The sequence below is a fragment of the Janthinobacterium sp. GMG2 genome, assembly GCF_033949445.1.
Taxonomy (GTDB): Bacteria; Pseudomonadota; Gammaproteobacteria; order Burkholderiales; family Burkholderiaceae_D; genus Janthinobacterium; species Janthinobacterium aestuarii.
This window is the reverse complement of record NZ_JAXAWA010000009.1, coordinates 56454-111648: the sequence shown is the minus strand read 5'-3', so window position 1 is coordinate 111648 and position 55195 is coordinate 56454. Positions and strand designations below refer to the sequence as shown.

Annotated in this window: 57 protein-coding genes and 1 other RNA gene (2 of these 58 only partly in view); 40 read left to right on the top strand and 18 right to left on the bottom strand. The window is 62.2% G+C overall.

The genetic code is table 11. From position 1 onward, the window contains the following. The 4 genes in view from SKZ59_RS26035 to SKZ59_RS26020 are tightly spaced (at most 34 nt apart) and all read left to right on the top strand, a layout consistent with a single transcriptional unit that may run on beyond the window. Positions 1-113: the end of a hypothetical protein gene (locus tag SKZ59_RS26035; protein WP_319993384.1), read on the top strand. The gene continues 328 nt to the left of window position 1, outside the view; the window shows 113 of its 441 coding nt (coding positions 329-441); its start codon lies beyond the left edge, outside the window; its stop codon occupies positions 111-113. Positions 114-147: 34 nt separating this feature from the next. Then, positions 148-3846, top strand: coding sequence for a tubulin-like doman-containing protein (locus tag SKZ59_RS26030; protein ID WP_083293046.1), 3699 nt, complete (start codon positions 148-150; stop codon positions 3844-3846). A 33-nt stretch (positions 3847-3879) separates the two neighbouring features. Beyond that, positions 3880-5079, top strand: coding sequence for a hypothetical protein (locus SKZ59_RS26025; RefSeq protein WP_319993383.1), 1200 nt, complete (start codon positions 3880-3882; stop codon positions 5077-5079). Between the two features lie 16 nt (positions 5080-5095). Beyond that, positions 5096-5845 carry a hypothetical protein gene (locus tag SKZ59_RS26020; RefSeq protein ID WP_219330104.1) on the top strand — a complete coding sequence of 250 codons (750 nt, stop codon included), beginning with the start codon at positions 5096-5098 and terminating at the stop codon, positions 5843-5845. A gap of 113 nt (positions 5846-5958) precedes the next feature. Here the strand turns inward: SKZ59_RS26020 and trmL are convergent, their stop codons facing one another. Both trmL and SKZ59_RS26010 read right to left on the bottom strand, forming a co-directional pair. Then, complete coding sequence (gene trmL, locus SKZ59_RS26015; protein ID WP_092716941.1) at positions 5959-6429, bottom strand: tRNA (uridine(34)/cytosine(34)/5-carboxymethylaminomethyluridine(34)-2'-O)-methyltransferase TrmL; 471 nt, start codon at positions 6427-6429, stop codon at positions 5959-5961. Between the two features lie 24 nt (positions 6430-6453). Continuing rightward, on the bottom strand, positions 6454-7215 hold the full coding sequence (locus tag SKZ59_RS26010; protein ID WP_319993382.1) for a ComF family protein: 762 nt from the start codon (positions 7213-7215) through the stop codon (positions 6454-6456). 57 nt (positions 7216-7272) lie between these two features. On the opposite strand from SKZ59_RS26010, the gene SKZ59_RS26005 reads away from it, so the two are divergent. The 7 genes from SKZ59_RS26005 (at position 7273) to SKZ59_RS25975 (ending at position 13342) form a co-directional block, all read left to right on the top strand. Beyond that, entirely contained in the window at positions 7273-8196 is a 924-nt protein-coding gene (locus tag SKZ59_RS26005) for a methyltransferase domain-containing protein (protein WP_034749015.1), read from the top strand. 466 nt (positions 8197-8662) lie between these two features. Next, positions 8663-9871, top strand: a complete 1209-nt coding sequence (gene coxB / locus SKZ59_RS26000; RefSeq protein ID WP_034749012.1) for a cytochrome c oxidase subunit II — start codon at positions 8663-8665, stop codon at positions 9869-9871. A gap of 13 nt (positions 9872-9884) precedes the next feature. Then, on the top strand, positions 9885-11483 hold the full coding sequence (gene ctaD, locus SKZ59_RS25995; RefSeq protein ID WP_034749009.1) for a cytochrome c oxidase subunit I: 1599 nt from the start codon (positions 9885-9887) through the stop codon (positions 11481-11483). Between the two features lie 51 nt (positions 11484-11534). After that, entirely contained in the window at positions 11535-11651 is a 117-nt protein-coding gene (locus tag SKZ59_RS25990) for a cytochrome oxidase small assembly protein (protein ID WP_217494662.1), read from the top strand. A gap of 1 nt (position 11652) precedes the next feature. Then, on the top strand, positions 11653-12225 hold the full coding sequence (locus SKZ59_RS25985; protein ID WP_319993381.1) for a cytochrome c oxidase assembly protein: 573 nt from the start codon (positions 11653-11655) through the stop codon (positions 12223-12225). A gap of 9 nt (positions 12226-12234) precedes the next feature. Then, positions 12235-12441: a DUF2970 domain-containing protein gene (locus tag SKZ59_RS25980; RefSeq protein WP_034749002.1), complete on the top strand. Its 207-nt coding sequence runs from the start codon at positions 12235-12237 to the stop codon at positions 12439-12441. Positions 12442-12481: 40 nt separating this feature from the next. Further along, positions 12482-13342, top strand: coding sequence for a cytochrome c oxidase subunit 3 (locus SKZ59_RS25975; protein ID WP_070305721.1), 861 nt, complete (start codon positions 12482-12484; stop codon positions 13340-13342). Between the two features lie 197 nt (positions 13343-13539). Here SKZ59_RS25975 and SKZ59_RS25970 read toward each other — a convergent pair whose 3' ends face one another. Further along, complete coding sequence (locus SKZ59_RS25970) at positions 13540-13740, bottom strand: twin transmembrane helix small protein (RefSeq protein ID WP_034748996.1); 201 nt, start codon at positions 13738-13740, stop codon at positions 13540-13542. 36 nt (positions 13741-13776) lie between these two features. Between SKZ59_RS25970 and SKZ59_RS25965 the strand changes: the two genes are divergently transcribed. The 6 genes from SKZ59_RS25965 to SKZ59_RS25940 are packed head-to-tail and all read left to right on the top strand — an operon-like array spanning position 13777 to position 18933. Further along, entirely contained in the window at positions 13777-14526 is a 750-nt protein-coding gene (locus tag SKZ59_RS25965) for an SURF1 family protein (RefSeq protein ID WP_319993380.1), read from the top strand. Next, positions 14507-15136: an SCO family protein gene (locus tag SKZ59_RS25960; RefSeq protein WP_072456869.1), complete on the top strand. Its 630-nt coding sequence runs from the start codon at positions 14507-14509 to the stop codon at positions 15134-15136. Before SKZ59_RS25965 ends, SKZ59_RS25960 begins: the two co-directional genes overlap by 20 nt. 18 nt (positions 15137-15154) lie before the next feature. Next, complete coding sequence (locus tag SKZ59_RS25955; RefSeq protein WP_319993457.1) at positions 15155-16324, top strand: COX15/CtaA family protein; 1170 nt, start codon at positions 15155-15157, stop codon at positions 16322-16324. Continuing rightward, positions 16325-17224, top strand: a complete 900-nt coding sequence (cyoE, locus tag SKZ59_RS25950; protein ID WP_319993379.1) for a heme o synthase — start codon at positions 16325-16327, stop codon at positions 17222-17224. Beyond that, positions 17221-17814 (top strand): SCO family protein, encoded by a 594-nt coding sequence (locus SKZ59_RS25945; RefSeq protein WP_319993378.1) that lies wholly within the window; start codon positions 17221-17223, stop codon positions 17812-17814. The genes cyoE and SKZ59_RS25945 overlap by 4 nt, the downstream gene beginning before the upstream one ends. A gap of 42 nt (positions 17815-17856) precedes the next feature. Next, positions 17857-18933, top strand: a complete 1077-nt coding sequence (locus tag SKZ59_RS25940) for an AI-2E family transporter (protein ID WP_319993377.1) — start codon at positions 17857-17859, stop codon at positions 18931-18933. Here SKZ59_RS25940 and SKZ59_RS25935 read toward each other — a convergent pair whose 3' ends face one another. From SKZ59_RS25935 to nhaR, 4 genes are all read right to left on the bottom strand, one after another. After that, entirely contained in the window at positions 18934-20274 is a 1341-nt protein-coding gene (locus tag SKZ59_RS25935; protein WP_034749482.1) for a hemolysin family protein, read from the bottom strand. An 87-nt stretch (positions 20275-20361) separates the two neighbouring features. Further along, positions 20362-21039: a suppressor of fused domain protein gene (locus SKZ59_RS25930; RefSeq protein WP_319993376.1), complete on the bottom strand. Its 678-nt coding sequence runs from the start codon at positions 21037-21039 to the stop codon at positions 20362-20364. A gap of 86 nt (positions 21040-21125) precedes the next feature. Beyond that, complete coding sequence (locus SKZ59_RS25925) at positions 21126-22469, bottom strand: MFS transporter (RefSeq protein WP_072456877.1); 1344 nt, start codon at positions 22467-22469, stop codon at positions 21126-21128. Positions 22470-22592: 123 nt separating this feature from the next. Beyond that, positions 22593-23507: a transcriptional activator NhaR gene (gene nhaR / locus SKZ59_RS25920; RefSeq protein WP_319993375.1), complete on the bottom strand. Its 915-nt coding sequence runs from the start codon at positions 23505-23507 to the stop codon at positions 22593-22595. 117 nt (positions 23508-23624) lie between these two features. On the opposite strand from nhaR, the gene SKZ59_RS25915 reads away from it, so the two are divergent. From SKZ59_RS25915 to SKZ59_RS25895, 5 genes are all read left to right on the top strand, one after another. Next, positions 23625-24707 (top strand): DUF475 domain-containing protein, encoded by a 1083-nt coding sequence (locus SKZ59_RS25915; RefSeq protein ID WP_034748969.1) that lies wholly within the window; start codon positions 23625-23627, stop codon positions 24705-24707. Positions 24708-24854: 147 nt separating this feature from the next. Then, positions 24855-25430 carry a TerD family protein gene (locus tag SKZ59_RS25910; RefSeq protein ID WP_034748966.1) on the top strand — a complete coding sequence of 192 codons (576 nt, stop codon included), beginning with the start codon at positions 24855-24857 and terminating at the stop codon, positions 25428-25430. Positions 25431-25585: 155 nt separating this feature from the next. Continuing rightward, positions 25586-26281, top strand: a complete 696-nt coding sequence (locus tag SKZ59_RS25905; RefSeq protein WP_099379745.1) for a TIGR00266 family protein — start codon at positions 25586-25588, stop codon at positions 26279-26281. A 34-nt stretch (positions 26282-26315) separates the two neighbouring features. Beyond that, entirely contained in the window at positions 26316-26897 is a 582-nt protein-coding gene (locus tag SKZ59_RS25900; protein WP_034748960.1) for a TerD family protein, read from the top strand. A gap of 79 nt (positions 26898-26976) precedes the next feature. Continuing rightward, on the top strand, positions 26977-27195 hold the full coding sequence (locus SKZ59_RS25895; protein WP_034748958.1) for a hypothetical protein: 219 nt from the start codon (positions 26977-26979) through the stop codon (positions 27193-27195). A gap of 70 nt (positions 27196-27265) precedes the next feature. On the opposite strand, the gene SKZ59_RS25890 is transcribed toward SKZ59_RS25895, so the two are convergent. The 4 genes from SKZ59_RS25890 to SKZ59_RS25875 form a co-directional block, all read right to left on the bottom strand. Next, positions 27266-28918 (bottom strand): patatin-like phospholipase family protein, encoded by a 1653-nt coding sequence (locus SKZ59_RS25890; protein ID WP_070305703.1) that lies wholly within the window; start codon positions 28916-28918, stop codon positions 27266-27268. A gap of 79 nt (positions 28919-28997) precedes the next feature. Continuing rightward, entirely contained in the window at positions 28998-31319 is a 2322-nt protein-coding gene (locus SKZ59_RS25885; protein ID WP_319993374.1) for a type II CAAX endopeptidase family protein, read from the bottom strand. Then, positions 31316-32047, bottom strand: coding sequence for an ABC transporter ATP-binding protein (locus tag SKZ59_RS25880; RefSeq protein ID WP_319993373.1), 732 nt, complete (start codon positions 32045-32047; stop codon positions 31316-31318). Before SKZ59_RS25880 ends, SKZ59_RS25885 begins: the two co-directional genes overlap by 4 nt. A gap of 10 nt (positions 32048-32057) precedes the next feature. Further along, the gene (locus SKZ59_RS25875; protein WP_319993372.1) at positions 32058-32750 is read right to left on the bottom strand and encodes a metalloregulator ArsR/SmtB family transcription factor; all 693 of its coding nucleotides are present in this window, start codon (positions 32748-32750) and stop codon (positions 32058-32060) included. A gap of 76 nt (positions 32751-32826) precedes the next feature. On the opposite strand from SKZ59_RS25875, the gene SKZ59_RS25870 reads away from it, so the two are divergent. Then, positions 32827-33930, top strand: coding sequence for a cytochrome P450 (locus SKZ59_RS25870; protein WP_319993371.1), 1104 nt, complete (start codon positions 32827-32829; stop codon positions 33928-33930). Beyond that, positions 33927-34274 (top strand): antibiotic biosynthesis monooxygenase, encoded by a 348-nt coding sequence (locus SKZ59_RS25865; RefSeq protein ID WP_319993370.1) that lies wholly within the window; start codon positions 33927-33929, stop codon positions 34272-34274. Before SKZ59_RS25870 ends, SKZ59_RS25865 begins: the two co-directional genes overlap by 4 nt. 3 nt (positions 34275-34277) lie before the next feature. On the opposite strand, the gene SKZ59_RS25860 is transcribed toward SKZ59_RS25865, so the two are convergent. Then, positions 34278-34730, bottom strand: coding sequence for a hypothetical protein (locus SKZ59_RS25860; protein WP_319993369.1), 453 nt, complete (start codon positions 34728-34730; stop codon positions 34278-34280). A gap of 178 nt (positions 34731-34908) precedes the next feature. Here SKZ59_RS25860 and SKZ59_RS25855 point away from each other — a divergent pair, with 178 nt between their 5' ends. Then, positions 34909-35175, top strand: coding sequence for a hypothetical protein (locus tag SKZ59_RS25855; RefSeq protein WP_034748940.1), 267 nt, complete (start codon positions 34909-34911; stop codon positions 35173-35175). 90 nt (positions 35176-35265) lie between these two features. Here SKZ59_RS25855 and rpoH read toward each other — a convergent pair whose 3' ends face one another. From rpoH to SKZ59_RS25830, 5 genes are all read right to left on the bottom strand, one after another. Continuing rightward, positions 35266-36159 carry an RNA polymerase sigma factor RpoH gene (gene rpoH / locus SKZ59_RS25850; RefSeq protein ID WP_034748938.1) on the bottom strand — a complete coding sequence of 298 codons (894 nt, stop codon included), beginning with the start codon at positions 36157-36159 and terminating at the stop codon, positions 35266-35268. 399 nt (positions 36160-36558) lie between these two features. Further along, positions 36559-37479: a permease-like cell division protein FtsX gene (gene ftsX, locus SKZ59_RS25845; protein ID WP_034748937.1), complete on the bottom strand. Its 921-nt coding sequence runs from the start codon at positions 37477-37479 to the stop codon at positions 36559-36561. Then, entirely contained in the window at positions 37476-38219 is a 744-nt protein-coding gene (locus SKZ59_RS25840) for a cell division ATP-binding protein FtsE (RefSeq protein ID WP_319993368.1), read from the bottom strand. Before SKZ59_RS25840 ends, ftsX begins: the two co-directional genes overlap by 4 nt. 10 nt (positions 38220-38229) lie before the next feature. Further along, the gene (gene ftsY / locus SKZ59_RS25835; protein WP_070305688.1) at positions 38230-39297 is read right to left on the bottom strand and encodes a signal recognition particle-docking protein FtsY; all 1068 of its coding nucleotides are present in this window, start codon (positions 39295-39297) and stop codon (positions 38230-38232) included. 164 nt (positions 39298-39461) lie between these two features. Then, on the bottom strand, positions 39462-40403 hold the full coding sequence (locus SKZ59_RS25830) for a MerR family transcriptional regulator (RefSeq protein WP_034748932.1): 942 nt from the start codon (positions 40401-40403) through the stop codon (positions 39462-39464). 203 nt (positions 40404-40606) lie between these two features. Here SKZ59_RS25830 and SKZ59_RS25825 point away from each other — a divergent pair, with 203 nt between their 5' ends. From SKZ59_RS25825 to SKZ59_RS25780, 10 genes are all read left to right on the top strand, one after another. Then, positions 40607-41917, top strand: a complete 1311-nt coding sequence (locus tag SKZ59_RS25825; protein WP_034748929.1) for an NAD(P)/FAD-dependent oxidoreductase — start codon at positions 40607-40609, stop codon at positions 41915-41917. Next, the gene (locus SKZ59_RS25820) at positions 41907-42704 is read left to right on the top strand and encodes a DUF1365 domain-containing protein (protein WP_070305683.1); all 798 of its coding nucleotides are present in this window, start codon (positions 41907-41909) and stop codon (positions 42702-42704) included. Before SKZ59_RS25825 ends, SKZ59_RS25820 begins: the two co-directional genes overlap by 11 nt. Beyond that, positions 42701-43948 carry a cyclopropane-fatty-acyl-phospholipid synthase family protein gene (locus SKZ59_RS25815; RefSeq protein ID WP_319993367.1) on the top strand — a complete coding sequence of 416 codons (1248 nt, stop codon included), beginning with the start codon at positions 42701-42703 and terminating at the stop codon, positions 43946-43948. The genes SKZ59_RS25820 and SKZ59_RS25815 overlap by 4 nt, the downstream gene beginning before the upstream one ends. 2 nt (positions 43949-43950) lie before the next feature. After that, entirely contained in the window at positions 43951-44499 is a 549-nt protein-coding gene (locus SKZ59_RS25810) for a chalcone isomerase family protein (RefSeq protein WP_319993366.1), read from the top strand. Further along, positions 44496-45776: an MFS transporter gene (locus SKZ59_RS25805; RefSeq protein ID WP_319993365.1), complete on the top strand. Its 1281-nt coding sequence runs from the start codon at positions 44496-44498 to the stop codon at positions 45774-45776. Before SKZ59_RS25810 ends, SKZ59_RS25805 begins: the two co-directional genes overlap by 4 nt. Then, a complete protein-coding gene (locus SKZ59_RS25800; RefSeq protein WP_319993364.1) occupies positions 45767-46327 on the top strand; it encodes a DUF3833 domain-containing protein in 561 nt (186 codons plus the stop codon). Before SKZ59_RS25805 ends, SKZ59_RS25800 begins: the two co-directional genes overlap by 10 nt. Continuing rightward, positions 46324-47091: an SDR family NAD(P)-dependent oxidoreductase gene (locus SKZ59_RS25795; RefSeq protein ID WP_034748911.1), complete on the top strand. Its 768-nt coding sequence runs from the start codon at positions 46324-46326 to the stop codon at positions 47089-47091. Before SKZ59_RS25800 ends, SKZ59_RS25795 begins: the two co-directional genes overlap by 4 nt. Beyond that, positions 47088-47546: a nuclear transport factor 2 family protein gene (locus tag SKZ59_RS25790; protein ID WP_139143507.1), complete on the top strand. Its 459-nt coding sequence runs from the start codon at positions 47088-47090 to the stop codon at positions 47544-47546. Before SKZ59_RS25795 ends, SKZ59_RS25790 begins: the two co-directional genes overlap by 4 nt. A 974-nt stretch (positions 47547-48520) precedes the next feature. After that, positions 48521-49585 (top strand): porin, encoded by a 1065-nt coding sequence (locus SKZ59_RS25785; RefSeq protein ID WP_034748905.1) that lies wholly within the window; start codon positions 48521-48523, stop codon positions 49583-49585. Positions 49586-49736: 151 nt separating this feature from the next. Then, a complete protein-coding gene (locus SKZ59_RS25780; protein ID WP_072456910.1) occupies positions 49737-50279 on the top strand; it encodes a hypothetical protein in 543 nt (180 codons plus the stop codon). A gap of 73 nt (positions 50280-50352) precedes the next feature. Here SKZ59_RS25780 and SKZ59_RS25775 read toward each other — a convergent pair whose 3' ends face one another. Beyond that, entirely contained in the window at positions 50353-52056 is a 1704-nt protein-coding gene (locus SKZ59_RS25775; protein ID WP_319993363.1) for a thiamine pyrophosphate-binding protein, read from the bottom strand. 198 nt (positions 52057-52254) lie between these two features. Here SKZ59_RS25775 and rnpB point away from each other — a divergent pair. The 5 genes from rnpB to SKZ59_RS25750 all read left to right on the top strand — a co-directional run. Then, an RNA gene (gene rnpB, locus SKZ59_RS25770) (RNase P RNA component class A) lies at positions 52255-52594 on the top strand. Between the two features lie 661 nt (positions 52595-53255). After that, positions 53256-53684, top strand: a complete 429-nt coding sequence (gene mraZ / locus SKZ59_RS25765; protein WP_034748899.1) for a division/cell wall cluster transcriptional repressor MraZ — start codon at positions 53256-53258, stop codon at positions 53682-53684. Positions 53685-53693: 9 nt separating this feature from the next. Next, positions 53694-54671, top strand: coding sequence for a 16S rRNA (cytosine(1402)-N(4))-methyltransferase RsmH (gene rsmH / locus SKZ59_RS25760; protein WP_070305671.1), 978 nt, complete (start codon positions 53694-53696; stop codon positions 54669-54671). After that, on the top strand, positions 54668-54937 hold the full coding sequence (gene ftsL, locus SKZ59_RS25755; RefSeq protein ID WP_034748894.1) for a cell division protein FtsL: 270 nt from the start codon (positions 54668-54670) through the stop codon (positions 54935-54937). Before rsmH ends, ftsL begins: the two co-directional genes overlap by 4 nt. Then, on the top strand, positions 54937-55195 hold the beginning of the coding sequence (locus SKZ59_RS25750) for a peptidoglycan D,D-transpeptidase FtsI family protein (RefSeq protein WP_034748891.1). The gene runs 1520 nt beyond the window's last position; 259 of the gene's 1779 nt are visible here — the first part of the coding sequence; the start codon lies at positions 54937-54939; the stop codon falls past the right edge of the window. Before ftsL ends, SKZ59_RS25750 begins: the two co-directional genes overlap by 1 nt.

Below are 55195 nucleotides of genomic sequence, written 5' to 3'. Positions count from 1 at the left end.
TCGTGCTGGCCGCCGTGAATGCGCATAAATTCCTCGCGCCACTGTTCATGGGGCCGCTGGTGCTGGTGGGCCTGGTTGCGTTACTGTTGACCTTTACTTCCAGCCGCCGCTAAGCACGCCGTAACACGTTTTATCCAAGGAATCACCATGGCAGAGAACCTGAACCAAACCATCACCGGCGGCGCCAGCGAGCGCAAGCAGGACAAGATCATCGAACTGCGCCCGACCCTGTTCATCGGCATCGGTGGCACGGGCATGCAGGTGCTGATGCGCGTGCGCCGGCGCGTCCTCAACACCCTGTGGGGCGGCGCGGGCAACCGCACGCGCATCGAGGGGCTGGCCGACTTTCCCATCGCGCAATTCATCCATTTCGACCTCGACAATGGCGCCGTGATCGAAAGCGGCGAGTCGCAGGCGAAGGACTTGCAGTTCGACCAGGTGAAGTTCACGGATGATGACAAGGTGGTCGAATCGTTCGACATGGACAAGTACAGCCGTGATGAAGATTCCCTGGAAAAATATCCGCACATCAAGGAGTGGCTGCCTTTGACGCCGCAGCGCATCCGTGAGTTGCGTTTCGACATGAGCAGCGGTGCCGGCCAGATCCGCGCCGTGTCGCGCCTGTATTTCTTCGACAAGTACGCGAAGATCCGCGACAAGATCCGCTTGAAGTTGAAAGCGCTGAAGGCGGGCCTGTCGCACGAGCGCCAGCTGGCCGAACTGGGCTTGCGCATGGAAACGAACCGTTTCCGTATCGTCATCGTCGGTTCCGTGGCGGGCGGCACGGGTTCCGGTTCCTTCCTCGACATGGGCTTGCTGGCGCGCTGGCTGGCGCGCAGCGAAGTGGGCGCGGCCGACGTGGAGCTGATGCTGTTCTTGCCGACCGGCTACACCAAGGCCAACAAGGACCGGGTCGAGGCCAACGGCTACGCGGCGCTGATGGAACTGGAATCGGCCATGATGGGCAACAAGGGCTACGTGGGCCGCTGGGATGCGTATGATCGCCCGGAACTGACGCGCGAGCCGTACAGCGAGGTCTACCTGATCGACTCGGGCAACCTGGCCCAGCAGCACACCAAGGATGTCAGCGACGTCTACCACATGGTGGCCGATTCGCTGTTCGAGGATTTCGCCTCGGCCGACTTCGCACGCGCCAAGCGTTCGATCGCCGTCAACCAGGCGCAGCACAAGAACTCGCTGTACAACGCGCCCGTGCCGCAAGACCGCTTCGGCGACATGCGCCTGTATTTCTCCAAGCGCTTTTCCTCGTTCGGCATGGCCGTGCTCGATACGCGCCAGGAAGCGGCGCGCGACGAGCGGGCCCACCGCTGGGCCGGCGCCATGCTGCAAGCGTTCTTTGGCGTGGGCGGCACGGATGCGGGCGCCAACCGGGCCACGGATACGCAGCGCGATAACTTCCTCGCTGCCAATATGTTCCTGAAGGGCACGCCGTTCAGCGATTTCCCCGAGTTTTCCGACAAGAGCATCGAACTGAAGCGCTCGAGCGGCGACTTCATCGATTTCCGCGTCGTCGACGAATTGCTGGAAGACCGCCACGGCCACTTGCTGGCCGGCGTGGAAAACCGGGTCAACACGCGCATCAACGATATCCGCACGGGCTTTGACCGCAGCGAATGGCCGGCGCAAGTGCGCGATGCCATGAAGCACCTGGAACGCGACGCCGTGCGCGACCAGGATTCCACGGCCGACACGACGGAAGACCGCATCAGCAAGCGCCGCCGCGAAGTGCTGGAAGACGTCAAGAAAGTCGTGCGCGACCAGCTGTATGGCTACCTGGACAACAAGGAATTCGGCGGCCTCGAATACGTGCTGTCCTTGGTGGAACAGATCAAGGACCGCATCGAGGCGCCGGGCAGCGGACTGACGGCGCAGATCGGCAACAATGCCGAGCGCTACCGCGAAATCAAGGAAGCCGTGCGTTCGCGCGAATACGAGCGCCTGCTGAACAACCTGGAGCAGACGCGCAGCACCTTCGGCTTCCTCAGCAACGGCGAAAAGCAGGCGGGCGTGGTGATGGATCACTTGCGCACGGAAATGGCGAATGCCCTGAAATTCCATCTGCGCGCCAAGGCGGCGGACGAGTCCGTCATCCTGCTGGGCGAACTGTCGCGCTGGCTGGGCAACCGGGTCGGCGTCGACGCGCAAGGCCGCGCGCAGTGGAATGGCCTGGTGGGCGAGCTGCAAACGGGCCGCGAAGGCGTGCTGGCCATGCTGGCGGAACTCAAAACGGCCAATACGATTTTGCAGAAGGACCTGGACAAGGAACACGCGACCCTGATCGTCATTCCCGTCACGGAAAAAGACATCGCGCTGCCGTCGGCGGCCACCCTGCGCCAGTGGGCCGATGAAGCGTTCAAGGACATGGGCGGCTCGAAAGCGCTGTTTCCCATGCTGGGCGAACCGGCGCAACGGGGCTTGATCCTGGCCAAAGTCACGCGCATGGCCGAGAACATGATCGCCACGACGAGCCTGGTGGAAGGCGCGACAAGCACGCCCGACCCGCTGTTCGAGGCGCTGGAGCAGATGGATGTGTCCGAACGCCTGGACCGCTTCCGCAAGCTGCTGGCCTGCTCGATGCCGTGGATCGACGCCAATATGGCGGGCGACTTCACGGTCGTGTCGGACCAGTTCAAGTGCGTGATCGGCGTGGCCAACGCGGCCGCCTTCAAGGCGAAATTCGGCGCCGAGCTCGAATCGTGCGTGCCGACCCAGGTGGGCATCACGGTGAGCCAGCTGGAAATCGTCGAGACGGGCATCCGCGGGCGCGCCGTCTGCTATTGCGAACTGGCCGGCGTGCCGATGACGGTGCTGCGGGGCCTGGAAGGCTGGCGCACCAGTTACCGCAAGGAAGGCGACAACGACAAGGCGCCGACCCACACGCACATCGATCCGACGCAATTCACGCACCCGATCGCACCGAACACGGATGAGATGAAGCGCCTGGCGGAAGACTTCGGCGAATTCCTGCAAGCGATCATGCTGGGCGTGCTGACGCGCCACACGGGCCGCGTCGTGCCGCCGGGCCAGTACCAGTTTGCCGTCGAGCCGGGCGACTTGCGCCGCATCGGCAACGAGCGGGCCATCCGCCAGAACGGCATGCCTGCTTCGTACGAGAAAAATATCGCCCTGCGCATCGAAGAAAAATTGACGGCGCTTGACGCCGTGCAGACTGCCGCCATGGCGGCGCTGGCAAAATACTATGAACGCACCGTGTATGCGCCCAAACTGGTGGCGCAGGCCGATGGTTCGCAGCTGCCCTACGTCGGTTTTGGCAGCGCCATTTCCGCCGAAGTGGGTGCGCGCCTGCGCGAGTCGGCGCGCCGCAAGGGCATGGCCAGCGATGAGCTCGACCGCACGGTGCAAACCCTGCTTGGCCGCCTGAAGGAATGGGCGAACGTCATCGGCGACTCCGACAGCGATGCTTACGACTGGGAAGTGCGCGAGCCGGAAGCGGACGGTCAGCCACGCCTGAAATACGCAATCAAGGCGGAAATGCTGGAAGCGGGGCGCCTCGAACAATTGCTGCGCCCGGCCGGCGCGGCCGCTGCTCCGGCGGCAGCCGTGTTCGGCATGGCGCCGCCACCGCTGGGCGGCATGCCCCCGCCGCTGGTGGAATACCAGTATTTCCTGGGTATTAATGGCCAGCAGCAGGGACCGTTCACGGCCCAGCAGATCGTGCAGTACGTGCAGGCAGGACAGGTAGCACCAGGCACCACCAAGGTGTGGCGCGCGGGCTTGCCGGCCTGGGCCGACCTGGCCCAGTTCCCCGAACTGGCGCCCTTGTTCCTCAGCGCGCCGCCACCGTTGATGCCGCCGCCACTGTGAACGCTGGAATGACGTTGGAATGAAGGATTAGTTTTGGATATCTGTAACAAATGCAAGACGGGTCTGTGGACCGTTGTCAGCCATTGCCCGTACTGCGGTCATGCGGTGGCGGGCGCGGCCAAGCCAGCCGCGGCCGTGCCGCCGCCGCTGCCTGTGCCTCCGCCAGTAGCGCCCAAGCCACCGCCTGTGCCGGTGGCGCCTGCGCCCGCACCGAAAGCGCCACCGAAACCGGCTGTCGTTCCACCGCCAGCGCCGCCGAAGCCGGCCCAGACGCAAGCCGTGCCCAAGCCCGTGCCCGTGCCGCCATCGGTGCCACCCGTGTCGCCACCGCCCCGCAAGTGGCTGCGCTGGCTGGGTGGCATCGCCGTGCTGGCGGCCGTGATCGTCTACATGAATGGCAAGCCGGGCGGCAAGAATGAATCGGCGTGCAATGACGCCATCGACAGCGGCTTGAAACTGGTAGCGAATGGCAGCCTGGACGGCGCCCGCCAGAAGCTGGCGACGGCGAAGAATGTGTGTACGGGCAAGTCCAGCGCCAAGGCCGACGATTTGCAGGGGGCCATCGGCAAGGCCGGTGCCGCATCCAGCGGTTGCCAGCGCAGTGTGCGCGCCATCGAGCGCACCATCGACGGCCATCAATTGCAAAGCGCCGCCAAGGGCATCGCCGGGCTCGACATCGATTGCGCAGGCGCTGCCAGCGTGGATTCCTTGCGCAAGCAGCTGGCGCGCCAGCAGGCGGCAGCCGCGTCCGTACTGGTGGGCGTGCGCCAGGCGCTCGATGGCAAGGATGCGACGGCGGCACAAAATGGCATTGCCAGACTGGAAGCGATCGACCGCGAAGCGGTGGAATTGCAGCAATTGAAGGCTGACGTGCAGGCGCTGTCGGCGGCTGCGGCGCCCGCGCCTGCGCCCGTTTCAACCCCGGCTGCTGTGCCGGCGCCGGCACAGCAGGAACCGGCGCCCGTGCGCGCGGTCGAACGTTCTGCGGTGGCCGAACGTCGTCCGCTGGAAACGTCGCCCGTCGATAGCGGCGCGGCCATGCGCAACGAGATGGCGCAATCGTTCTTGCGCGATGCCGAGCGTTCTTTGCTGGAAGGCAAGTTCGATGCGGCCAAGACGTATCTGGAAAGCGCGCGCCGCGTCGATCCGGGCAATGCGCGCATCGACAATCTGTCGCGCCGCATCCGCGAGCGTGAACGGCAAGTGCTGCAGACGGAAACAACGATCAATTAGCTATCTGGGAGCCACCATGCTGAATCACACCACCTTGCGCGCCGCCGCTGCGCTGACCATCGCGGCCATGCTGGCTGGCTGCGCCACGGCGCCGATGAATCCGAACGGCGTGCGCCAGGACGGTTCCTATCCGCAAGGTGGAAGCCAGGCGGCCACGGATGAGGACCCGTGCAGCGTGGGCACGTCGGCCGCTGCCGGCGCGGCCGTGGGCGCGCTGCTGGGTGCGCTGGCGGGCGGCAAGAATGGCGCGCTGAAGGGGGCGGCCATCGGCGGCGGCCTGGCGGCGGCTGGCTGCCTGGCCATCAATGTCAATTCGCGCCAGACCAAGACGGCGGCGCAGGCGGACCGCGACTACATCCGCACGCGCGGTGCGCTGCCGCGCGAGCCGCAAGTGGTGTCGTACACGCCGCAGCTGAGCGCGTCGACCGTCAAGCGCGGCCAGCCGTTCAAGGTCAATTCCGTGGTGGAGCTGGTCAATGGCAGCGCGCAAAGCGTCAATGACGTGCGCGAAGAGCTGGTGGTGCTCGACCCGCAAGGCCAGCCATTCAAGTCCGGCTCGAAAGCCCTGGCCAGCAACAACAAATCGGGCGGGCGCTTTGAAAACTCGTTCCAGCTGACCTTTCCAGAAGGCGTATCGCAAGGCGTGTATGGCGTCAGGACGAATCTGTACGTGAACGGCAAGCTGGCCGCCACGCGCGACTTGCGTACGCAGCTGGTGATGCTGGATGTGGATACGCGCGTTGACGCGCAGCTGGCGCTGCGCTGATCGCCGTATGCAAACGGGTAGATCGGATTAGCGGGGTAAAGCCCCGCGTAATCCGACAACACCACTAACGCCAACAATGTTGTCGGATTACGGCCCCTTGGGCCTAATCCGACCTACGCGCCGCCCTGGTAGCCATGCTGGCGCCACGCTTCATACACGACCACGGCCACCGTATTCGACAGATTCAAACTGCGGTTGTCCGGTCGCATCGGCAGGCGGATGCGTTGCTCGGCGGGAAAGCCGTCGCGCAGGGCCGGGTCCAGACCTTTTGTTTCCGAACCGAACACGAACACGTCGCCCGGCAGGAAGGCCACGTCGCCGAACGGGCGCGAGCCGCGCGTCGTCATGGCGAACATGCGGGATGGGTCGGGCTGGGTGTCGGCCAGGAACGCGTCCCAATTCTTGTGCACCTTCATGTTGGCGTAATCGTGGTAATCGAGGCCGGCGCGCTTCATCTTGGCATCGTCGAGCGGAAAGCCCAGCGGTTCGACCAGGTGCAGCTGCGCACCCGTATTCGCGCACAAGCGGATGACGTTACCCGTATTGGGCGGGATTTCAGGTTCTACCAAAACAACGTGAAACAAAATGCTCTCCTTATATAAGTGATGCTAGCGTGGCGGCGTGCGCGCCACCACCAATATGCTGACCCTGGCCGCGCCTTCGCTCTTGCAGGCGGCGGCCAGGGCGTTGACGGTATGGCCGCTGCTCATCACGTCGTCGACGATGCCGACATGACACCCTTGCAATAGCGGTGCGTGTTCGGGCGCGATGGCGAACGCGTGCGCCAGGTTGGCTTGCCGTTCCTGCGGCGCCACGCCGCTTTGCGCCCGGGTGTCGCGTACCCGCAGCGCCAGGCGGGGCTGTAAAGCTACGTCCAGCAGGCGCGCCAGCGGACGGGCAATTTCCAGCGCCTGGTTAAAGCCCCGCTCGGCCAGCCGGGCCGGACCCAGGGGCACCGGGCACAGCAGATGCGGCGCTTCCCACTCTGGTTGTTGCTGAATGGCAACGTGCAGCAGTTCTGCCAACAGGGGCGCCAGCGCCAGGCGCGCACCGAATTTCAGCTGCAGCAGCAACTGGTCGACGGGCGCCGCATAATCGAACGCCGTGATCGTGGCGTCATACGCGGGCCGCTGGCGCAAACAGCGTCCGCACAGTGTTGCCACATCGTCGAGCGGATTGGCGCACTGGCGGCAGCGGTGGCGCAGTTGCCCGCGTCCTTGTCCCAGGTACTGCGCGCGGCAGGGCGGGCACAGCACTTGCGGGCAACCGATGCCGCACAGCGCGCACTGGGCCGGCAGCACCGTGGCGCCGAGCCACTGGCGCAGCGCCAGCCACGCGGCATCAAGGCGGTGCCGGGTGGCGGTTCGCATCGCGATGGCGTCGTTCCATGTACACTGCCGACATTATCTCACCTCACCCGATTCAACATGCCAGTTCCCACCAGTCCGCCCAAAATGAGTGCGCCCATCGATGCGGTGCAAGTACGCGATTTCTTTTCCCGTCCGGCGCGCGTTGCGCCATCGGATTTCCTGCGCCGCGAAGTGTCGGCACGCATGCACGAGCGCCTGGAGCTGGTGAAAATCACGCCGCACCGCGTGCTTGACGCCGGCTGCGGTCCGGGCGCGGACCTGGCGCAGCTGCAAAAGGATTATCCCGCCGCGCAGATTATCGGTCTCGATGCAGCGCAAGCGATGATGCAGGCGGCGCGCGCGCCCGCGTCGAAACTGGCCAGCCTGAACCAGTTCCTCAGCAAACTCTTGCCGGCCAAGGCGGGCGTGGATTTATTGTGCGGCGACCTCGGCGACTTGCCGCTGGCGCAGGGCAGCATCGACCTCGTGTGGTCCAACCTGGCGCTGCACTGGCATGCCCAGCCCGACCGCGTGTTTGCCGAATGGCGGCGCGCGCTGCGCCTCGATGGCTTGCTGATGTTTTCCTGTTTCGGTCCCGACACCTTCCGCGAAGTGCGCGACGCCTTTGCCGAGGCGGACTTGTATCCGCACGCCTTGCCCTTTGTCGACATGCACGACTTTGGCGACATGCTGGTCGAGACGGGTTTTTCCACGCCGGTGCTGGATATGGAGATCATCACGGTGACCTACGACACGGCGGAAAAACTGCTGGCGGACGTGCGCGCCTTTGGCGGCAACCCGCTGACCACGCGCCGGCGCGGCCTGATGGGCAAGGCGGCCTGGCAGCGCATGCTGGCCGCGCTGGAAAAAACGCGCCGCCCCGATGGCAAGCTGGGCCTGAGTTTCGAGGTGATCTATGGCCACGCCTTCCGTCCCGCACCGCGCGTGACGCGCAACGGGGAAGCCATCATTCGATTCGACTTGCCGCGCAAACCCAAATAAAAGCGCAAAGAAACCGACACTTGGTCGGCATCCGCGCGTTAATGTTGCAGCAAGCGTTGCAAAGCGCGCGGCGGCCGGGAGAAGGGCGCGCACAAAGCCGATTATTGCTTGATGGATTCAAGTTTACTTGATTATAATCGTTGATTGTTTGTCAGCTTGCTAAGTAGAAAAAACAAGGGCTGCATACAAAATAAAAAAAACAAAGCGAGACGAATTCGAAGTTACTGCATTAGTATAGTAACCATCTTCCACACGAGGCCATTTCGATGTGGGGAAGAAAGACAGGGTTCCAGCATGGTTGCGCGCCGCCGTTTTTGCTGCGGCAGCCAGCATGGAATTCGCTGGTGCTTGACGCACATGGCCGCATTCTGGCCGTGTTGCTTTCATGGAGGAGCGGCAGCGGTCCAGTACGGAGAAGTCCGCAGCCGTTTAAAATATCATTATTTTTTGGGTGGTTGGGGAAAACATGACACATGCAAAGCGACTTCAATCGTTGCTGCTCGGGCTGTCTTTGACAGCGTTTGGCATCGGGCGATGGGCCACGGCGGCACCGGCTGCCGGCACCTATCCCGGCACCGGCGGTCCCGTGCCGTTCGAAATGAATCTGCAACCGCCGGCGACACAGATCGCCCATGAAATCTACGATTTGCACACCCTGATGATGATCATCTGCCTGGTGATCTTCGTGGCCGTGTTCGGCGTCATGTTTTATTCCATCTTCAAGCACCGCAAGTCCCTGGGCCACAAACCGGCCACTTTCCACGAAAGCACCACCGTCGAGATCGCCTGGACCGTCGTGCCTTTTCTGATCGTCATCGGCATGGCCCTGCCTGCCACGCGCACCGTCGTCGGCATGAAGGATACGTCGAACGCCGACATCACCATCAAGGCCACTGGCATGCAGTGGAAATGGGGCTATGACTACCTGAAAGGCGAGGGCGAAGGCATTTCCTTTCTCTCCAACCTGGCCACGCCGCGCTCGCAAGTGGGTGCGCCAGGCGCGCCACCGACGGAAAAACGCGGTGAAAACTACCTGATCGAAGTCGATAACGAAGTCGTCGTGCCGGTCAACAAGAAAATCCGCGTGGTGCTGACGGCCAACGACGTCATTCACGCCTGGTCCGTGCCAGCCTTTGGCGTCAAGCAGGATGCGATTCCCGGTTTCGTGCGCGACACCTGGTTCAAGTCTGACCATATCGGCACCTTCCGCGGCAATTGCGCCGAGCTGTGCGGCAAGGAACACGCGTTCATGCCCATCGTCGTCAAGGTCGTATCAGCCGATGACTACAAGGCTTGGGTTGATGTAAAACAAAAGGAAATGGCGGCATTGGCTGATGATCCTAGCAAGGTGTGGACCATCGACGAATTGAAAGTCAAGGGCGAGAAAGTGTATGCGGCCAACTGCGTGGTCTGCCACCAGGCGACAGGCAAGGGCGTGCCCGGTGCGTTTGCGCCACTGGACGGCTCGGCGGTGGTGAACGGTCCGAAAGCGGATCAGATCCACGTCTTGCTGAACGGGCAAAAGAGCGGCAAGTATCCCGCTGAAATGCCAGCCTGGAAACAGCTGTCCGACACGGAAATTGCCGCAGTGATCACTTACACGCGCAATACCTGGTCGAACAAGGCCGCAGAGAACATCGTTCAACCAGCCGAAATCGTGGCTGCACGCAAGTAATTAGGAGCCGCATATGAGTACTAGCACGAGCACCTTGGACCACGCCGGTCACGATCACGACCATGCCCACGACCACCCCACCGGCTACCGCCGCTGGCTGTTTGCCACCAACCACAAGGATATCGGTACCCTGTACCTGTGGTTCTCGTTCATCATGCTGCTGTCGGGCGGCGTGCTGGCCCTGATGATCCGTACGGAACTGTTTCACCCAGGCCTGCAATTCTTCCACCCAGAATTCTTCAACCAGCTGACCACCATGCACGGCCTGGTGATGGTATTTGGCGCCATCATGCCGGCCTTCGTCGGCTACGCCAACTGGATGATCCCGCTGCAAGTGGGCGCGTCCGACATGGCGTTTGCCCGCATGAACAACTTCTCGTTCTGGCTGCTGCCGCCGGCCGCGCTGCTGCTGGCCACGTCCTTCCTCGTGCCGGGCGGCGCCACGGCTGCCGGCTGGACCCTGTATGCGCCCCTGTCGACGCAGATGGGCCCTGGCATGGACATGGCCATTTTCGCCATGCACCTGATGGGCGCCTCGTCCATCATGGGTTCGATCAACATCATCGTTACCATCCTGAACATGCGCGCACCGGGCATGACCCTGATGAAAATGCCGATGTTCTGCTGGACCTGGCTCATTACCGCGTATCTGCTGATCGCCGTGATGCCCGTGCTGGCCGGCGCCATCACCATGACGCTGACGGACCGCCATTTCGGCACCTCGTTCTTTAACGCGGCAGGCGGCGGCGACCCCGTCATGTACCAGCACATCTTCTGGTTCTTCGGCCACCCCGAGGTCTACATCATGATTCTGCCGGCCTTCGGCATCGTCTCGCAGATCCTGCCGGCGTTTGCCCGCAAACCGCTGTTCGGCTACGCCTCGATGGTCTACGCTACCGCTTCCATCGCGATTCTGTCCTTCATCGTCTGGGCGCATCACATGTTTACCACCGGCATGCCGGTGACGAGCCAGCTGTTCTTCATGTACGCGACCATGCTGATCGCCGTGCCGACGGGCGTGAAAGTGTTCAACTGGATCGCCACGATGTGGAAGGGTTCCATGACGTTCGAGACGCCGATGCTGTTCTCGGTCGGCTTCATCTTCGTGTTTACCATGGGCGGCTTCACGGGCCTGATCCTGGCCGTCACGCCGATCGACATCCAGTTGCAGGATACCTATTATGTGGTGGCGCATTTCCACTACGTGCTGGTGGCCGGTTCGCTGTTTGCCCTGTTCGCCGGTTTCTACTACTGGTCGCCGAAATGGACGGGCCATATGTACAACGAGACGCGCGGCAAGATCCACTTCTGGCTGTCCCTGATCACGTTCAACGTGACCTTCTTCCCGATGCACTTCCTGGGCCTGGCCGGCATGCCGCGCCGCTACGCCGACTATCCGGCGCAGTTCACGGACTTCAACATGATCGCTTCGATCGGCGGCTTCGGTTTTGGCCTGATGCAGGTGTACTTCCTGTTCTTCGTGGTCTTGCCGACCATCCGCGGCGGCAAGGCTGCGCCAGCGAAACCATGGGAAGGCGCGGAAGGCCTGGAGTGGACCGTGCCGAGCCCGGCGCCTTTCCACACGTTTGAAACGCCGCCGACCGTGAAATAAGGTATCCCGGGCCGGCGTGTTGCGCGGCCCGTCTTGAATAAAGTGCCTGTCATGACCGAAGTGAAAACTGAGCGTAAAAAACCGAACAACCTGCGTACCGGACTGATACTGGGGGGCCTGGCGGCCTTCTTCTTCCTGTCCGTGTTCGTCAAGCGCATGTGGCTCTGACGTGACGACGCCCCATCAACAGGAAACACGCGGCCTGAACCGCAAGATGCTGGGCAAGCTGCTTGTCATTGCCGTGCTGATGTTCGGTTTTGGCTATGCCCTGATTCCCGTCTACAAGCAGATTTGCGAAGTGATGGGCATCAACGTGCTGACGCAAAAAGATGGCACGGTGGCTTACGACAACAATACGCAGGTCGACACGACGCGCAGCATCACCGTCGAGTTCGACGGCAATGCGCAGGGGCCTTGGCGCTTCCGTCCGACCGTGTCGAGCATGCAGGTGCATCCGGGCGAACTGGTGACCGTCATGTATGAAGTGGTCAACACGCAAAACCGCGTCGTCAACGCGCAAGCGATCCCCAGCTATGCGCCGCAAAGCGCCACGCCGCATTTCAAAAAGGTCGAATGCTTCTGCTTCAAGCAGCAGACCTTGAAAGCCAAGGAAGCGCGGCAGATGCCGGTGGTGTTCTTCCTCGATCCGGCCCTGCCGAAAGAGGTCAAAACCATCACGCTGTCGTACACGTTTTTCGAGATTGCCGGTCTGAGCCAGGCTCAGGCGCCGGTCGTCCAATAGGAGACTGGCATGGGCGAATCCAAGCAGCCTGAAAAAGCGTCGTTCCTGTATTCGCTGCGGGCCGTCGTGTGGTCGTTCACGGGCTTGCGCCGCAAGAGCGATTTCGACACGGATTCAGCCAAGCTCAATCCCGTGCACATCGTCATCGCCGGCTTCCTGGTGGTGGCTTGCCTGATCGGCATCCTGATTTCAATTGTTAAATTCGTCGTTTTATAAATTATAAAAAACCACCCTATAAGTTTTTGAGGAGATGATGATGAGTTCCAACCACGCCGCCGTACCTTATTATTTCGTGCCCGGCCCGTCGCGCTGGCCCATGCTGGGCGGCGCCAGCCTGCTGCTGACCATGATCGGCGCCTCGGCCTGGGTCAACGACGTCTCCTGGGGCCCTTACGTCAATTACCTGGGCCTGGCCGGCATCCTGCTGGTGCTGTATTTCTGGTTCGGCGACGCCATCAGCGAATCGGAGCAGGGCCTGTACAGCGAGCGCATCGACCACTCGTTCCGCTGGAGCATGAGCTGGTTCATCTTTTCCGAAGTCATGTTCTTCGCCGCCTTCTTTGGCGCCCTGTTCTATGCGCGCAGCATCTCGATGCCATGGCTGGCCGACCTCGACCACAAGGTGATCTGGCCCGATTTCGCCGCTCAATGGGGCAATACGGGCCCGGCCGGCACGGTGCAGGAATTCACCACCATGACGCCGTTCTGGATTCCGACCATCAATACGGCCTTGCTGCTGCTGTCGGGCGTCACCCTGACCATCTCGCACCACGCGCTGCGCGCCGGCCACCGCGGCATGACGGCCCTGTTCCTGTTCGCCACGATCTTGCTGGGCGCCATCTTCATGGGCTTCCAGGTCTACGAATACATGCACGCCTACAGCGAACTGAACTTGAAATTGACGTCCGGCATCTACGGCGCCACCTTCTTCATGCTGACGGGCTTCCACGGCTTCCACGTGACCCTGGGCGCCATCATGCTGTCCGTCATCCTGTACCGCGTGCTGAAAGGCCACTTCACGCCGGAACACCACTTCGGTTTCGAGGGCGCCGCCTGGTACTGGCACTTTGTCGACGTCGTCTGGCTGGGCCTGTACGTGGTCGTGTATTGGTTATAATGGCGGGGCAGGGCACGCGTCGTTGATGCGTGCGCCGGCACCATAAAAAAAGCCGTACCGGGACATCCTGGGTACGGCTTTTTTCTTAGTTTAAGAATTTTGCTAACCAAGCAACGTCGTTAGCACCGGGGTCAGACCCTGCGGGATCGGAATCCGCCCCATTGAGGCGCATTCCCCCGCGGGTCTGACCCCAGCATTTAATGTATCCCCGTCGGCTGTATATAGCCGAGCTTGTGCGCCAGCAGGATCAGCAGGAACAGGGTGATCGACAAGCCCACGCGCAGGGCCAGCGCCTGCACGGTGCGGTTGCTCTTGCCCTTGTCGCGCATGAGGAAGAACAGGGCCGAGCCCAGGCTGCCCAGGATCAGGATGAAGGCGATGGCAACGAGGATTTTCATGGATGGTAGCGCCAGGCTTGAGGAGGTTTCATTGTAATGCGTATCCGCTTCCATTTTAGATGGATTCCATTTGTTGTAATGCTGCTACTGGTGGCCTTGGGCGTGTCGCTGGCGCAATGGCAGCAGCGCCGTGGCGACGAGAAAGTCGCGCGCGCCGCCAGACTCGCCGCAGGCAACCAGGCCGCACCGCTGTCCTTGACGGCCGCCCCCATGCTGCCGGCCGACGCGCAAGCGATCGAATATCGCAGGGTCACCGTCACGGGCCATTTCGTGCCCGCCTGGACGGTCTACCTGGACAACCGCCCCTACAAGGGCCAGGCCGGTTTTCACGTGCTCACGCCATTCCGGATCGACGGTTCAGCCATGCACGTTCTCGTGGCGCAGGGCTGGCTGCCGCGCAACAATGCCGAGCGCACGCGCATCCCCGACTACTCGACACCGGCCGGCACGGTGACGATTTCTGGCATCGCGCGCCTGAACGCGGGCCATGTGATGGAGCTGGGCACGGCGCCGGCCCTGGCGCCGCACGCCATCGTGCAAAATGCCGGTATCGGCCAGCTGGTCCAGGCCAGTGGCCTGGCCTTGCAGCCTTTCATTCTCGAACAAACAGTTGATTCGACAGCAACGGCGCCAGCGTCCAGCCAGCTTCCCGTGCGCGACTGGCCGGCGCCGGACCTGGGCGCCGACAAGCACCGCGGCTATGCATTCCAGTGGTACGCACTGGCACTGATGGCTTTTCTATTTTTTGTCTTTACAGGATTTCGACGTGCAAACAAACAACCCTGAAGCAACGCAAGACAGCAGCAATAAACAGGCACAGAATACGGGACGGTGGAAACTGCTGGCCGTCGTGGCCGTGTGCGCGTTTCCCATCATCGCCTCGTATTTCACGTATTACATCATCAAGCCCACGGGCCGCAACAACTATGGCGCCCTGATCGACCCGCGTTTGTACCCGATACCCGAGGCAGCGCTGCAGGTGACGGAACTGGACGGCAAGGCGTCGCCGCTGGCGCAATTCAAGGGCAAGTGGGTGCTGCTGCAGACAGGGCCGTCCGATTGCCAGGAAGCATGCAAGAAGCAATTGTTTGACATGCAACAACTGCGCCTCATGCAAGGCAAGGAACGCGAACGCCTGGAACGGGTCTGGCTGGTGACGGATGCCCAGCCACTCGACACGCTCGTGATGCGCGAATTCGACGGCACCAGCATGTTGCGCGTCAATAGCGACGCCTTGAAAGCATGGCTGCCCGTGGAGCCGGGCGGCAAGACCAGCGACCATTTCTACCTGATCGATCCGCTGGGCAATCTGATGATGCGTTTCCCGAAAGACGCGGACCCGAACAAGATCAAGAAAGACATCGCCAAGCTGCTCAAAGCTTCGGCGATCGGTTGAGGGGTCTGCATGCCGACGATGCATCTCTCCGCGCTGGCCCAGCTGGGCTTGACGGGTCTGCTGGTGGCGCTGCTGCCGCTGACCATGGTCTGGGTGTCCGCGGACGCCAATAAATACCGCAAGCTCGTGTGGATCGCCGTCTTTTTGACGGTCGACCTGATCATGTTTGGCGGTTTTACTCGCCTGTCCGATTCCGGCCTCGGCTGCCCGGACTGGCCCGGCTGCTATGGCTCGGCCAATCCTTTCCTCGCGCACGAGCACATCGTGGCGGCGGAAACGCTGATGCCGACGGGCCCCGTGACGGTGGTGAAAGCGTGGATCGAAATGACCCACCGCTACCTGGCCATGGCCATAGGCGTCTTGATCGTGGCGATGATGGTGCAGGCGTGGCGCCAGTGGAAGAAAAGCAAACGCGAGGAATTTGCGCCCGCGCTGCCCACGGCGCTGTTTTTGTTCGTCTGCCTGCAGGGCGCGTTCGGGGCCTGGACCGTGACCTTGAAACTGCAGCCCGTGATCGTCACCATCCACTTGCTGCTGGGCATGGGCTTGCTGGCCATGCTCACATGGCTGGGCGGGCGCCAGGACCATGCAGTGAAACCCTTGCTGCGTGCCGATGCGGACGCTCCCGTGCTGCGCCCCGTGCGCGCGCTGGCCGTCATGTCGCTCGTGCTGTTGACGGTGCAGATTGCGCTGGGCGGCTGGGTGAGCACCAACTACGCTACCCTGGCTTGCACGGATTTCCCCCTGTGCGGCGGGAAAGTCATTCCGGAAATGGATTTCGAGCATGGTTTCCATCTGTGGCGCGAGCTGGGCAAGACGGCCGCCGGCCATTACTTGCCGTTTTCCGCGCTGACGGCCATCCACTGGGTGCACCGCAATTTCGCCTTCATCGTGCTGGCCGGCATCGGCTACACCGTGTTTCGCGCATGGAAGCTGCCGTCCTTGCGCGGCACGGCACGCTGGGTGGCGCTGGTGCTGGCTCTGCAGGCGGCCACGGGCCTGGCGACGATTTACCTGAGCTGGCCATTGTCGATTGCCGTCCTGCATAACGGCGGGGCGGCGCTGCTCGTGTTATTGCTGACCATGTTAAACTACAAGGCTAAATTCCAACTCGATGTAGCGCGGAAATCTGCTTCCGCCTCCGCGCCAGTGCCCTCGGCACCAGCCAGTCCTTCCCGTATCGCATAAATGACTACTCAGACCATCAGCCGTAAACCATCCACCCGCATCGCCCAGTATTGGGCGCTGACCAAGCCCCGCGTGACGCAACTGGCCGTGTTTTGCGCCGTCATCGGCATGTTCCTGGCCAGCGAGGAGTTGCCTGACTGGCGCGCGGTGGTATTCGGCACCATCGGCATCTGGCTGCTGGCGGGCGCCGCGTTTGCCGTCAATTGCCTGGCCGAGCGCGAGATCGATGCGCGCATGGCCCGCACGGCGCGCCGTCCGATGGCCATGGGCGATATCACGGTAAAACAGACGGTGGTGTTCGCGCTGGTGATCGGCGGCCTGGGCATGGCGATTCTGTACCACCTCGTCAATCCGCTGACCATGTGGCTGACCTTTGTCACCTTTGTCGGCTATGCGCTGATCTATACCATGGTGCTCAAACCGGCCACGCCGCAAAACATCGTCATCGGCGGCCTGTCCGGCGCCATGCCGCCAGCGCTGGGCTGGGCGGCCGTCGCCAACGACGTGCCGATGCAGGCCTGGCTGCTGGTCCTGATCATTTTTGTGTGGACGCCGCCGCATTTCTGGGCGCTGGCCATGTACCGGCGCGACGATTACGCGCGCTCGGGCTTGCCCATGTTGCCCGTCACGCACGGCTTGAAGTTCACGCAATTCCACGTCTGGCTGTACTCGATCGCGCTGGCCGCCACCACCTTGCTGCCGTACGCCGTGCGCATGAGCGGCCTGATCTACCTGGCCTCGGCCGTGGTGCTCAACGCCGGCTTCCTGTATTACGCGTGGAAAATGTACCGCCACTACACGGACTTGATCGCGCGCAAGGCGTTTACGTTTTCCATCATCTACCTGGCCTTGCTGTTCGCGGCCTTGCTGGTTGACCACTACATTCCCCTCGGCACATGAAAAAATACCTGACCCTGTTGTTGGCGGCCGCGCTGGTCGCCGTCCTGGCCGGCTGCGGCAAGCCAGCGGCGACCAAGCTGGCATTCAAGAACACGGACGTGACGGGCCTCGGCTATGCGCGCGAGTTCGCGCTGACGGACCACACGGGCCACCCGCGCACCCTGGCCGACTACAAGGGCAAGCTGGTGCTGGTGTTCTTCGGCTACACGCAATGCCCGGACGTGTGCCCTACCACCATGGCCGACATGGCCCAGGTGATGCAGGAAATGGGCCCGCAGGCGGACCAGGTGCAAGTGCTGTTCGTCACGGTCGACCCCGAGCGCGACACGCAGGAATTGCTGGCGCAGTATGTGCCAGCCTTCGACAAGCGTTTCGTCGGCCTGTATGGCGACGCGGCCGCGACGGCCAAGGTGGCCAAGGAATTCAAGGTGTATTACGCCAAGGTCGAGGGAGAGACGGACAGCAGCTACACGGTCGACCACACGGCCGGCACCTATGTGTTCGACCGCGAAGGCAAGATCCGCCTGTTCGTGCGCCACGGCGAAAAGCCTGCCGCCATCGCGCACGATCTTAAACTTCTGCTATCCTGATCCGGTCGCGCCGCTAGGCGCCATCTTCAGGATAAGCAGTACATGGACAAACGTTTCGAGCCCCACGCCCGCCTGGCGGCCGTCATCTTCCTGTTGATCGGCTGCTTTTTCGTCTTGCGGCCCTTTCTCGCCGCCATGCTGTTTGCCGCCTGCGTGGGCATTTCCAGCTGGCCCCTGTACCTGCTGCTGCTCGAACGCCTGAAAGGCCGGCGCAACTGGGCGGCCGCCATCATGACCCTGTCGCTGCTGCTCGTCATCGTGCTGCCGCTGGCCCTCGTCACCTACAACCTGGCCGACAATGTGTCGCGCATCTATGAACAGCTGCGCGCGGCACTGGAAACGGGCAGCCTGCATCCACCGGCCTGGCTGGCCAGCATTCCCGTGGTGGGCGAAACCATCGCCGGCTACGTGGACCGCCTGCTCGCCGACCGCGAGGAATTATTGAATCTGGGTAAGACCATGCTGGAACCGGCGCGCCATTTCCTCGCTTCCGGCGGCATCCTGCTGGGTACGGGCCTGGCACAGACCAGCCTGGCCGTCTTCGTCAGCTTCTTCCTCTACCGCGACGGCCAGCAGCTGAGCCGCGCCCTGATGACAGGCGCCGGCCGCATCATCGGCGACAGCGCGCCGGGCGTGGGCCTGACCATCAGCCGCACCGTGCGCGGCGTCATGTACGGCTTGCTGGGCACGGCGCTGGCGCAGGCGCTGGTGGCCGTGGTGGGTTTTCTGATCGCCGGCGTGCCGGCCGTGGCCCTCTTGGGCGTGGCCACCTTCATCTTTTCGCTGATTCCCGTGGGCCCGCCCTTGATCTGGGGCGGCGCCGCCATCTGGCTGTTCAATGACGGCCAGACGGGCTGGGGCATCTTCATGCTGGTGTGGGGCGGATTGCTGATCAGCGGCGTGGATAACGTCGTGAAACCCATGCTGATCAGCCGCGGCAGCAGCCTGCCATTTTTGCTGGTGCTGCTCGGCGTGCTGGGCGGCGTGCTGGCCTTCGGCTTCGTCGGCATCTTTATCGGGCCGACCCTGCTGGCAGTGCTGTACAGCTTGCTGCAAACGTGGACGGTGGGCGAGACCACCGTGCCGCAGGGCAAAGATACCCTGACGAGCAAGAAGTAGTTAATCTCTTAAATCCGCATCCAGATCGCGTTCCTGCTTCGGGATCACTTTAATCAGCACGATGCGGGGCCCGTTCATCTTCTTGACGACGATGTCGAAGTCGACAAAGGTGATGCGCTGGCCCTGCTTCGGAATGTCACCGAGCTTGACCATGATCAAGCCGCCCACCGATTCCACGTCGTCCAGCCCCAGTTCCTCGTTTTCGATATCGATGCCGAGGATGCGTTCGAGCGAGAAGATGGGCAGGCTGGCCTTGCCGATCAGGGTGCCGTCGCTCTGCTTGAGCCAGTCGTTTTCATTGCGGCGGAATTCATCGCGGATTTCGCCGACCATGGCGCCGAGCAAGTTATCCAGGGTGATGAAGCCCAGCGGGCGCTTGCCCTTTTCGCCGATCAGGGCGAAGTGCGGCGCGCCGTCGCGAAAGCGGCGGAACAGTTCCAGTGCCGGCGTGCGGGCGGAAATGATGTCCACGGGACGCAGGAACGGCGTGAGCGAGGTGATCGGCTTGCCCGCCTGCTGGGCAAAGAACAGATCCTTCAGGTGCACGACACCGAGCACGTCGTCTTCATTCGTGTCGAAATACGGGTAGCGGCTGAAGCGGTTACGCAGCACCGTGTCGAGGTTTTCTTCCAGGGTATTCGACGCGTGCAGGGCGATCACTTCATTGATCGGGCGCATCAGGTCCGACACCGTCATCTGTTCGAAATCGAGCGACTGCGCCAGGATGTTGCGCTCGTCGCGCGTAAACTTTTCGCCGGGCTGGCTGGTGCGCAGGATCAGTTTCAGTTCTTCGGACGAGTAATGGGCATCGTGGCCGCCCTTGCCGGACAGGCCCGCCAGGCGCAGCACCCAGTTGGCGCTGGCGTTGAGCAGGTAGATGGCCGGATACATGGTCCAGTAAAAGCCGTACAGAGGAATCGCGCTCCACAGGCCGACGGCTTCCGGGTTGCGGATGGCCATCGATTTGGGCGCCAGTTCGCCCACGACGATGTGCAGGAAGGAAATCACGCTGAAGGCGACGACGAAGGAGACGCCATGGATCAGCTCTTGCGACGTGACGCCGATGGCGCCGAACAGCGGCTCGAGCAGGCCGGCGAACGCCGGTTCGCCGACCCAGCCCAGGCCCAGCGACGCCAGGGTGATGCCCAGCTGGCAGGCGGACAGATAGGCGTCCAGCTGGCCATGCACCTTGGCCAGGATGCGGCCCCGCAGTCCCTGCGTCTTGGCGATGGCGCGGATGCGCGTGCGCCGCAATGTGACGATGCCAAACTCGGCGGCAACAAAAAAACCGTTCAGCGCGACCAGGAAGAGGGCGAGCAGGACTAGCAAGACATTGTGCATGGGGGCGCTGAAGATGGGCTGGTAAAACGTCATCTTAAACGACGAAGGGCGCAGTATCCTAATTTCCGGCAAATCGGCCCTGCGGTTTTACACGATGCTGCGGCGTGCGGCGTCGACCAGCGGCGCGGCGCCTTGGTCGCCCAGCGTCTGCAACAAGTCCTCGAAGTCGTGCGCACGGCCATGCGCCAGCTCGGCAGCGCTGAGCCCGATAATCTGCAGGAAGGCAAATTTTCCCGAGACCAGTGCATATTCTTCCGGGTAATGTTTGCTGGGCACCATGATGATGGCGCTCAGCGCGGACTGCTGGCCATCGATGGGGCCGCCAACGGACATGCGGTCCCAGGCGTCCAGCGGTTCCTGGTCACCGAAGCGGCCAGCCGCCAGCAGCATCTGATACGCGGCGAACCTGCGCACCAGCGCCAGCGCCCATGGCGACTGTTGCGGGCACTCCAGCAGCAGTTCGCGGCCCAGTCCCGTCCACTCTTCCTCCGCATCGGGTTCGTCGTCCCATGGGTTGGACAGGCCCGACGATACGTAGACCCAGTGCGGCCGCTCGGGCGTCGGCGGGCATTCGAACACGCCGATATGCATCCAGCGCGGGTCGACTTGCGTGCAGTTGAACAGCTGTTCGAACAGGGACAGGTCGAGCGGGTAGATGCCCGGTCCCAGGTCCCCGAACAGGGCTGTATAGAGCGTTTCTTCGCGCTGGGCCCAGGCTGTTTCCAGAAGGCTGCTTGCGGCGCCGTCATTGCTAATGTTGGTCATGTCGGTTCACTGAAATGGATGAGCATTTGAGTATAAAACATGCAACTTTATGACGGCGTACGGTTCAACTGGCCGATGCGCCGGCCTCAGGCCGCTACCTTGGCGGGAGCCGTTTGCGGCCCGCCGCGCATGGCAAAGACCATGACGGCCGAGACGATGGCCGGGATGGCGACGACGAGGAAAATCGTGCTGTTGGGCCAGTTCAGGCGGATCAGCTCGCCACCGAGCACGGGGCCGATGATGGAGCCGATGCGCCCGATGCCCAGGCTCCAGCCGATGCCCGTCGAGCGCAGGGTGGTCGGATAGTAGCTGGCCGCCAGGGCGTTGACGGCAGGCTGGCCGCCCACTACGCAAAAGCCGGCGATGAAAATCGTGATGAACAGGAAGGCCAGCGACACGTCCGGACGGCCGATCAGGGCAATGGCCACGGCGGCGACCAGGAAGCACGGCAGCAGGATGCGGCGGAAGCTCGAGCGGTCGATCAGCTGGCCCATGACGAGGGTGCCGATGGTGCCGCCCACTTGCAGGGCCGTGCCGGCCAGCACGGCGTTCGCCGTCGACAGGCCCGCTTCCTTGGCGATGGTCGGCAGCCAGTTCGACAGGAAATACAAGTTCAGCAAGTTCATGAAGTTGATGACCCACAGCAGTATCGTCATCTTGGCGCGGCCGCCCGTAAACAGTTGCAGCACGGGCGCACCCTTGTGTTCCTTCTCATGCACGACGTATTGCGTGTCGGCCGTGATGGTCACCGTCGGGTCGATGCGTTTGAGCCACTTGGCGACCTTGTCCAGCTTGCGTTTCTTGAGCACGAGGAATTGCATCGATTCCGGCAGCAGGAAGAACATCAGCACGCCGATGACCAGTGGCACCACGCCGCCCACGTAAAACACGGATTGCCAGCCGAATGCAGGAATCAGCGCGGCGGACAGCAAGCCACCGAGCACGGCGCCCAGGGTAAAGCCACACGAGACCAGCATCATCAGCGTGACTTTCTTGCGCAGGGGGCTGTATTCGCCGGCCAGCGCCATGGCGTTCGGCATCACGGCGCCCAGGCCCAGTCCCGTGATAAAACGGATCAGTTGCAATTGCTCGATGGTCGTTGCCAGCGGCGTGACCAGCATGCACAGGGAAAAGAAGATGGTTGAGCCGATCAGCACGGGACGGCGGCCGAATTTGTCGGCCGTGATGCTGAAGACGAGCGAGCCGACCAGCATGCCCAGCAGGCCCGCGCCAAACACGGGGCCCAGGTTGGCCTTGCTCACATGCCAGTCGGTAATGATGGCCGGGGCCACATAGCCCATCGCCTGCACGTCGAAGCCATCCATGATGACGCATAGCCCGCACAGGATCAGCATGCCGATCTGGAAGGAGCCGATCTTGTTGTTATTGATGAGATCGGGAATATCGATCGTCTTGCCTGCCGTGGACATGGTGCCGCTCCTGTTTTTTATGGTGATCGCGCCCTGCCGGCGAGGGCTGGGCGCGTGTTTGTCTCAGGCTTTATTACAATCGCTTTTGATTGATTATTCAAACGTTATTTTCGAATGGATTTATCAGCTTTCCTTGTGAATCTTTGTCGTCCCCTGGATGGCCGCCAGGATCACGTCGAGCGCCGGGTGCATGATCTTGCGCTCGTTCGAGATGACGTAAAACTGTTCGCGCAGGGATGAGGCGTCGCCGACCAGCACGGCGCCGAATTGTTCCTCGATATCGGCCGCCAGGCTGGCGGACGCGAAGAACAGGCCCAGGCCCTTGCGGCCAAACGCGTTGAGCATGGCGTTGTCCTCGAATTCGCCGACCACGTCCGGGCGCACGCCTTGCTGCACCATCCATTCATCGATGCGCCCGCGCAAGGCGTTGTTGCGCGCGGGCAGCAGGAATGGCGCGCCGTGCAGGCTGTGCGGGAAATTGTCGCGGTACTGTTCCGCCAGCGCGGGGATGCCGAACAGCTTCATGGCGCTCTCTCCCCACAGGTGGCTGGAGACGCGCAGGCTGGCGCCGGCCGGCACGGCGCGGTCCGTCAGCACCAGGTCCAGCTTGTGCAGGGCCAGGTCGGCCAGCAGGGATTCGAATTCGTCTTCCAGGCACACGAGTTTGATGGGCTGGTCCAGGCTGCGCGTGGCGTCGAGCATGCGGTACGCCATCAGTTTCGGCAGGGAATCGGAAATGCCCACCGTCAGGCGCATCTTTTCCGCGTCCGCATCGGCCAGCGCGTCCTGCATCTGTTCGCCCAGCAGGAAAATCTGGTCCGCATAGCCGAGCGCCAGGCGGCCCGCTTCCGTCGGCACCAAGCGCCGTCCCTGCGGCTGCAGCAGGGATTTTCCCAGTTCCTTTTCCAGCAGGGCCAGCTGCGTGCTGATGGTTTGCACGGCCAGTCCCAGCCGTTCAGCCGCGCGCGTCACGCCGCCTTCCTTGGCGACCACCCAAAAGAAGTACAAATGGCGGTAATTGAAGCCCGTGGTTTTCATCGCTGCATCCTCTATCTTCTGTTTTTACGAAGTAATACTTCCATTATCTTCTATTTTTAAATGTGTCACACGTCCCTATACTACGTTCCATTGAATTTGGATAAAGGGGAACTATCGATGAAACATTTCAGAGTGTCATTTCTAGTGACATTTATCTGCCTGGGCATTTCCGCCTGGTGGGGTTACACGCACGGTGGCGTGCAGACGATGCTGGCGGCGCTCGGTATCGCGGTGATCCTGGGCGTGATGGAAGTCTCGCTGTCGTTCGACAATGCGGTGGTCAACGCCTCGGTGCTGAAGAACTGGGACAAGTTCTGGCAGGGCCTGTTTCTGGGCGTCGGCATCATCATCGCCGTCTTCGGCATGCGTTTGCTGTTCCCGCTGGTCATCGTGGCGCAAGCGGCGGACCTGGGCTTGATGGAAGTCTGGAATCTGGCACTGAGCAATCCTGAACAGTACTCGATGCACCTGACGAATCACCATGCGGAAGTGGCGGCTTTTGGCGGCATCTTCCTGCTGCTGGTGTTCCTGAACTTCCTGCTGGACGACGAAAAAGAAACGCACTGGCTGGGCCGTATTGAAGAAAAACTGGGCGCGCTGGGCAAGGTATCGTCGATTTCCGTGATGATCGCGCTGGGCACCCTGATGGCCAGCCTGTCGATGATCGAAGAAGGCCAGAAACTGGTGGTCCTGACGGCCGGCCTGTGGGGTATCCTGACCTATGTGGGCGTCGATGTGATCAGCGGCTTGCTGGAAGGCGATAACGGCGACGGCAACATGGGCGACATCGTCAAGCGCGGCGGTATTGGCGGCTTCCTGTATCTGGAAGTGCTCGACGCTTCGTTCAGCTTTGACGGCGTGATCGGCGCGTTTGCCATCACCAAGGATGTCGTGATCATCATGCTGGGCCTGGCTATCGGCGCGATGTTCGTGCGTTCGATGACGGTGTTCCTGGTGCGCAAGGGTACGCTCGACGAGTTTGTTTATCTGGAGCACGGCGCGCACTATGCGATCGGTATCCTGGCCGTGATCATGTTGGTCAGCATGAAGTTCCACATTCCCGAGATCTTCACGGGTCTGATCGGCGTGGCTTTCATTCTCGCCTCGCTGTGGTCGTCGATCCGTTACAAGCGACGCATGGCCTTGCTGGAGGGCACGGAAGATAAACAGCCTGAGCTGGAAGCAGCAGCCAAGGCGTAAGAGATACGCGGCAAACGCCACACCCGTTTGCCAGCGTGATGCAGCAAGCGCCGCCGCCGGCCTGGGGAGTCGGGCCGGTGGAGGGCGCCAGGTGTTTTGCAAGTTAATTATTCGCTGGACTTTTATTTCACATAGGAGAAATACATCATGGCAATCAGTCTGCAAAAAGGCGGCAACGTCAACCTGAGCAAAGAAGCTCCTGGCATCTCGAAGATGATCATCGGCCTGGGCTGGGATGCCCGCGCCACCGATGGCGCCGCGTTCGACATCGACGGTTCCGTATTCCTGTTGAAGGCCGACGGCAAGGTACGCGCCGACGTCGACATGATTTTCTACAACAACCTGAAATCGAGCGACGGCTCCGTCACCCACTCGGGCGACAACACCACGGGCGCCGGCGATGGCGATGATGAAACCGTCATGGTCGACCTGGCCACGGTGCCAGCCGAGATCGACAAGATCGCCGTCTGCGTCACGATTCACGATGCCGAAGCGCGCAAGCAAAACTTTGGTATGGTATCGAAGGCGTACGTACGCTGCGTGAATGCCAACGGCAACACGGAAATCGCCCGCTTCGACCTGTCGGAAGACGGCTCGGCGGAAACGGCGATGGTCTTCGGCGAAATCTACCGCAATGGCGCCGATTGGAAATTCAAGGCCATCGGCCAGGGCTACAAAGGCGGTCTGGGCCCACTCGCCGCCTCTTTTGGTGTAGGTGTATAAGATTTGATTTAAAAGTCACAACGCCTGACAAAACCGTAGCGAGCGGAAGGGAGAGGTGGCTAAGAAGCGCAACCGTACTCGAGTACGGTGAGCATCGCAGGCCGCCTATACCGACGCGCAGTAGGTTTAGTCAGGTGTTCCGCGGAGGAACAGGTATGCCAGTTTTTACTATTACCGGGGACGTCGACCCGTTCCTGCATGTGTCGCTTGCCAAGGGTGAGAAGATTTATTGCGAATCCAATGCGATGGTGATGATGGAAACCAATCTTGAGCTGAAAGGCAAGATGACTGGCGGCATAGGCGCCGCGCTGATGCGCACCTTTGCCAACGGGGAATCGTTCTTTCAGCAGCATATCGAAGCCATGCGGGGCGACGGCGACTGTCTGTTGTCGCCGACTCTGCCAGGCGCGATGCGGGTGCTCGAGGTGGGCGCCCAGCAATACATGATCAGCGACGGCGCCTTCGTAGCGGCCAGTGCTGGCGTGGAATTGAAGGTGCGCACGCAGAGCCTTGGCAACGCGCTGTTTGCCCAGAGCGGTGGTTTTTTCATTACCGAGACGGCAGGCAGCGGCCAGTTGGCGGTGTCCGGTTTTGGCGCGATGTCGATACTGGAAGTGACGCCTGGCAAGGACGTGGTGATCGATAACTCGCACGTCGTATGCTGGGACAACCGCCTGCAATACGAAATTTCCATGACGACCGGCAGCAGCGGCGGCTTTCTGGGCAATTTGATCAACAGCCAGACCAGCGGCGAGGGCATGGTATTGAAGTTTTCAGGCACGGGAAAAATCCTCGTGTGCTCGCGCAACCGCGCGGCCTTCCTCGCCTGGACCCAAAGCAAGCCGGCGTAATCAAGCAGTAACCAACCTAACAGGAGCTATGCGTATGTCTGTCAATTTGAGCAAAGGCCAGAAGATTTCTCTGGACAAAGAAGCTGGTACCACCCTGACCCGTATCACCATGGGCCTGGGCTGGGATGCGGCCAAGACCAAGGGTTTCCTCGGTTTCGGTTCGAAGACGGAAGCCGTCGACCTGGACGCGTCGTGCGTCATGTTCGATGAAAACAAGAGCACGTCCGACATCGTCTGGTTCCGCCAGCTGAAAAGCAAGGACGGCAGCATTGTCCACACGGGCGACAACCGTACGGGCGCGGGCGATGGCGACGACGAACAGATCAATGTCGATCTGTCAAAAGTGCCGGCACACGTGAAAAGCCTGGTCTTTACCGTCAACAGCTTTACTGGCCAGAACTTCTCGCAGGTGGAAAACGCCTATTGCCGCATCTTGAATGCCAGCAATAACCAGGAAGTCGCGCGTTTCAACCTGTCTGTGCAAGGTACCCACACGGCACAGATCATGGCCAAGCTGTACCGCCATAACGGCGAATGGAAGATGCACGCCATCGGCGAAAACGGCAACGGTCGCACGTTTGACGACTTGATGCCGCAGATAGCCGTGCATCTATAAGGAGCAGTACGCAGCGGGCGGGGGACGGACCGGATACCGGCCCTTGTCCGCTGCTCTATATTTAGGAGAGTATGTCGTGATGCGATTGCTGATAGCCTTGCTACTTCCGTGTCTCACGTTTTTCATGCTGGGGCGCCCGCTGGCCGGTGCCGCCGCCTTGATTCTGCAGTGCACTGTGATCGGCTGGGTGCCGGCGGCCCTGTGGGCCCTGTACACGGTGAACCAGCATAAATCGGAGCAGGAACTGGAAGGTGCGTTAAGCCGCAGCTACATGCGCAGGCGTAGTCGGCTGATTTAAATCAACCGGGCGCTTGATATCCTTGCGCTAAAGCCCGCACGAGCGATCGTGCGGGCTTTTTCGTGCCCGCTCACTTCTTGCAGCGTATCGGTACGTTCACGGAATTGCCGTCCGAACTCAGGTTGCGGTACTGCAAATCTTCGCTTTCGATGGCAAAACGGGGCACGGCGTGCACATAGCGCTGCTTGCAGACTGTGTCGTCATTGATCAGCTGGCCCGCCAGCATGTAGTCGCACAGGGCGAAGCGCGATTCCTCGTCGTCGAGGATCAGCACACGCGCGGCGCTGTACAGCGCCGATTGCAGCACTTCCGGGCTGCAATTTTCCGGGCCTGTCAGCTTCAGATGGGTTTTCGTCTGCGTGGCCAGGCGTTGCAGCTTGACGAGCGCGGCGCGTTCTTCCTTGCGGGCACTGTCGACTTGCGCATCGCCGCTGGCCAGGCGCAGTGCCAGCGAGGCGATCTGGTCGATGGAAATATGCCAGGCAAAGCCTTCGAGCCGCGTGCGGATCTGGCCCGGCAAGGGATCGGCCGCATCGACTTCGCAGCGGTACTGGCCCAGGTGGGGACGGCACAGCACGGGGATGGCAAAGGCCGAGGTACGTTTGCCCTTGACAAATTTCTGGCTCAGGTCGCCAAAATTTTCATGCGTGATGGTATCGAAGCGCGCTTGCCCAAAGCCCATCTTGACGAGGTTTTCCTTGCGCTGGCGCGAAAACAGGGCGTCGACGGCATCGTAGATATTCTTGTTGAAGATGCGGTCCAGCGGCTGGCGCTCGTCCGACATCTTTTCGAAGACGGCACTGGAATTGGGCGCGTTGGCATCGATGGAAATGAGGATGAAGGGCTTGCTGTTCAAACGCGGCGGCACGACGGCCATGTCGTTGCCGTACAGCTGCGTCAAGGCCACGTCCCACAGGGTTTCCACGCCCAGGTTGTCGGCCGCGCCGCCATCGAACAGGTGCACGTACGACGGCGATTCGCGCGACTCGGAACCGAGCTCCGGCACGAAGGTGTTTTTCGGGCGGAAACGCTCGAAGGTGACGGAATCGAACACGCCGGGAAAGGCGGCCGAGGTGGCCACGGCCGTGGCCAGGCGAATATCCTGGATCGGCGAATGCAGGGTGCCGTAAAAATACTCATAGGAAAACACCACGCGCTTGCCGCCATCGGTGGCGTCCGTCGCGTTGGCCAGGAAGATGGGGCCGTCGTGCGGCAAGTCCTCGTAGGTTTTCTTGTCGTACAGCACATCGTCAAATACGTCGGACAGGAACGAGGTACGTGTCTTGTTCGTCAACAACATCGTCGTCAGGTTGGCCGGTTTCAAAATGGTCTGGCCGAAGAAATCCGTTTTCAGCTTGCTGCGCAGCAAAGGCCAATCCGTCTGCTTGCCATGCAGCGCATAGTAGCCGCCCGCGATGGCGCCGCCCGAGACGCCGGAGATGGCCGAGGCGCCGCTGACGAGGCCGAACTGTTCCAGTTGCTCCAAGGAGGCGGCCGAGAAATTGGCTGCGCGGCTGCCCCCGCCGGACAGGGCGATGCCGATGAAGTGGTCGTTGGGCATGGGATTCTGGATGCGCGCCTTGGGCGCGTCGATGCGCAGGCGCGGGGTTTCCTGCACGGTGAACGTGCGGTTTTCGACGCCGCTGTTGGGGCGCAGGGCGAGTACCGTGCAGCCGCTCAGCAGCGCAACGAGGATACATGGTGCAAACAGGCGTGGATTCATGCGTGATCTGTGCGTAGTCATTGGTTGGGATACGGACGGAAATCGTGTGCGATTCTAGCAAACTTGTCTGTGCCTGTATCTATCCTTGCAACTGGTACGCGAGGAGGGCGGCGTTGTAACCTGCATGCACCAGCATGGGCGCCAGCAGCGAGCCGCTGCGCTCGTATGCGATGCCCGTGCACAGGCCCAGCGCGAAGGCGGGCAGCATGGCGGCCGGTGGATGCACGGTGGCAAACAGGGCGGCGGCGACAGCGATCGCCTGCCAGGCCGGCAGCGAGCGGCGCAAGCCGCCCTGCAGCAAGCCGCGGAAGATGAATTCCTCGCACAGGGGCGCGGCCAGCACGCCCAGGGCCAGCAGCCACAGCCCGTTGCCATTGAGATGCATCAATGGTGATGATGGTGGCGGCAACAGGGCCACGTAGCCGAGGCCGAACAGCGTCGCGACCAGGGCACCTGCGCTTCCCCAGCGCCATGGCTGGCGGCCTGTTGCCATGCGCGGCACGCCGGCCGTCCTGCTGCGCCAGTAGACCAGGCGCACCAGCGCATACGTGAGCGCGCCAGCGCCGCCGAAGGCGATGGCCACTTGCGCCATCGGCTCGGCCACCTTGCCTTTGAGCAGGAGCAAGGCCAGGGTTTGCAAGGTGAAGAACAGCATGGCGGCGATCAGGCCATCCGACGCGAACACGCTGGCTGGCGGTGAGGCGGCGGGATCGAGCAGGTAGGGCAGAGCGTCGCGTGCCTTTTGCCACAGGGCCACAGCCAGTGCCGCCGTCAGCACGACGAAGGCCAGCTGCTGCGCCAGGCTGCCGGCCGCCAGCGCGGTGATGTACAGGCCGGTCAGCAGCAGGTACAGATACGTGCAGGCCGGCCGTATTTTTGACGTCGCCTCGGTCGCCAGAGGATCGCTGGCAAACACGCCCAGCGCCACGGCGATCAGCGAATACAGGGGGATGCCGGCCAGCGCCAGCAGCATCAAACCCGCCATTTCCCAGCGCCAGGCGTCTTGCCAGGCCAGCGCCGCACCAAACAGGATCAATGGATACAGCAGGGCCAGCGCGGCCCACAGCTGTGCCTTTTGCCGCAGTGCCTGTTCGACGGAAACGGGAAACGTGTACAGCAGCCACAGCGCGCCGCCTTCCTTGTTGAGGGTCTGGAAGGCCGACATCATCAGCACATACGTGCCGAGGAAAAAGCCGGTGGAGGCCAGCAAGGCGGGGCTGGACAGCAATTCGTGCAGGTCGCGCGCCTGACCCGAGAATACGGCCTGACCGCCGAGGATCAGCAAGGGCAGCAGCAGGGTTTGCACGAGAAAATTGCGGTCGCGCAGCAGCAAGGTCAGTTCGCGGCGCTGGATCACCGTGCCGATGCTGGCGTGCCACTTGCCTGTGGGCGGTGCCGCCGGGAACGGCTTGCGGCTGGCCTCGCGCTGGCTCGCGCCCACCACGCCGTGGCGCAGCTGGTGGCGTAGCAGTGCCATGCCCAACAGCATCAAGCACAAGCATTGCGCCAGCAGCAGGATGGCCGGCAAGGCCGCTGTCGCACCTCGGGCATTGAGCAAACTCACCAGCAGGCCGGGTGGTGTCCAGGCGCTCCAGGCGGGCATGGCGGCGGCCCAGGCATACGCGAAGCCGCCCGTGCCCATGCCGAACGACATGCCCATATACATGGGAAACAGGCCGGCCACCGACAGCAGCGCCTGCAGGTTGCCCAGCTGCGCGGGACTGAGTGATAGGCGCAAGCCCGTGTCGACCAGGGTACGCAGCATGGCCGCCAGGGCCAGCAGGAGCAGGCAGGCAAGGAGACCCGACAGCGGCGAAAACCAGCCTTGGCCCGAATACCAGGCGATCATGGTGGTGCAGGGCCACAGCACCAGCAGGCCGAGCGGGTTGACCAGCGTGCGTTCGAGCACGCGCGCCCACAGCAAATTGCTTTTCTCGACGGGCAGGGTGACCAGCCATTCCAGGTCCCAGTCCGGCTTCGACAGTTCTCCCATGCCCAGCGGCAGCAGAACGCTGACCAGCCACAGCAGGGCCAATTGCAGGGTCAGGGCGCCCGCCAGCGCCGTACTGAAGGGTTGCTCGATCAAGTGGGCGATGACGGGCGCCAGCACGCGCTCGCCCGCGTTCATGCTGCCCTTGGCCTGGCAAACGGCCACCTGGTCGAGCAGGCAATGCATGTTCAGCAGGTTGTGGCGGGCGATATTGCCGGAGGAAAACAGCATGGGCAAGAGCAGCAGCGCGCCCAGCAGCCAGCGTCCCCGTTTCTTGCCTGGCGTGGCGGGCCGGCTCTTGCCCCCCCGATTGAACGCCAAGCCCCGGCCGCTGACGTTGAGCAGGCGCTGCAGGCGCAAGCGGGTCAGCAGCCAGACGGCGCGCCAGGCTGTGGGTGGCGCCGGTGTCATGCCGTCGACGTTTCATCGGTCAGTTGCAAGAAGATGTCTTCCAGGCTGCCGTCGCTGGACAACTGCTGGCGGATATCGTCGAGGCTGCCCGTGGCGACCAGGGCGCCCCGGTGGATGATGGCAACGCGGCTGCACAGTTTTTGCGCCATATCGAGCAAATGCGTGGAAACGAAGATCGTGGTGCCGGCCGCGGCGATGCGCAGCAAGCGTTCCTGCACGTCGCGCGAGGCACGCGGGTCGAGGCCGTTGATCGGTTCGTCGAGGATCAGCACGGCCGGGTCGTGGATCAGCGCGCACGCCAGGCCCAGTTTTTTCTTCATGCCCAGCGAGTAATTGACGGCGAAATCCTCGCTCGCTTCATCGAGCCCGAATTCCGTGAGCAGGCGTGCGGCGCGGGCGGCCGCTTCCGTGCGCGAAAAACCATGCATTTCGGCGACGAATTGCAGGATTTCACGGCCCCGCAAATAGTCGTAAAAGATGGGATTGTCGGGCAAATAGCCCACCTTGCGCTTGACGGCGGCGCCGTCGCGGTGGCAATCGAGACCATCGACCAGTACGCGCCCGCTGCTGGGCACGAGGATGCCCATCAGCATGCGGATGGTGGTGGTCTTTCCCGCCCCGTTCGGGCCCAGGAAACCGAAGACTTCTCCTTTGCCCACTTGCAAGGTCAGCGGCTTGACGGCTTCGAAGCTGCCGTATTGTTTTGCCAGGTCCTGGAACGCGATCATCGTGTGTCCCTCAGCAAGCGCCGAAGGCGGCCAGCAGGCTCCGCTCGCCGGCCGGCGTGATGCGCAGGGCGCGGCTGTCGAGTTCGCGCTCGGCCCAGCGCTGGCGCAGGGCCAGTTGCAGCAGTGCGGCTCCCAGCGCGCCGCCCAGGTGGGCGCGCCGTTCGCTCCAGTCCAGGCAGGCACAGGCGAAGCGGCGGCGCTGGCGCTGCAATTGCGGCACGTCGATGCCCAGGGCCGCCATGCCGGCCGCGCCCGCTTCCGACAGACGATATTCTCCGCCGTCGTCGAGTAGCCAGCCCTGCGCGTGCAACTGGTCGTGCAGGGCGACGGCGACGGTGCCGGCCATGTGGTCGTAACAGGTGCGCGCATGGCGCAGGCGGTCCGGGGTGGAGGGGGTAAATGGCGTTGCCGGCACGCCGGCCACCACCAGCAGCGCTTCGAGGGCTTGGCCCACTTCCGCGCTGGCCAGGCGGTAGTAGCGGTGCTTGCCCTGCGCCACCATGGACAGCAAACCATCGTCGCGCAAGCGGCTCAGATGGGCGCTAGCCGTCGAGGCGCCCACTTCGGCCAGCGTGGCCAATTCCGTGGCCGTGCGCGCATGGCCATCGAGCAGGCTGCACAGCATGCGCGCGCGGGCCGGTTCGGCGATGGCGCCGGCCAGTTGCGCCAGGCCCATGTCGGCCGAGGGAAGTTTGTCATCCATGATTCGTTCGCTGGCGAAGTGTAGTGGTGGAAGGGCCAGCATACTCGTATCCCCACTTCACTGCAATGGAATGCGCATGCATCTCGCCGCCCCCGCCGACCCTTTTTCCGCCGTCACCCATGCGGCGCCGTATGACTACTATCGCCGCCTGGCGGACGGCCCGCCGCTGCGTTTCGATGCGGCACTCGATTGCTGGCTGGCGACGGGCGCGGCCGGCGTGCAGGCCGTGCTCGAGCATCCCGCTTGCCGCGTGCGCCCGCCGGGCTTGGCCGTGCCGCAGAATCTGGCAGGCACGCCGTGCGGCGCGATTTTTGCGGAACTGGTACGCATGAATGATGGCGAACGGCATGTCGTGCCGAAACAGGTGCTGGCGCGTGCGCTGGGCCAGGTGGACCTGCTTCGCCTGCAAGTACAGACATCGCGCATGGCAGGCGACCGCGTGCCCGCCAGCGCCGCCCAGCTCAACGAAGCGATTTTTCAACTGCCCCTGTTCGCGATGGCCCAATTGCTGGGCTTTGCGCCAGCGCAATGGCCGGCGCTGGCCGAATGGACGCGCGCTTTTGTCGCTTGCCTGTCGCCGCTGAGCAATGGTGAACAACTGGCTGGCGCGCAGGAAGCGGCCGACGCCTTGCTGCAAGGTTTTGGCCACTTGCTGCGCGAGGGCAACGCGAGGCCGGGCAGCCTGCTGGCCAGTATCGCGACAGAGACCGATGCCATGGGGAGAGGCTTGCTGGCCAACCTCGTGGGCTTGTTGTCGCAGACGTGCGACGCCACGGCCGGCTTGCTGGGCAATGCCATCGTTGCCTTGCACGCGCAGCCGGAGTTGCTGCCGCAACTGTGCGCATCGCCTGAGCGGTGGCCGGCCATGCTGCGCGAAGTCAGCCGCCATGATCCCTCGATCCACAACACGCGCCGCTACACGGCGGACGTTGTGGAATGCGATGGCGTGCGCGTGCCGGCCGGTCAGATGATCGTCGTCGTGCTGGCCAGCGCCGGCCATGCGGAGTCGGGCTTTGGCCATGGCCGCCACGTCTGCCCGGGCCAGTCCATCGCGCACGCCATCGCCGCAGCTTGTTTGCAGGCGTGGGCCGACAGGCTGGAAGACATGGCGCTGGCGTGGCGTTATCAAGCGTCGCTGAACGCCCGCATCCCCGTGTTTACGCAAGGAACGGGCGCATGATCGCCGTGATTTTTGAAGTGTGGCCCAGTGCAGAAGGGCGCCAGCAGTATCTGGATCTGGCCGCTGCGCTGCGGCCCTTGCTTGACGAAGTCGATGGTTTCATTTCCATCGAGCGCTTCAGCAGCTTGAGCGATCCAGGAAAATTGCTGTCGCTGTCTTTCTTTCGCGACGAGGCGGCGTTGGCGCAGTGGCGGCAGCTGGAAGCGCACCGCGCGGCGCAAGCGGCTGGCCGGCAGGGCGTATTTGACGATTACCGGCTGCGCATCGCCGCCGTCGTGCGCGATTACGGCATGCTGGAGCGGCAACAGGCGCCGACCGACAGCCGCCAGCGCCACGATGCCTAGCGCTTAGCGGGGCAGGGCGCCCTGCGTGATCTTGACCTTGACCCGGTAGTTGGGCTCGGCTGTGTTAAGTGCGGGCGGCGTGGCCGGGTCGACGTCGAGCAAGGTAAACGTCAGGTGGTTGACGGTGACGGAACTGGAAGCGCCGGGCATGGAATCGGACAGGACGATGTCCGTGGCGCCCGCGCTGTTGAGCAAGCTGAAACTGTAGCTGACGTAGCCTTTCCATACGCACACGGCGCCTTTGCGGCAGCGGCTGTCGTTGACGCGCTCGAGTTTCAGGGTATCGGTGGCCGTGATGGCGACCTGTTCGCCCGGCGACAGCACGTGGGTGACGCTGCGCGGCGTGTTTTCCGCGTCGCCGGCGCTGCCGGCCGCGCCGCAGCCGGCCAGCACGGCCAGGCAGGCGAAGAACAGGGGAAGCAGCATGGTGCGGCAAGAGCGGGTCAGAGAATGCATGTTTTTCCTTTCAGGTAGAGCGTCCCGGGCGTGCCTGTGCACGCGTGGGATAAAATGATAGTAACAAAATGATATTTTTCTGGCGCACTATTGGCGTGCTGCCGATGAATTCACGCGCCAGCCACGCGGCGCGCCGATTACTGCGTAAAATGGCTGTTTTGAAAATCAGGAAACAACCATGAAAAAAACCGACCTGGCCAAAAGCGATGCCAAGAAACTGATGGGAAAGATGAATGTTCCCGGCGCCGGTGCATTCGGTAAGGAAGCGGTGGTCGTCGACCGCCGCGAGCAGCGCAAGCGCGACCAGGCCCTGGGCCTGGTGCCATTCGCCGTCAAGCTGAACAGCGATCTGGTCTTGCAATTGCAGACCCTGGCCAAGGAGCGCGGCGCGGATCTGAATGAATTGGTCGCCGAAGTCCTCGTCAAGGGCTTGGCCGCAGCTTAATGGGCTGCCATGTTTATCTGTTGATAAACATCAACTTGTAAAACTAAAAGGCGCCTTGCGGCGCCTTTTGCATTGCGGCATTGCTTGCGATTACACCCAGGCGGCCAAGGCGCCCTTCATTTTTTTCAGCGCCGCCACTTCGATCTGGCGGATGCGTTCGGCCGATACGCCGAACTCTTCTGCCAGCGCGTGCAGGGTGGCACCCGAGCCGTCGTCGTTGGCCAGCCAGCGCGCTTCGATGATGCGGCGCGAACGGGCGTCGAGCTTGCTCAAGGCCGTTTCCAGGCCTTCCGATTGCAAACGCGTCACTTGTTCCGCTTCCAGCACCTTGGTCGGCTCGCTTTGCTCCGACGACAGGTAGGCGATCGGCGAAAACTTGTCGTCTTCATCGTCGGTCGGCGATTCCAGTGCAATGTCGCGGCCGCTCAAGCGCGTTTCCATCTCGATCACTTCTTCGCGCTTCACGTCGAGCAGCTTGGCCAGCGCATCGATCTGCTTCGGCGTCATCGCGTCCAGGCCCGTCTTGTGGCTGCGCAGGTTGAAGAACAGCTTGCGCTGTGCCTTCGTCGTCGCGACCTTGACCAGGCGCCAGTTTTTCAGGATGTACTCATGCATCTCGGCTTTCACCCAATGCATGGCGTACGACACCAGGCGCACGCCCTGGTCCGGATCGAAACGTTTCACGGCTTTCATCAAGCCGATATTGCCTTCCTGAATCAGGTCGGCATGCGGCAAGCCATAGCCCAGATAGCCGCGGGCAATCGAGACCACCAGGCGCAGGTGCGACAGCACCAGCTCTTGCGCGGCGGCCAGGTCATTTTTTTCGCGCAGGCGTTTCGCCAGCGAAATTTCTTCGTCGTGGGTCAACATGGGCAGGCGGTTCACGGCCGAAATATAGGCGTCGATATTGCCCAGATTGCCAGTGAAACCGAGGCCCAGCGCATTACTTTTGGTCGGAACCAATGCGGACGTTGCGGACATCATAGTCATGTTTTCTCCCTCGTAGTCTTGCTTTGTTCCAGTTGGCCACGTCACGCGACGTGGTCCTGTTGTCTGTTCGTTTTTGCGTATCCGGTCTTGCACTTTGCAGAGCGCGGCACCATCTTCATCTGGCGTCCATGGCGCTACTGCCTTTGGTATGTCCCTATATTAGCACTCTCTGCCTGAGAGTGCCAATCAGCACATTTAATCGTCCTGATAGCCTAAATACTATGGCGGATTAATGCTTGATATATATCTCTGAACAGCGATTTGACCACGTAGCTAGTCTACGGCCTCTGGCTGAAGCGAGCCTTAAGAATACTTGCTAAATATCAAGATAACAGCAGACGGGGGAGGGTGACGCGCATGGCGGCGCCAGGAGCGCCGCCATGGGAGGGATGGTCAGTTCAGGCGCGCCAGGTGGCGCTGCACGCAGAGGAAGGCGCCGATCAGGCCCAGGCCGGCGCTGACGGCCAGCAAGCCCGCCATCGGCAGCGGCGCCAGCGGCACCAGTTGGAATTCGGACGCATACAGGCGGGCAAACTCGGCAATCGCGGTATTCAGCGGTTGCAAGGCCAGCGCCACGGCGCCCAGGGCCAGCGCGCCGGCGCACAGGCCCAGCAGGGCGCCCGTGTAATAGAAGGGGCGATGGATGAAGGTGTCCGTCGCGCCGATCAGTTTCGAGATGCTGATTTCATCGCGCTGCTGCATCACTTGTAGGCGGATGGTATTGAAGACCACAGCGATCACGGCCACGCCTAGGGTGATGGCCAGCAGCAGCAGCACCAGGCGCAGCACGCCCAGCAGGGCCGCCAGGCGCTTGACCCAGGCCGAATCGACCTGCGCCGATTCCACGCCAGGCAAGTGGCGCAGCTGTTCCGCGACGGCATCGACGTCCTGCGCTTCACTGGCGCTGCTGAAGGCGTCGAGTTTCAGCACATAGCTGTCGGGCAAGGGATTGTCGCCCAAGGTGCTCAGCACATCGGCCAGGCCATTCTTGTTTTTCAGGGTATCGAGCGCCTGTTCGCGCGGGATGAAGACGATCTTTGCCTTTTGCTCGCCCACGATCTTGCGCATGGCGCTGGCCAGGGCCACTGCTTGCTCGCGCGGCGTGTCAATCTTCAGGAAGACGCTGATTTCCGGGTCGACCGACATCTGTTCCGACATCGGGCGCACATTGTCGAGCATGGTCAAGCCGGCGAACGGCAGCGACAGGGCAATGGCGACGACGACGACGTTCAACAGAAAGCCGCCCGGCGACTTGCGCAAGTGAATCAGCGCCGAGCCCAGCGCGAAGCGGTGTTGACGGAACCAGCCTCTCATGGCTGTTCTCCCTGCGCGTCGTCCAGGCCGGGGGGCGGTGCAAAATCGGGATCGGGCGGAGCGAAGACGGGCGCTTGCGTGGCCTTGTCGATGGCGACCAGCTGGCCGTTTTTCAGGTGGATCACGCGGGCGGCGGCGTCGAGCATCTGTTCGTCATGGCTGGAAATGAGGCAGGTCACGCCCACCGAGTGGAAGGCTTTCAGGGCGTCGAGCACCTTGTTGGCGCTGGCGCGGTCCAGGTTGGCCGTCGGTTCGTCGGCCAGGATGATCTGCGGCCGGTTGACGATGGCGCGCGCGATCGACACGCGCTGCTGCTCGCCGCCCGACAGCGACAGCGGCCGCGCCATGGCGCGGTCCAGCAAGCCCACCTTGTCGAGCGCGGCGCGCGCGCGCTGCTCGGCGGCCGCCTTGTGGGCGCCCACGACGAGCAGTGGCAGCATGACGTTGGCCAAGATGGAGCGGTCGTTCAATAACTTTTGCTGCTGGAAGATCAGGCCCATGTTACGGCGCAAAAACGGCACGCCGGCCGGCTTGATCTTTGCCATGTCCTGGCCATTGACGATCAGCTTGCCCGACGTGGGGCGTTCCATGGCGGCGATCATTTTCAGCAAAGTGGATTTGCCGGCGCCGGACGGGCCGGCCAGAAACACCAGCTCGCCCTTGGCAATACTGAGCGAAATGTCGCTGAGCGCCACGGCATCGGGGGAGTATTGCTTGGAGACGTGCTGAAATTCAATCATGTAGGTAGGCTTATCCGAGCAGCGCTTCGACAAATTCGGCAGCCACGAACGGCTGCAAGTCTTCAATTTTCTCACCGATGCCGATGAAATACACGGGCACGGGACGCACGCGGGCAATCGCCGCCAGCACGCCGCCCTTGGCGGTGCCGTCCAGCTTGGTGATCACCAGGCCGCTTAACTGCAGGGCATCGTCGAACGCCTTCACTTGCGTGAGGGCGTTCTGGCCTGTGTTGCCGTCGATGACGAGCAGGGTTTCATGCGGCGCGCCATCCATGCCCTTGCCGATCACGCGCTTGATTTTCTTCAATTCTTCCATCAGGTGCAACTGCGTCGGCAAGCGGCCTGCCGTGTCGACCATCACCACGTCGATGCCGCGCGCCTTCGCCGATTGCACGGAGTCGTAGGCCACGGCGGCCGGGTCGCCCGATTCCTGCGAAATCACGGTGACGTTATTGCGCTCGCCCCAGACCATCAGCTGTTCGCGCGCGGCGGCGCGGAAGGTGTCGCCCGCAGCCAGCAGCACGGACTGGTTGTTCGACTGCATGTGCTTGGCCAGCTTGCCGATGGTGGTGGTCTTGCCGGCGCCATTCACGCCGGAAATCATCATCACGAGCGGCTTGTGACGGCCCAGCTCGAAGCGCTTTTCCAGTGGCGAGAGCAGCTCGATCAGCAGCACTTTCAGCGCGGCCTTGACGGCGGCGGCGTCGAGCAGCTTGTCTTCCTTGACCTTTTTCTTCAATTCCGTCAGCAGGAATTCCGTGGCGTCGATGCCCGCGTCGGACATCAGCAGCGCCGCTTCCAGCTCTTCGTACAGGGCGTCGTCGATCTTTGCGCCGACGAACAGCACGGACAAGGTGTTCGAGGTTTTCGACAGGCCGGCCTTCAGGCGCGTCATCCACGATTTTTTCTCGGATTCGGCGGCCACGATCACGGGCACGAGCTCGGCCGGCGCGCCGCTCAGCGGTGCAGCGGACGGGGCTGCTGCTGGCGCGGCAGGCGGCGTGGCGGCGGGAAGGACGAGGGGCTCGGCTGGCGCAGCCTCGGGAGCGATGGGTTTTTTCTTGAAGAAACTAAACATGGATGTGTGGTGGCGGGTGCTGACCTAAGGCCCGGCGGCGCCGGACACTGTTGATCCGGCTATTCTACCAGAGCGCGCCCGGCCCTTCATGCTTTACTGTTCGATTGGCAACATTGTGCGGCTATCCACGGAGATCGCCGCAGTTGCCGCGCTTTCCAGCCGGTTCAGTGGGTTTGCAGGGCGAGCGCCTGATGGCGGCGGCGCCAGTCGGCGATGCTTTCGTCGACTTGCCGCAAGTCCAGCACATGCAAAAACGGTGGCGGCTGCTTGTACAGCACGGGACTACGTCCGCCGGCCCACAATTCCATCTCTGGCGGCAAGCTTGCATGCAGCTGCTGCAGGCTGTCGCGCGTCTGCCGTTGCTTGCTGGCGCTGGAAAACGACAGCGCGACGATGTCGGCCCGCTGCGCGCGGGCGGCCGCGACGATGTCCGTCAGCGGCGTTTCCACGCCCAGCGACATGCAATGGGCGCCGGCCGCCGCGCACAGCGCCTCGGCCATCAGCAGCCCCAGGCCATGGCGCTCCTGCGGCAAGGTGCTGAGGACGATGCGCGGCGTGCGCGTGGACGGGCTGCTTGCTTGCGGCAAGGAAAAGATGGCGTGGCGCATCACCGTTTGCAAGGTTTCGCTATACAGATGCTCTTCATATACGGCTAGGTCGCCGCAAGCCCACGCTTCGCCCACCATGCCCGTGAGGGGGGCGATGACGTCGATGGTGAACGCTTTCAAGCCCAGCACGGCCAGCGCCTGGCGCAGGGCGTCGCCCAGTTCCGCCATCTGGTGGCCACGGCACAGCGACAGGTAGTGTTCGAGCTGGGGTGCGGGCGTTGACGGCGCCGCACTGCCGGCGCTGGCCAGCTGCTGCAGTTGCACGGTGCTGTGTTGCATGATTTTTCCCGGACGAAATCCGAGGTCCAGCAGGCGCTTAACCATGCGCAACTTCTGCACTTGCTCGGCCGGATAGCTGCGTTCGCCAAAGGCGTCGCGCTGGGGCTGGGGAAAGGCGTAGCGGCGCTCCCACACACGCAAGGTTTCCTTGGCCAGCCCGGTATCGCGCTCGACATCGCTGATGCTGAAGGCGGAAGTAGGTTGCAGGTCAGTATCCATACCAGGGGGCTTGCTCGCATGCCAAAAGAACGTGGAGTGCATTTTACGCCTTCCGCCGCCCCGGACCAAATAGCTGAATCCGATTGAAAATTGCCGACGTATAAGTTTCTGAACGGCTGAGAGCGCTCATTGACATAAATCAATATTTCATCGATTATCCATGAGGCTTATTTGTCCAGGACAAACTTAACACAGGTGCACTCATGAAAATTGCCGTCGTCGGAGCAGGAATCGCAGGATTGTCGTGTGCCTATCGCCTGGCGCAAGCGGGCCAGGACGTCACCTTGTACGAGGCGGGCGACTATTTTGGCGGCCACAGCCATACGGTGGACGTCACGCTCGATGGCGTCACGCATGGCGTCGACACGGGTTTTCTCGTGTTTAACCACGCCACCTACCCGAACCTGGTGCAGCTGTTTGACGAACTCGGTGTCGAGGCGGCCGACAGCGATATGTCGTTTTCCGTCAAAATGCCGCTGGGCACGGCATCCGATGCGCGCGTGCTGGAATGGGCGGGCGCCAATCTCGATACCGTGTTTACCCAGCGCAGCAATCTGCTGCGCCCCGCCTTTTTGCGCATGCTGCGCGACATTGTGCGCTTCAACCGCCAGGCCAGCGCCCTGGCCACGGCCAGCGTGCCGGCGCCGGCCATGTCGCTGGGCGAATACCTTGACCTGCACAACTATGGCGACGAGTTCCGCCACTGGTATCTGCTGCCGATGGCCGCCTGCATCTGGTCGTGCCCGGCGCGCCAGATGCTGGCTTTTCCCTTGGCCACGTTCATCCGTTTCTGCCACAACCATGGCTTGCTGCAAGTGAGTGACCGTCCGCAATGGCGCACGGTGCGGGGCGGATCGCGCGTGTACGTGGAAAAACTGCTGGCCGGCATCCCGCAGCAGCGCCTCGCTTGCCCCGTGCTGGCCGTGCGCCGCCAGCCGCACGGTGGCGCGCGCATGGTCGAGCTGCATACGGCCGCCGGCGTCGAGCATGTCGATCATGTCGTGCTCGCTTGCCACAGCGACCAGTCGCTGGCCCTGCTGGGAGATATCCGCGACGATGAGCGCTCCGTGCTCGAAGCCGTGCGTTACCAGCCGAATCGAGCTGTGCTGCATACGGATGCGTCCTGCCTGCCGCAGCGCCGCAAGGCATGGTCGGCCTGGAATTACCAGGGCAGGCCGGCCGCGCACGGCGATGCGCCGCAAGTGTGCGTGCATTATTTGCTGAACCAGCTGCAACCCTTGCCCTTTACCACGCCCGTTATCGTGTCGCTTAACCCGCTCGACGAGCCCGCTCCGGCGAGCATCATCGACGAATTTTCGTATGCCCACCCCGTGTTCGATGGCGCGGCTATTGCCGCCCAGGCGCGCCTGGCCGGTTTCCAGGGCGCGCAGCATACGTGGTTCGCGGGCGCCTGGACGGGCTATGGTTTCCACGAGGATGGCTTGAAGTCGGGCCTGGCCGTGGCGCAAATACTCAATGGCATGGCGGCGGCGGAGCTCGGCCATGCCGCGTGATCCATCGCCGCCCGTGGCGCCGCAGCCCCAGCTGTGCCTGGGACAGGTGCGCCATGCGCGGCTGCGCCCACGCGCGCATGCTTTTGCTTACGGCATGTTTTATCTGCGCCTGCCCTTGCGCAGCATGGGGGCGCGCGATTTTCCTGCGCGGCTGATGTCGCGCAACGGCGCCAATGTGCTGTCCTTCCGCGACAGCGACCACGGCGATGGCGCGACGCCGCTGCTGGACTGGATCGACGGTTTGCTGCGTGAGCATGGCGTGACGGATGCGGGCGGTGAAATCTGGCTGCAAACCATGCCGCGCATGTTCGGCTATGTCTTCAACCCCGTCAGCTTCTGGTTTTGCCACCGCCCGGACGGCGCGCTGCGCGCCGTGGTCTGCGACGTGCGCAATACCTTCGGAGAGCGCCACCTGTACCTGCTTGAGCAGGGCGGCGCCATCGCGTATGGCAGCGAGTTGCGCGCCAATAAAATTTTCCACGTATCGCCGTTTTGCAAGGTGGAGGGAAATTATCGTTTCCATTTTTTGCGCAACGGCGAGCAGGGCAGCGAGCGCCACCTGGCCCGGGTCGATTACGACGACCTCGACGGTCCGCTGCTGCAGACGAGCTTGTCCGGCACGGCGCAGCCGCTGCGCGATGGCGCCATCGCCTGGGCCCTGCTGCGCTATCCGTTGATGACGTTAGGCGTGATGGCGCGCATCCATTGGCAAGCCTTGCGCCTGTGGCTGCGCCGCGTGCCGTTTTTCAGCAAACCCCTTCCACCACAAGAAAAGGTGTCCCGATGAGCTCCGATTCCCTGCCGACCGGCCTGCAGGCGCGCGCCTGCGTCCGTCCCGACCACACGGCCGATCACACGCACCTGGACGTGCCCGCCTCCGGGCGCGTGATCTTGCGCTTGCTGGAAAAACTGCAATACGGTGCTTTGCGGCTGCGCACGCCCGACGGCAGCATCTTGCTGTACGGCGACGGCAGCCATCCCGTCACCCTGGACTTGCACAACTGGCGTTTGTGCTCGGCCGTGTTGCGTTCGGGCGACATCGGCTTTGCGGAAACGTTTATTGCCGGCGACTGGCGCACGGACAATTTGCCGGGCTTGATCGAGCTGATGATACGCAACCGCGCGCAGATCGAATCGCTGATCTATGGCAACTGGTGGGGCAACCTCGTCTACAAGCTGCGGCACTTGCTCAACCGCAATTCGCGGGCCGGCAGCAAGAAGAATATCCACGCCCATTACGACATCGGCAACGCCTTTTATCAGTTGTGGCTGGATCCGTCGATGACGTATTCGAGCGCGCTGTTCAGCGAAGGCGCCAGCCTCGAGCAGGCGCAAGGGGCCAAATACCGACGCATCGCCGACCAGCTGCAACTGCGGCCGGGCGCCAGGGTGCTGGAAATCGGCTGCGGCTGGGGCGGCTTTGCGGAAACGGCGGCGCGCAGCTACGGCGCCCACGTGACGGGTTTGACTCTATCTACGGAGCAACTTGCCTATGCGCGCCAGCGCCTGCAGGACGCGGGGCTGGCGCAGCAGGCTGATTTGCAACTGTGCGACTACCGCGACAGCGCCGGCCAGTACGACGCCATCGCCTCGATCGAGATGTTCGAAGCCGTGGGGCAAAGCTACTGGCCCGGCTATTTCGAGTGCGTGGCGCGCAACCTGAAGCAGGGCGGACGCGCCTGCATCCAGACCATCGTCATTGCCGACGACTTGTTCGAGCGCTACAGCAAGAGCACGGATTTTATTCAACAGTACATTTTCCCGGGCGGCATGCTGCCGTCGCCGGCCGAGTTTCGCCGCGCCGCCGAGGCGCAGGGTTTGCGCGTGGAAGACGCCTTCAGCTTCGGCCTCGATTACGCGGAAACCTTGCGCCAGTGGCGCGCCAGCTTCCTGGTCCAGCGCACGGCGCTGGAAAAGCAGGGTTTCGATGGCCGTTTCCTGCTGACCTGGGAGTTTTACCTCGCGTATTGCGAGGCCGCCTTCCAGGCGCACAACACGGATGTGATGCAATTTACCCTGATCAAGGACTGACCATGCGCCGCCTGCTTGCCACTATTGTGCTGTCATTGACCGTGTTGGGTGCCGCGGCTGCGCCGCCGGCCTTTATCGCTGCCGACGTGCCCGAAGCCCGGCTGGCGGGCGAGGGCGAATACACGTGGTTCGGCATGCGTATTTATCGGGCGCAACTGTGGGTGGGCCCGCAAGGCTACCAGGGCGCGGCGTCCGAAACGGCGCCGTTTGTGCTGGAATTGCGCTATGCGCGTGCGCTCGACGGCAAGAAGATCGCCGAAGCCAGTCATGAACAGATGCAAAAGTTGGGCGTGGGCACGGAAGCGCAACGCCTGGCGTGGCTATCCACCATGCAGCGCATCTTCCCTGACGTTAAGGAAGACCAGCGCATCGCGGGCGTCTACCGGGCCGGCATCGCGCCCGGCGTACGCTTTTACCTCGACGGCAAGGTGCTGGCCGATGTGAGCGACGGCGACTTCGCGCGCGCATTCTTTGCCATCTGGCTGTCGCCGTCGACGACAGCGCCGAAGCTGCGTGCGGCCTTGCTGCAGAGTGCGGCCCCGCTGCCATGAATGCCGTGGGCAGCGCCTTGAGCTTGCCAGCCTTGTTCAGTTATGGCATGTTCGGCTTGCCGCTGGCCATGCTGGCGCTGCCCATCTATATATATGTCGCGCCGTTTTATGCGCAGCGCAGCAGCCTGGATTTGGCGCAGATCGGCGCCGTGCTGCTGGCGGCCCGCATCGCCGCCGCCTTCATCGATCCGGCCTTGGGTGCCTGGATGGCGCGTGGCGGGCGCAGCTATGCCGTATATGTCGGCGCCTCCTTGCCCTTGCTGCTGCTGGGCTTTGGCGCCCTGTTCCATCCACCGGCCATGCGGGAAACGGCCACCCTGGCCTGGTTCCTGGCTGCCTTGCTGCTCGTCTACACCGCCTATGGCCTGGCCGGCATCGCGCACCAGAGCTGGGGTGCGGCCCTGAGCCAGCTGCGCGCGCAGCGGGCGCGGGTGACGGCCGTGCGCGAAGGCTGCGGCTTGTTCGGTGTGATCCTGGCGGCGGGGCTCACTTCCTTGTTCGGCTATGACGGCTTGTCGCTGGCCTTTGCTGTCTGCCTGCTGGCGGCGGGCGCGCTGCTGCTGGCGCGTGCACCGCGCCCCGCCTTGCGCAGTGCCGCAGAAGCGGTTTCCGGCAATGGCTGGAAGCTGCCGTTTCGCCAGCGCGCGTTTCGCTGGCTGTTTGCCGTTTTGCTCGTCAATGGCGTGGCGGCCGCCATCCCCGCCACTCTGTTCCTGTTCTTTGCCACCGACTACTTGCGCCTCGGCCATTACGCCGGACCGTTTTTGATCGTCTACTTTTGCGCGGCGGCAGCCTCGATGCCCGCGTGGGTAGCCCTGGCGCGGCGCTTTGGCGAGGCGCGCGCCTGGGGCGGCGCCATGCTGCTGGCAGCTTGCGTGTTTGTCTGGGCGTATGGCCTGGGCGCGGGCGCCGCCTGGGGTTTTGCCACGATCTGCCTGCTGTCGGGCCTGGCGCTGGGCGCCGACCTGGCCTTGCCTCCGGCCCTGTTGGCAGGACTGATCGGCGCGGCTGGCCATGCCGGGCGGCACGAAGCCGCGTATTTCGGCTGGTGGAACTGGGGCGTACAGATGAGCCTGGCGCTGGCGGCCGGCATCGCCTTGCCCCTGCTGGCCTGGCTCGGCTATGTGCCTGGCAACAGCGGCGGCGGCTTGCCGGCCCTGTCCGCCGCCTATGCCTTGCTGCCCTGCGCCCTGAAACTGCTGGCCGCGCTGCTGCTGTGGCGCGCGCCTCTACAACATATATATAGTGAAACCGGGGAGTATCGACCATGTATCTGATGAAATGTTGCCGGCGCGGCATGACGGCAGCCGCCTTGCTGCTGGCGCTGGCCGCCTGTTCCACGCCGCCCACGCCTGCCACCTACGCGCAGGAAACACCCAAGCTGGACTTGCAGCAGTACTTCAACGGCACGCTGGACGCCCACGGCATCTTCCAGGACCGCGCCGGCAAGGTGGTCAAGCGCTTCACCGTCGTGATGCGGGCCAGCTGGACGGGCGAGATTGGCACCCTGGACGAGGATTTCACGTATTCCGACGGCAGCAAACAACGGCGCGTGTGGACCTTGCGCAAGACGGCGCCCGGGCGCTTCATCGGCACGGCGCCCGACGTGATCGGGGAAGCCGTCGGCGAAGTGGCCGGCAATGCGCTGCGCTGGCAATACGTGCTGGCGCTGCCCGTCGATGGCACGGTCTACCACGTCGACTTCGAGGACTGGATGTTCCTGATGGATGACAAGGTCATGCTGAACCGCGCCGCCATGAGCAAGTTCGGTTTCAGCCTGGGCGCCGTCACCTTGTCGTTCAGCAAGCGTCCGCAGGCGGTCCCATGAACCGCAAGATCACCAGCTGGGCCGGCAAGCATGTGTGGATCATCGGCGCTTCCAGCGGCATCGGCGCCGCGTGCGCGACCTTGCTGCTGGAGCAGGGCGCGAGCGTAGCCTTGTCGGCACGTCACCGCGCCAGCCTCGAGCGACTGTGCGAGGGGCAGCCGCTGGCGCAGGCATTGCCGCTCGATATCACGCAGCACGCGCAGCTGCGGGCCGTCTGCGCGCAATTGCAGCAGCAATGGACGCATATCGACCTGATACTGGTGGTCGCTGGCGGCTATCAGGCCATGCGCGCCGATAGCTTCGACCTTGAGGCGGCCCAGGGCTTGCTGGCGCTGAATGTGGGCGGCGTCTTCAATTGCCTGGACCAGGCCTTGCCGTGGCTATTGCGCCAAGGCAGTGGCGGCATCGGCATCGTCGCCTCGGTGGCCGGTTATGGCGGTTTGCCGAAAGCCCTCGCGTACGGCGCCAGCAAGGCGGCGCTGATTAACCTGACAGAGTCGCTGTATCTGGACCTGCATGCACGCGGGATTGATGTGTATCAAATCAACCCCGGTTTTGTCGCCACGCCTTTGACGGCGGACAACGATTTCACGATGCCAGCTCTGATGACGGCGCAGGACGCGGCCGCCGCCATGCTCGACGGCATCGAGCGGGGCCAGTTCCACATCCACTTTCCCAAACGCTTTACTAATACCATGCGCCTGGCGCGGCTGTTGCCGTACCGCGCCTATTTCTGGCTGATCCGCAAGGTGACGGGCGTATGAGCACAAGTATGCTGGACACGACGGAAGGCGTGGAAGCGGCGCTGGCGCGCCTGGTGGGGTTTTACGAGCACCTGAGCCTGGAAAGCCTGGCCCAGCTGGGCGCCGTGTATGCGCCAGGCGCCCAGTTCAAGGACCCGTTCAACGAGGTGGTGGGGCATGCCGCCATCCTGGCCATCTTCGAGCACATGTTCGTGCAAGTCGATGCGCCCCGGTTTGTCGTGCTGGAAAGCGTGGGGCAGGGGCAGCAAGCATTCCTGACGTGGGAGTTTCGCTTCCGCATGAAACGACTGGTATCTGGCGAACAGTGCATTCGTGGCGCAACCCATGTGCGTTTCGATACGCAGGGACGGGTGGTCGTGCATCGAGATTATTGGGATGCGGCGGAAGAATTGTATGAAAAACTGCCGTTGCTGGGCGGTTTCATGCGCATGCTGCGGCGGGCAAGCCAGCGCTAAGGTGGTTTCTTGATGCTTTTAAGCAAAAAATGCAAAAAAGAAAAAGTAAATTGTGCGGAATGGGTCAGGCGAAAACTTGATTTCGGTCAAAGTGTCGTTTTTTAGACACAAATATATCAAAATATTGAGAAGGCAACATTGTAAGAAATTGTTTCAAGTGATGCGCAATTTGCAAGCAAGAGTCGTCCTCATCCGTTCCAATCGGATAACTGAAGCGTAGTCCGGAAAACACGGAAAACATTTCTATGTGAGCAATTTAAATTACCGGAAAGTCAGTAATTCCGTTGCTACTTTGCCTATTTTTCTGACGCGCGCGCCGACGTCGAAAATGGCGCCTACGCCCCTGAATAATGCGGCAACGCACCAAAAACGGGCGCTTTATTTCCCATTTTTGTGCGTTCGGCAGCAAACATTGGCGATGCCGTGTATGCTTCGTCCCGTTTATCCATTATCGCCTGACAAATTGCGCGCTTTGTCGCGTAAATCTTGGAGGGCAAATGACGGGTAAAGCATGTTGACGTTTTAATCACTCGCCTGATACTGTTGCACTAATACAACGGGTGTCGACAAGGCATGCGCTATGATGGAATGGTCAATCAGGCCAATGCATTGGTTGGCAAGGGGCACTGGCTCTGTCGCGTAGTACGGTTGGCGATGGTCGGGATGCCTGAAAAAGCCCTCGGCCTGGTACCGGAAGTAACATGTTGGAACTTGATGGAATGTGAAACGGTCGTTATAGTGCCGCTTCCGGTGCCGTTTGAGCACCGAACCGGCGCACGAATGACGGTCGTTATGCAGCCTTCAAGCTTATCGGTGCAATAGCGTGCCGATACCGATATGAATGTTCCCCTGACCGGAACAGCAATGTGGCAGGTGGAGACCTTGCCCTCACTCATAAAAAGCGCTCTGCTAGAGCGCAGCTCGAGATGCATAGGCTGTATTACTTTTTGCTTCAAAAATTAAAGGAAATCGCAATGAAAAAAACTCTGATCACCCTGGCAGTTCTGGCAGCAGCCACTGGCGTAGCCCAAGCTCAATCGAGCGTTGTCATCTACGGTACCGTTGACGCTGGTTTCGTCAGCGAGCGCGGCGGTGTTAACGGCAACGTTAACAAACTGGACAGCGGCATTGCTTCGGCTTCCCGTATCGGCTTCAAAGGCACCGAAGATCTGGGCAGCGGCCTGTCGGCACTGTTCGTTCTGGAATCGGGCTTCGGCGTTGACAACGGTCAACAAGACGTTGCTGGTACCTTGTTCAATCGTCAAGCTTACGTTGGTCTGAGCAGCAAAACGACCGGTACCTTGACCCTGGGTCGTCAATACACCCCTTGGTACAACACCCTGTCGAAAGTTGCTGATCCATTCGCAGCTGGCTACGCTGGTTCCGCTAAAAACTTGTTCCCAGCGAACACCCGCACCAGCAACACCGTGCTGTACACCTCGCCAAACTTCAACGGCTTTGACGCTGACGTGGCTTACACCTTCGGCGAAAACGCTGAGTCGAACAAAATCGGCCGCAAAATCGGCGCGTCGGCTGGCTACTCGAACGGTCCTCTGAACGCTCGTATCGCTTACAACAACACCAGCAACGACACCGCGCTGACCGAAACCGGTAGCGGCCGTAACTGGTTGGCTGCAGCTAACTACGACTTCGCAGTTGCTAAAGCTTACGTCGCATACGGCGTGAACAAAGGCCAAAACAGCGCCATCCGCAACAACGGCAACGTTAACGCGTTTGACTACACTTCGGCTGGCTTCAGCACCGACAGCACCACCGCCCTGATCGGCGCAACGGTACCAGTTGGTCCAGCAGGCACCGTGATGGCTTCGATCATCCACGTGAACGACAAAAACAGCGCAAACGCCGATGCTAACCAGTTCTCGCTGGGCTACTCGTACGCTCTGTCGAAGCGCACCAGCACCTACGCTTCGTACGCTAAAATCTCGAACAAAAACAACGCTGGCTACACCGTTGGTAACAACAGCAATGTTGGTACGGGCGACAAAGCCTTCAACGTTGGCGTTCGTCACTCGTTCTAATATTCGCGCAAGCGAAGCTTAGTTCCGCTGCCAGCATCCCTTCGGGGATGCTGATAAGCAAGGAAACGCGTCTCCAGGCTAGTCCTGGCGGCGCGTTTTTGCATTGGCGGCGCCAGTTATAATGGCGCCGTTACTCAAGTAAAGGAATGCCATGTATTCATACCCATCGCCGCGCCTGGCTGCCATGCTGGCCGCGCTGCTGCTGGCTGGCGCCACGGGCGCCGCTGTCGCTGCCGTCAAGGGCAAGAAGCCGGCCGGACTGGAGCGCTACGGCGTGGCCGTCTACTCCGACCTGTGCCTGCAAAAGGATAGCGGCGAAATCGGCGGCCAGCGCGTCACCTTGCACCGCTTTGCCGAGGCCGATTCCGTCATCTATGAATTCACGGCCGGCGCGCTGAGCTGGCCCATCGTGGCCAACGACGTCAACCTGGACGCCGCCACGGGCGTTTTCGACTTCACCATCGCCGGCGCCGACAGCGAAGAGCGCACCATCGTCGGCAAGTTTTCCAAGGATGGCCAGACCCTGACCCTGGAAGGCGATTACTGCGGCGGCAACGTGCGCATGCCGATGAAACTGAGCCGCGTGCGCGATTTCGGCCGTCCCCTGAAAAACTGCACGCCATGCCCGCCGATGCCGCAAGCGCCGGCCGAGCCAGTGCCTGCCGAGGAAAGCGCGACTGTGCCCGCAGCCTGAGCGATTGCCGCTGTCAAAAAGAAAAAGGCCCGGTATCGACCGGGCCTTTGTTATTTGCAGCGTTGCAAGGAGCTTATTTGGCCGCCTGCGCCTTTTCCGCCGTGGCGCGGATGGTGGCCAGGGTCGCGTTCGGCGTGATCAGGTTGCCGTCGTAGCGCAGCTCGATCAGGGCCGGCAAGTTGTGCGCCTTGGCGTGCGCCAGCGCCCGTTGCAGGGCCGGGGCGAACTCTTCCGTCGTATTCACCACTTCGCCATGCGCGCCGTACGCTTGCGCCAGTGCCGCGAAATCTGGGTTGTGCAGGGTCGTGCCCGATACCCGGCCCGGGTAGTCGCGCTCCTGGTGCATGCGGATGGTGCCGAACATCTGGTTATTGAAGACGATGATGACCACGCCCGCCTGGTATTGCACGGCCGTGGCCAGTTCCTGGCCATTCATCATGTATTCGCCATCGCCGGCAAACGTGATCACGGTGCGCTCGGGATGGACGATCTTGGCCGCCACGCCGGACGGCACGCCGTAGCCCATGGCGCCATTCGTCGGCGCCAGCTGCGTGCGCAGGCCGCCGTAGCGATAAAAACGGTGCGCCCACGAGGCGTAATTGCCGGCGCCGTTCGTCAGGATCGTGTCGGCCGGCACTTGCGCCATGATCTCTTGCGTGACTTGCCACAGGTTCAGCGGCGCCTGGCCATCCTGGAAGATGGGCGGCTGCTCCTGGTAGGCGGCCAGCTCGGCCTTCGCTTCGGCTGGTGTATGCTGCCAGGCAGACGCATCGACGGGCGCCATGGCGGCCAGCATGGCGCACACTTGCGGCATGCCGCTGTTGATCATCAGCTCGGCCTGGTAGACGCTGCCCAGTTCCTCGGCATCCGTATGGATGTGCACGAGGCGCTGGCGCGGCACGGGCGAATCGAACAGGGTGTAGCCGCCCGTCGTCATCTCGCCCAGGCGCGGGCCGATGGCGATGACCAGGTCGGCATTTTTCACGCGCGCGGCCAGTTTCGGGTTGATGCCGATGCCGACGTCGCCGATGTAGTTCGGGTGCGCATTGTCGAGCAAGTCCTGGAAGCGGAAGGCGCAGGCGACGGGCAAGTGGTTGCTTTCCGCGAACTGCTGCAGGTCGGCGCACGCTTGCGGCGTCCAGGTGGCACCGCCCAGCAAGACCAGCGGCTGCTTCGCGGTGGCCAGCATGCCGCGCAGTTGCTGCAATTGGGCGCCGGACGGCGCCGCCTGCACCGGCTGGTAGGCGCGCGTGTCGGCCACCGTGGCCAGCGAGATCAGCATGTCTTCCGGCAGGGCCAGCACGACGGGGCCGGGGCGCCCGCTGGTGGCCACCTGGAAGGCGCGCGCCAGGTATTCGGGGATGCGTTCGGCGCGGTCGATCTGCGCCACCCACTTGGCCATCTGGCCATACATGCGGCGGTAGTCGATTTCCTGGAACGCTTCGCGGTCGACGAAATCGTTGCCCACCTGGCCGATGAACAGGATCATCGGCGTGGAATCCTGGTAAGCCGTGTGCACGCCGATCGAGGCATTGGTGGCGCCCGGTCCGCGCGTGACGAAGCAGATGCCCGGCTTGCCCGTCAGCTTGCCGTAGGCTTCGGCCATGAAGGCGGCGCCGCCTTCCTGGCGGTTGATGATGAAGCGGATGCCCGAGTCGTGCAGGGCGTCGAGCACGTCCAGGTAGCTTTCGCCAGGCACGCCAAAAGCGGTGTCGACACCGTGGATCTGCAGGGCATCGACCAGGATCTGGCCGCCGGTACGGGATTGTTGCGTCATGTTCGGCTCTTTATATTCTAGTGGGTGGCAAAGAAATGGGGCAAGCGGTACGCATGCGCCTGCATGCAAGCAGCTTGCCTCATTCTATGTGAGCCGATTTGGCCCGGCTTTTGAAATGGCGACACCGAATTACACAATCCCCCGGCCGGTGCGGCGCGCTTTTGCAGAAACATGCTGCGGCGCGGTACAATGGCGGGTGAAGCAGGCCAGACAGTCGCTGGCCGGCGCAGCAATGCGCTGGCGGGAGGAAGGTCCGGACTCCATAGAGCGGGGTGACGGTTAACGGCCGTCCGCTGAAAGCCGCAAGGTATAAGGCGAGGAATAGGGCCACAGAGACGAGCGTATTAAGTTACGGTGAAACGCGGTAACCTCCACCTGGTGCAATTTCAAATAGGCACGCGATGATGCTGCTCGCGGAGCGTGCGGGTAGAAAGCTTGAGCGCCCGAGTAATCTGGCGCCTAGAGGAATGACTGTCATAGCGCCGACCTGCAAGGGAAGGCGCCGTAACAAAATCCGGCCTATCGGCCTGCTTCACTTGAATTCCTGCTCCCTGGTCTGCCAGGGAGCATCTCGGACGCAGCAGCTTTGCCTGCTGCGCGCCAACCAAAAGCCCCCGCAACGGGGCTTTTTTTGTTTCTAAAAATAGTGCGGCGAAGATAAAGTTGTATATACAACTAAAGTGAACAATTGGTTAAAGTTTCTTGGTTCTAATTAATTGCTGCATTGCAAAAATAGTTTTCCCGCGTCAGGCCAGCCCCTGAAAACAGGGCCGGTACGCGCCGTGGACGATTATTTTTTGCTTTAAACCAAGTCTTTCACTGCGCTGGATTGCTGTTGTGCCTGGATAAGGAAATTATTGTCATGTGTCAACTAACTGTAAAAAATTCAATTATTTGATTTCGTTTTTTTCGATGTTTACGGTAGGAAAACACATGTGTGCAGATGAGGTAGCACATTCACTATCTTTCATAAGTATCTAATTTATCGATATATTTTTATTTGAGACTCCTTCAACGATATGCGCTAAGTCCTTAATTTCATTAATAAAATTCCTGTTTTGCCAATCGGAAACCGCTTGACCACTATCTTTGCTTCCTCTAAAGTGGGCAACTGTGTGAAAAAGTGTGTTTTTGTGGGAAATTTTCCCTTTTTATCGTGATGCGCAAGCATCGCAACCCAAGCTCAAAAAAGGTCTTCCGTGTTTCAAGGCGCGTCCGCAATCAATCTCGATGCCAAAGGCAGGATGTCTATCCCTGCCAAGCACCGTGACGCGCTGGCGATTCAATGCGAAGGCCGTTTGACACTGACCAAACACCCCGATGGCTGCCTGCTGTTTTTCCCCCGTCCCGTGTGGGAAAGCCACCGCCAGCAAATCGCCGCCTGGCCCATGTCGGCGCGCGCCTGGCAGCGCATCTTCCTCGGCAACGCCGTCGATGTCGAGCTGGACTCGGCCGGCCGCGTGCTGATCTCGCCCGAATTGCGCAACGCCGTCGGGCTGGCGCGCGAAGTGATGATGATCGGCATGGGCAGCCACTTTGAAATATGGGATGCCGCCAAATTGGCCGACAAAGAACAGCAGGCGATCGATGCCGGCACCCCCGATGTACTTTCCAATTTTTCTTTCTAAGGCTCCGTAATGACACAACTCACGGTGCCGGAATTTCAGCATCGCACGGTGCTGCTCGATGAAGCGGTCGATGCCCTCGACCTGACGGGCGACCGCGCGCACGGCGTTTACGTCGATGGCACGTTTGGCCGCGGCGGCCATAGCCGCTTGATTTTGTCGCGCCTGGCCGATGACGCGCGCCTGATCGGCTTCGACAAGGATTTGCAAGCGATTGCCACGGCCGAACAGATCGCCGACCCCCGTTTCCAGATCGTCCATGACAGCTTTGCCACCATGACGGCCAGCCTGGCCGAACGCGGCGTGCGGCAGGTGGACGGCATTTTGCTCGACCTGGGCATCTCGTCGCCGCAGGTCGACGACGCGGCGCGCGGTTTCAGCTTCCGCAACGACGGACCGCTGGACATGCGCATGGATACCACGCGCGGCATCTCCGCGGCCGAATGGCTGGCGGTGGAAACCGAGCAGAATTTAGAGAAAGTGATACGCGATTATGGGGAAGAACGGTTTGCTTTTCAGATTGCAAAGGCGATTGTTGCTGGCCGGGCAGTCCAGCCAATTTCAAGCACACGACAGCTTGCCGGCATCGTGGCAGGCGCCGTCAAGACCCGCGAGAAGGGTAAGGACCCCGCTACCCGCACCTTTCAGGCCATACGCATTTTCATTAACAAAGAGCTCGAGGATCTCGAGATCGGCCTGAACCAGGCGTATGCCTGCCTGGCGCCCGGCGCGCGCATGGCCGTGATCAGCTTTCACTCGCTGGAAGACCGCATGGTCAAGCGCTTCTTCGCCTCGAAGGCGAACGTGGAGCAGCCTGACCGCCGCCTGCCGATCCGCGCGGTCGACTTGCCGCAGCCGGAAATGAAGCTGATTTCGAAGATGAAGCCGTCCGACGCCGAGATCGAGGGCAATCCGCGCTCGCGTTCGGCCGTGATGCGCGTGGCGCAGCGTTTGCCGCTGGCCGCCCCTGCAAATGGCGGCGCCCGATGACTGGCAAGCTGTGTGTCGTGCTGTCGGCCCTGCTGGTGTGCTGCGGCCTGTCGCTGGTGAACGCGCAGTATCAGTCGCGCCACCTGCTGATCGACCTGGAACGCGCGCAAGCGCTGTCGCGCCAGCTCGACATCGACTGGGCGCAACTGCAGCTGGACCAGTCTACTTTAGGCAAGCATGAACGCATCGAATCGATCGCGCGGCGCGACCTGAGCATGACGCCGCTGACGGCGGCGCGTACGCAATACCTGACGGAGGGCGAATAATGAAGTTGGGCGGTAATAGCAACGGCCGGGTGGCGGCATCGAAAGGCGTGCCATTCTCGAAGAACCCCGTACTGGCGGTGCGTCTGCCCGTCTGGCGTTCGCGCGTCGTGTTGTTCCTGCTGTTCTTCGCTTTCGCCGGCCTGGGCGCGCGCGCGCTGTGGCTGCAGGGCGTGTCGACGCAGTTCCTGCAAAAGCAGGGCAAGGCGCGCTATGAGCGCACGCTGGAATTGCCGGCCACGCGCGGCAAGATCACCGACC

Excerpts from the sequence above, each read along its gene's own strand:
- SKZ59_RS26030 (WP_083293046.1), top strand. The coding sequence starts at position 148 with ATGGCAGAGAACCTGAACCAAACCATCACCGGCGGCGCCAGCGAGCGC.
- SKZ59_RS26020 (WP_219330104.1), top strand. The coding sequence starts at position 5,096 with ATGCTGAATCACACCACCTTGCGCGCCGCCGCTGCGCTGACCATCGCG.
- SKZ59_RS26010 (WP_319993382.1), bottom strand. The coding sequence starts at position 7,215 with ATGCGAACCGCCACCCGGCACCGCCTTGATGCCGCGTGGCTGGCGCTG.
- SKZ59_RS26005 (WP_034749015.1), top strand. The coding sequence starts at position 7,273 with ATGCCAGTTCCCACCAGTCCGCCCAAAATGAGTGCGCCCATCGATGCG.
- coxB (WP_034749012.1), top strand. The coding sequence starts at position 8,663 with ATGACACATGCAAAGCGACTTCAATCGTTGCTGCTCGGGCTGTCTTTG.
- ctaD (WP_034749009.1), top strand. The coding sequence starts at position 9,885 with ATGAGTACTAGCACGAGCACCTTGGACCACGCCGGTCACGATCACGAC.
- SKZ59_RS25990 (WP_217494662.1), top strand. The coding sequence starts at position 11,535 with ATGACCGAAGTGAAAACTGAGCGTAAAAAACCGAACAACCTGCGTACC.
- SKZ59_RS25980 (WP_034749002.1), top strand. The coding sequence starts at position 12,235 with ATGGGCGAATCCAAGCAGCCTGAAAAAGCGTCGTTCCTGTATTCGCTG.
- SKZ59_RS25975 (WP_070305721.1), top strand. The coding sequence starts at position 12,482 with ATGAGTTCCAACCACGCCGCCGTACCTTATTATTTCGTGCCCGGCCCG.
- SKZ59_RS25970 (WP_034748996.1), bottom strand. The coding sequence starts at position 13,740 with ATGAAAATCCTCGTTGCCATCGCCTTCATCCTGATCCTGGGCAGCCTG.
- SKZ59_RS25965 (WP_319993380.1), top strand. The coding sequence starts at position 13,777 with ATGCGTATCCGCTTCCATTTTAGATGGATTCCATTTGTTGTAATGCTG.
- SKZ59_RS25955 (WP_319993457.1), top strand. The coding sequence starts at position 15,155 with ATGCATCTCTCCGCGCTGGCCCAGCTGGGCTTGACGGGTCTGCTGGTG.
- cyoE (WP_319993379.1), top strand. The coding sequence starts at position 16,325 with ATGACTACTCAGACCATCAGCCGTAAACCATCCACCCGCATCGCCCAG.
- SKZ59_RS25945 (WP_319993378.1), top strand. The coding sequence starts at position 17,221 with ATGAAAAAATACCTGACCCTGTTGTTGGCGGCCGCGCTGGTCGCCGTC.
- SKZ59_RS25940 (WP_319993377.1), top strand. The coding sequence starts at position 17,857 with ATGGACAAACGTTTCGAGCCCCACGCCCGCCTGGCGGCCGTCATCTTC.
- SKZ59_RS25935 (WP_034749482.1), bottom strand. The coding sequence starts at position 20,274 with ATGCACAATGTCTTGCTAGTCCTGCTCGCCCTCTTCCTGGTCGCGCTG.
- SKZ59_RS25930 (WP_319993376.1), bottom strand. The coding sequence starts at position 21,039 with ATGACCAACATTAGCAATGACGGCGCCGCAAGCAGCCTTCTGGAAACA.
- SKZ59_RS25925 (WP_072456877.1), bottom strand. The coding sequence starts at position 22,469 with ATGTCCACGGCAGGCAAGACGATCGATATTCCCGATCTCATCAATAAC.
- nhaR (WP_319993375.1), bottom strand. The coding sequence starts at position 23,507 with ATGAAAACCACGGGCTTCAATTACCGCCATTTGTACTTCTTTTGGGTG.
- SKZ59_RS25915 (WP_034748969.1), top strand. The coding sequence starts at position 23,625 with ATGAAACATTTCAGAGTGTCATTTCTAGTGACATTTATCTGCCTGGGC.
- SKZ59_RS25910 (WP_034748966.1), top strand. The coding sequence starts at position 24,855 with ATGGCAATCAGTCTGCAAAAAGGCGGCAACGTCAACCTGAGCAAAGAA.
- SKZ59_RS25905 (WP_099379745.1), top strand. The coding sequence starts at position 25,586 with ATGCCAGTTTTTACTATTACCGGGGACGTCGACCCGTTCCTGCATGTG.
- SKZ59_RS25900 (WP_034748960.1), top strand. The coding sequence starts at position 26,316 with ATGTCTGTCAATTTGAGCAAAGGCCAGAAGATTTCTCTGGACAAAGAA.
- SKZ59_RS25895 (WP_034748958.1), top strand. The coding sequence starts at position 26,977 with ATGCGATTGCTGATAGCCTTGCTACTTCCGTGTCTCACGTTTTTCATG.
- SKZ59_RS25890 (WP_070305703.1), bottom strand. The coding sequence starts at position 28,918 with ATGAATCCACGCCTGTTTGCACCATGTATCCTCGTTGCGCTGCTGAGC.
- SKZ59_RS25885 (WP_319993374.1), bottom strand. The coding sequence starts at position 31,319 with ATGACACCGGCGCCACCCACAGCCTGGCGCGCCGTCTGGCTGCTGACC.
- SKZ59_RS25880 (WP_319993373.1), bottom strand. The coding sequence starts at position 32,047 with ATGATCGCGTTCCAGGACCTGGCAAAACAATACGGCAGCTTCGAAGCC.
- SKZ59_RS25875 (WP_319993372.1), bottom strand. The coding sequence starts at position 32,750 with ATGGATGACAAACTTCCCTCGGCCGACATGGGCCTGGCGCAACTGGCC.
- SKZ59_RS25870 (WP_319993371.1), top strand. The coding sequence starts at position 32,827 with ATGCATCTCGCCGCCCCCGCCGACCCTTTTTCCGCCGTCACCCATGCG.
- SKZ59_RS25865 (WP_319993370.1), top strand. The coding sequence starts at position 33,927 with ATGATCGCCGTGATTTTTGAAGTGTGGCCCAGTGCAGAAGGGCGCCAG.
- SKZ59_RS25860 (WP_319993369.1), bottom strand. The coding sequence starts at position 34,730 with ATGCATTCTCTGACCCGCTCTTGCCGCACCATGCTGCTTCCCCTGTTC.
- SKZ59_RS25855 (WP_034748940.1), top strand. The coding sequence starts at position 34,909 with ATGAAAAAAACCGACCTGGCCAAAAGCGATGCCAAGAAACTGATGGGA.
- rpoH (WP_034748938.1), bottom strand. The coding sequence starts at position 36,159 with ATGATGTCCGCAACGTCCGCATTGGTTCCGACCAAAAGTAATGCGCTG.
- ftsX (WP_034748937.1), bottom strand. The coding sequence starts at position 37,479 with ATGAGAGGCTGGTTCCGTCAACACCGCTTCGCGCTGGGCTCGGCGCTG.
- SKZ59_RS25840 (WP_319993368.1), bottom strand. The coding sequence starts at position 38,219 with ATGATTGAATTTCAGCACGTCTCCAAGCAATACTCCCCCGATGCCGTG.
- ftsY (WP_070305688.1), bottom strand. The coding sequence starts at position 39,297 with ATGTTTAGTTTCTTCAAGAAAAAACCCATCGCTCCCGAGGCTGCGCCA.
- SKZ59_RS25830 (WP_034748932.1), bottom strand. The coding sequence starts at position 40,403 with ATGGATACTGACCTGCAACCTACTTCCGCCTTCAGCATCAGCGATGTC.
- SKZ59_RS25825 (WP_034748929.1), top strand. The coding sequence starts at position 40,607 with ATGAAAATTGCCGTCGTCGGAGCAGGAATCGCAGGATTGTCGTGTGCC.
- SKZ59_RS25820 (WP_070305683.1), top strand. The coding sequence starts at position 41,907 with ATGCCGCGTGATCCATCGCCGCCCGTGGCGCCGCAGCCCCAGCTGTGC.
- SKZ59_RS25815 (WP_319993367.1), top strand. The coding sequence starts at position 42,701 with ATGAGCTCCGATTCCCTGCCGACCGGCCTGCAGGCGCGCGCCTGCGTC.
- SKZ59_RS25810 (WP_319993366.1), top strand. The coding sequence starts at position 43,951 with ATGCGCCGCCTGCTTGCCACTATTGTGCTGTCATTGACCGTGTTGGGT.
- SKZ59_RS25805 (WP_319993365.1), top strand. The coding sequence starts at position 44,496 with ATGAATGCCGTGGGCAGCGCCTTGAGCTTGCCAGCCTTGTTCAGTTAT.
- SKZ59_RS25800 (WP_319993364.1), top strand. The coding sequence starts at position 45,767 with ATGTATCTGATGAAATGTTGCCGGCGCGGCATGACGGCAGCCGCCTTG.
- SKZ59_RS25795 (WP_034748911.1), top strand. The coding sequence starts at position 46,324 with ATGAACCGCAAGATCACCAGCTGGGCCGGCAAGCATGTGTGGATCATC.
- SKZ59_RS25790 (WP_139143507.1), top strand. The coding sequence starts at position 47,088 with ATGAGCACAAGTATGCTGGACACGACGGAAGGCGTGGAAGCGGCGCTG.
- SKZ59_RS25785 (WP_034748905.1), top strand. The coding sequence starts at position 48,521 with ATGAAAAAAACTCTGATCACCCTGGCAGTTCTGGCAGCAGCCACTGGC.
- SKZ59_RS25780 (WP_072456910.1), top strand. The coding sequence starts at position 49,737 with ATGTATTCATACCCATCGCCGCGCCTGGCTGCCATGCTGGCCGCGCTG.
- SKZ59_RS25775 (WP_319993363.1), bottom strand. The coding sequence starts at position 52,056 with ATGACGCAACAATCCCGTACCGGCGGCCAGATCCTGGTCGATGCCCTG.
- rsmH (WP_070305671.1), top strand. The coding sequence starts at position 53,694 with ATGACACAACTCACGGTGCCGGAATTTCAGCATCGCACGGTGCTGCTC.
- ftsL (WP_034748894.1), top strand. The coding sequence starts at position 54,668 with ATGACTGGCAAGCTGTGTGTCGTGCTGTCGGCCCTGCTGGTGTGCTGC.